We start from the raw sequence: 57,671 nt of genomic DNA on the forward strand, positions 1-57,671 counted from the left end.
ATTTTCCATCAAAATGAGAACCGGGCTGATCAAGTGCTGCTTCTGATCAAAAAATTGCGGGTCATCGTGCCATTCCAGCACGAACAAGTCTACAAACTGGCGACAACGATGGGAATTCTGGGCCAACACGATACGGCTTACGTTCACTTCCGGCGTTTGCTCAAGGACGAAGAGACAGCTGCTGATCCGGCACTTGCTCACTATGCAGCCGTGGCGGCTTATAATACAGAACGTTATGATGCTGCTGAGCGTTTATGGCATCATGTGTCCAAGCTTGATCCGGGTTCCGAAGTATCCCGGTATTATCTGTCAGGTCTTGAGGCTGTAAAACAAGGCGAGCAAGAGCCAGAGAAGCTGAGTTATCACTATCATCTGCCATTTGATGAGCAGTTCAGACAGTGGGAGAACTATGGTAGTGGCATACCTGAAGAAATGAAGAATGATCCACTGATTCGCTCATCTTTCTTCTGGGCATTGCGTCATGGTGATCGGGCAACCAAGCTACAGGTTATTCATGCGCTTGGGATGATCGGTGATTATGAGGTGCAGCAGGCTCTGCAATCCTTTATTGAAGAGCCTGGAGAAGAACAGGATCTGCTTGAGGCAGCACAAACTGTACTGAACGGATTGAAATCGGCTGAACATGAGGATCGGAATTCTCAGGTGGTTCGACCCTTTTCTCCTGTAGCCTTGAAGTCTATTGGGAAGGTTCCATCCACATCAGAGCAATCGGACACTGGATCAATTTCCCATTGGCAGGCTGTTGTTGATCGTGCGTTACAGATGTCTGAAGCAAAGGCTGAGTTGCAACAAGAGATGGAACGGCTCTGGACGGATTATGTATCCCGGGTACATCCGGAGGTTCCCGGTACGAAGCAGATTGAGGGTTGGGCTGCAGGACTTGAATATTTGGCGGCGAAGAATCACAGTCGGCCCGTTACCTATCAAAGCATTGCTGAGCGGTACGGGATATCGGCATCAACGGTTAGCAAGTATGCTAAACAGATTCATTCGGTTTGTAACAGCAAGCCACCACTTGTATAGAAAGTTCGCTTCAACTCGTTTTCAGAAAGACATCATCAGGTGAAGGATACAACAACCGGGAAAACGGGTAAACTTAACGAATGGGCCTCGTAAACGCCTGTAGGATATCATCTTGGCAAGTTCATCGCTAGTACAACACATTCTCACCTTAATTAAGGAGGCTGTATCTATATGTCTAAATACAGAACGATTGTGATCGGAACGGGACCTGCGGGTCTGACAGCAGCGATATATCTGGCTCGTGCTAATCTGAAACCACTGGTTATCGAAGGTCTTCAGCCAGGTGGTCAATTGACGACGACAACGGAAGTTGAGAATTTCCCCGGTTTCCCGCAAGGTATCATGGGTCCGGAACTGATGGACAACATGCGTAAGCAAGCTGAACGTTTTGGAGCGGAATTCAAAAACGGTTGGGTGGAAGAGGTTGATTTCAGCAAACCGCCCTTTAAGGTCAAAGTTGGAGGAATCGGTGAACTGGAAGCTGAATCGATCATTATCTCCACAGGTGCTTCCGCTCGTTATCTTGGTATTCCGGGTGAGCAGGAAAATGTGGGACGTGGTGTAAGTACATGCGCGACATGTGACGGCTTCTTCTTCCGAGGTAAAAAAATCGTGGTCGTGGGTGGTGGAGACTCCGCGATGGAGGAAGCGAGTTTCCTGACTCGTTTTGCAACAGATGTGACGTTGGTTCACCGCCGGGATGAATTGCGTGCATCCAAGATTATGCAGGATCGGGCTCGCAGCAATGAAAAGGTGAAGTGGGCGCTGAACCGTACTCCACTCGAGGTCGTACCTGAAGCTCTGGGTGTCAAAGGGCTGAAGGTGCGCAACAACGAAACGGGGCAGGAAGAGTTGCTCGAAGCAGATGGCGTATTCGTTGCCATTGGTCACACACCGAATACCGGATTCCTGGGTAATGCGATCGCACTGGACGAACATGGCTATGTTGTTGTTAAACCGGGAACAACGGAGACCAATATTCCGGGTGTATTTGCCTGTGGTGATGTTCAGGATACGAAGTATCGTCAAGCCATTACGGCAGCTGGATCAGGATGTATGGCCGCGATGGATTGTGAGAAGTTCCTTGAAGGAAGCATTGTCCATGATTGGAGCGAAACGTTGGATAAATAAGCATTGCATGCGTGAGGTTAGGCATATGCTGGGAATAAGAGACAACGGGAAGTCTCATGAAATGAGAGAAGCCGGAAGGCTTCTCTTTTTTTGAAACTACAGTGGGCATGAGATCGTATACATATAGGGCATATTAGCTGTGAGGTGAAGATTTTGGGGGAAATGATAAAAGATTGGTTACAGAATGCGACAGTGAGACGATTTTTGATCCTGCTCTTGTTCTGTTTAATTTTGTTCAGTATGGGGAGTATGCTGCACATGATTCTGCTGTTGTTCCTGGTGACGTATGTCATGAACAGGTTACAGCATTTCATTACAGGTGGTTTGAATCGTTTGTTTCCAATCAATTATAAAGTTGTGGTCATCCTACTCTATATGATTGTGATCGCAGTCATTGTGCTTGGCATTTCCAGATATTCACCACGGATCGTGGATCAGGTCGTTCAGTTGACGAACGAGATTATGAAATTTCTGGATAGTGCAGACGGTGATAATTTTGCATCCAAAATTGCGGGTTATCTTCAATCCTTCGATATTAAAAATTACACCAATGATGCATTGAAATATATTTTCGCTTTGAGCAAATGGCTGGAGTTTATTCTGCTCGTCATCATTCTGAGTCTGTTCTTCTTGTTGCAGAAGCAGGAGATATCCAAGTTCACGTCCAAGTTTAAAACAAGTAAAATTGGATGGTTCTATAATGAAGTTGCTTATCTGGGAGACAAATTCGTGTCTTCTTTTGGTAAAGTCATTGAGGCACAGCTTCTTATTGCGGTGTTTAATACGGTGCTGACGATACTGGGCTTATGGATTCTGGGTTTCCCGTATCTGTTCGCTCTGACCATTCTGGTGTTCATGCTTAGTCTGGTTCCCGTTGCGGGGGTTATCATCTCACTTGTACCGCTCTGTCTGATTGGGTATCAGATGGGTGGACTGAAATTAAGCATTATTGTGATCATCATGATTATTGTTATTCATGCTTTGGAGACGTACTTCCTGAATCCAAAACTGATGGCACACAAGACCAAATTGCCAATGTTCTACACCTTTATCGTACTAATTCTGTCGCAACACTTTCTGGGGATCTGGGGACTGATCATTGGTATTCCGATCTTTGTTTTCCTGCTCGATATTCTGGATGTGAACAAGATGGAGAAGACGGAAGAGCCGGTACGTGTGGAAACGAAGTTATAACGTAGAAAAATCAACTGAGTCAGCCCAATTTCTACAATTTCAGATTTTCATAAAAGTAAGGGAGCCTTCCTGTGAATGGAAGGCTCCTTTTTTGTTGGCAATACCGCCATTAGATAGCTTTCTACATGAGAATGGCAGGTGGTGGGGTACATAAGATGAGTCACCACTCTGAGGGGACGATGTTGATCTTTTATGAATGGAACGAGTGAAGATGCAATATCATGAGTTGAGGCTTCCTCTGTTATGGAGGAAGGAATAAAGCGTGCGTTTATAAATGAAGGTATTAAGATGTATACGTATTCAAAAATGCTATGTGATGTGGTTCACAACCCTGGTGAAGCATGATGTGTGCAAGGTCTTATCGTCTTGACCCAGGCGTATCCTTCAATTATAGTTGGTACGTAGGACTTAAACTATTTTAGATAGATAAAGGTGGCTTGCAGCATGTCTGAGAAAATCTACGTTGGGGTCGATCTCGGCGGAACAGCAATCAAGGTCGGTATATGCGATGAACAAGGTCAGCTAATGCATACGTATGAAGGACCGACTGAAGTGGATAAGGGCGTCGACACGGTCATCGCCAACATCGAGAAGTATGTCCGACATATCGTAGCCGAATCACCTTACAGTTGGGAACAGCTTGAGGGTGTAGGTGCTGGAGTGGCCGGTTTCACGAATGTACGCGAGGGAATTATCGTTCATGCCCCTAACATCGGATTTCGGAATGTGGCCATTCGTTCGATTCTGGAAGAACGTCTGGGCAAGCCAATCAAAATAGATAACGATGCAAACGTAGCTGCACTGGGTGAAGTATGGGCAGGTGCCGGCAAAGGCGTAGACAACTGCGTATGCTATACACTCGGTACGGGTGTTGGCGGAGGTTTGATCTTGAATGGCAACATCTATCAGGGTTTCTCCGGTATGGCGGGAGAACTGGGTCATATCAGTGTTGTACCTGATCTGGAAGCCATCAAGTGCGGTTGTGGTAAAATGGGATGTGTAGAAACAGTATCGTCTGCAACAGGAATTATCCGTATGGCGAAGGATGCCGTAGAGCGCGGGGATCATACGTCACTGGCACTCGTCGACAAGATTGCAGCCAAAGAAGTATTTGATGCTGCCAAGGCAGGCGATGAAGTGGCACAACGCATTGTGAATCGTGCGGCCTTTTACCTGGGCAAATCCATGGCTACTGTAGCAGCTGTCATTAACCCGGAGATGTTCATTATTGGTGGAGGTGTATCCAAAGCGGGCAATTTCTTGTTTGATGAAATCCGTACCGTATTTGCTAAGCTGACACCGGAACCACTGCAAGAAGGGGTTCAGATTCTGGAAGCTACACTTGGTAATAATGCAGGTATTGTGGGTGCAGCAGGTCTTCTCTTGCGTTCCTAGTATCCTCGTAACAATATATGAAGACAGCAATATGATAAGGAGGGGACATTTATGCTTGAAGGTGAAGGATCACCAGGCACAGGCGCCACGCTCATTATCATTACGGGCATGTCCGGAGCAGGTAAAACCATTGCAGTACAAAGCCTTGAGGATCTGGGTTTCTTCTGTGTGGATAATCTGCCGCCGGTATTGATTCCAAAATTTGCGGAACTAATTGAACAGTCAAACGGCAAGATTGGTAAGGTTGCATTGGTTATCGATCTGCGCGGGCGTGAATTCTTTACGGCTCTGTCCGAGTCTTTGAACTATATTAAAGATCATTTTACCATTCATTGCGAAATTTTATTCCTGGATGCTACAGATTCTGTACTTGTTCAGCGTTACAAAGAAAGCAGGCGCAGACATCCTCTGGCTCCTGAGGGCATGCCGCTGGACGGCATCCGACTGGAACGCAAGATGTTGGAGGAACTCAAAAACTCTGCGACTCAGGTATTGAATACTAGTACAATGAAGCCTGCTCAACTGAAAGAACGCATCATATCCCGCTTTTCTCATCTGGAAAGCCAAATGTTGTCGGTGAATATTACGTCGTTTGGATTCAAGTATGGCATTCCGATTGATGCTGATCTGGTGTTTGATGTACGTTTTTTACCGAATCCGCATTATATTGATCATTTGCGACCAAATACGGGACAGAATAGTGATGTGTACGAATATGTTATGAAGTGGCCAGAGACACAGGCGTTTCTGACCAAGCTGCTGGATATGCTGCATTTCCTGATTCCGCAATACCGGAAGGAAGGCAAAAGCCAGGTTATTATTGGAATCGGCTGTACCGGAGGCAAGCATCGTTCGGTAGCAATATCGGAATATTTGGGCAAGATGTTGGGAAGCAGCGAGACAGAAGCTGTCACCGTGAGCCATCGCGACGCTGACCGGGACCGTCATTGAAGAGGGTGAAGGGATGAAAGAGGCCGGACCACGAAGAGAACGTCCGAGAATAGTTGTAATGGGCGGCGGAACCGGATTATCCGTGATGTTACGCGGTTTGAAAGAGAAGCCGCTGGATATCACGGCCATCGTCACGGTTGCAGATGACGGTGGAAGTTCAGGCATCCTGCGCAATGAGCTACAGATGCCGCCTCCGGGCGACATTCGCAACGTGCTTACGGCACTGGCTGATGTAGAACCATTGCTTTCAGATATGTTGAAGTACCGTTTCAATACAGGCGCGGGGCTTGCAGGCCACAGCTTGGGGAATTTGATTTTGGCTGCAATGACGGATATTTCGGGCGACTTTGTGACCGCAGTGCGGGAGCTTAGCCGCGTGTTTGCCGTTCGAGGTGAGGTATTGCCAGCCGCAGGCCAGGCCGTTGTGTTGCATGCCGAGATGGAAGATGGGACAATTATTACAGGTGAGTCCAAAATCCCTGAGGCGGGTGGACGCATCAAACGTGTTTTCCTTGAACCGGATCACGTGGAGCCGTTGCCAGAGGCAGTAGAGGCCATTCGTCAAGCTGATGCTATTCTGATCGGGCCAGGCAGTCTCTATACAAGCATCCTTCCCAATCTGCTCGTACCAAAGCTGGCTGAGGCTGTGGTAGAGGCTGATGCGGTGAAGATGTTTATCTGTAATGTTATGACACAGCCGGGAGAAACAGATAACTATACGGTAAGTGACCACCTTAAGGCGGTACACGAGCATATAGGTCATCAGCTCTTCGACTATGTTATCGTAAATAATGGTGATATTCCGCTGCAAGTGCAAAATAAGTATGCGGAAAAAGGAGCAAAACCGGTTGTACTGGATATGAATGTACTCGAAAGTGCTGGTTATCAGGTGGTTGCAGATACTCTTGTTCTGTTCAAAACCTATCTGCGTCATGATGCCGACAAGTTAAGTCATCACATCTACCAACTGGTACAAAATTGGATGTTACGGAAGAGGTGAAGTCCCATGTCGTTTGCAGCACAGACCAAAAAAGAATTAACCATGATCGAGAGCGAACCGTGCTGCGAAAAGGCGGAACTTTCAGCCCTCATCCGTATGCTTGGTGCAGTGCAGTTATCGAATAAAAAAGTGATCTTGGATATTTCGACGGAGAATGCCGCGATTGCAAGACGGGCATACTCTCTGCTTAAAAAGCATTTTCAAGTGCATACGGAATTACTGGTCCGCAAAAAAATGCGGCTGAAAAAGAACAATGTATATATTGTTCGTATTCCAACCATGGTACAGGAGATTCTCAATAGTCTTCATATTGTATCTGAGGGCTTTCTCTTTACCCCAGGGATCAGTACGGAGTTGTTTCAGCAAAACTGTTGTAAACGGGCCTATCTTCGCGGTGCATTTCTCGCAGGTGGATCGGTTAATAACCCGGAAGGTTCTTCCTACCATCTGGAGATTGCGTCCATGTATGAGGAGCACTGTCAGGCACTAGTTGACCTGGCCAATGAATTTCATCTGAATGCACGGTGTATAGAACGGAAAAAAGGATTCATCCTATACATTAAGGAAGGCGAGAAAATCATTGAGCTGCTCAGCATCATTGGTGCTCATCAGGCCTTGTTCAAGTTTGAAGATGTACGAATTATGCGAGACATGCGTAACTCCGTTAACCGAATTGTCAATTGTGAGACCGCCAACCTGAACAAAACCATTGGAGCGGCGGTAAGACAAATCGATAATATCCGGTTGTTACAAAAGGAAGTTGGTCTGGAATCGTTGCCTGAGAAGCTTCGAGAAGTGGCGGAGGTTCGACTCGCTCATCCGGATATTAACTTGAAGGAAGTTGGCGAGCTCCTTAAAGGTACAGTCAGCAAGTCAGGAGTGAACCATCGGCTTCGTAAAATTGATGAGCTGGCTGAGAAAGTACGCACAGAACGTTATGGTTAAGACGGAGTAGGGTAAAGTAACAAGGTCGGCTGTTTCTGTTGAACAGAAGGGTCGGGAAAGTTAACCGCTAAGGGTCTAGGGGACTTACTTAGGTCATTGGATGCGCTGTGCAAAAGATGAAATTAGGGCAAGATAATGTCCGTCAAAGCACCCTGAGTTTTTTCTTCTAGTGTCCTGCACGGGTTAATGGTATAATGTTGTATAAATATAATTGTGTATTTAATGTCCAGATTTCATAATAGGGGGTAAGTTTCCATGACAAAGCACCCGGTAGTTGTCCGTTTGAAAACGGGTCTCCATGCCAGACCTGCGGCACTGTTCGTTCAAGAAGCGAATAAGTACTCGTCTGAAGTGTTCGTCGAGAAGGACGACAAAAAAGTTAATGCAAAAAGTATCATGGGGATCATGAGCCTTGCAATTAGCACAGGTACGGAAATCCAGATTAGTGCAGAAGGCGCGGATGCCGAACAGGCTGTAAACGCTTTAGTTAGTCTGGTAAGCAAGGAAGAGCTCGAAAACCAATAAGATATGATCAATCCAATGAAGAAGTCCCGAAAGGGGCTTTTTTGCGTTTTTCACGTTTATGCTATCGTCAAGTGCAACATTATGGAATTTGTCCCGTCTGTTAAGGTATCAAATCGATTAAAGTTTGAGATGTTAACACATAAGGAGGCTATCGTGATGGGTAAACAATGGATGAAACCGTTTGGTGCGGTGCTGGTGGCAAGTACGTTGCTTGTTGGAGGAACAGCATGGGTTGCACCAGGTAACTATGCTTACGCTGCAGAGGTTCAGGGAGTACAACAGAATGTGATTAATGTTGTGGGTAAAGGTGAGATTCAGGTGAAGCCTGATATCGCTTATCTGTCCATTGGTGTGAACAGTACTGCAGAGACAGCTGCATCTGCTCAAAAAGCGAATGCTGCCAAAGTTCAAAAGGTATCCAACTTGCTGAAGAATACGTGGAAGATCAGTGCAGATGACATCCAAACCAGTCAGTTCTCTGTACAACCTAACTATACGTATAGCGAAAAAGACGGACAACAAAATAAAGGTTATACAGCGCATCATACGCTGACTGTCACATATCGTGAGATGGATAAGATCGGCGAGTTGCTCGATGCTGCTTCGGGTGCGGGTGCCAACAATATTGAAAACGTGCGCTTTACTGTAGAAAATCCGGAAAGTTATGAATCCCAAGTGATTGAAAAAGCTGTGGCCAATGCGGATGTCAAAGCGGGCGCCATTGCAAAAGCAGTTAAACGTCAACTCGGTGCTGTTCTTTCCGTAAGCCAAGGTGATGCCAATGTGCCTGTATTCTATGCAAGCGAGGCGTTGATGTCCAAAGCACAAGATACAGCAGGTGGCACTGAGATTGAAACAGGCCAGGTTAAAGTAAGCACAATCCTGAATATCACGTATGAAATGAAATAAAAGATCGAACTAAGGACTGTAAGCTCAGAAACCTTTTCAAATGTCATTTGAAGGGTACAGCGAAATAATGACAAAGACTTTGTCCTGTGGACAGAGTCTTTTTTTGTTGGAAAAGCAAACTTTGATGAAGTTAGATAGGAGGGAACTTTATTCGAAGCAACATGAAATGCTGTTTATTGGTATCTTTTTTGTATAGTTGTTCGTGACAAAACGGTCATATCCCGTTATATTTTCGGTCTGATATTCATCAACATTGTAACTCGAGCTGTAAACCTTTCCGAAATCGGGTTAATTATAATAGAGAGGTGAGCGTATGAGATATGCGATCAGGTCAGGATTACATACGCAATGATCCCTAATTGTGAATTCAGAGAGGAGTTTTATATATGACACCATGGAAAAAATGGACAAGTGCGTTGCTAGCGGCAGGAATTATTGTAGGTAGCGGTTCGGTGTGGCAGGATAGTTCGGTTCAAGCAGCATCGGTATCCTCGAAAGTGACAACCCCGGCTGAGGTAACTCTGAAATCGGGTGGAAAAACACTGACTCAAAAAGGACTTCTTCAAGGTGGCTCAACTTGGGTATCTCTTACTGCAGTTAAAGATGTGGCAGGTGGAACCCTGAAATATGATGCGAAAACCAAAGAGTACGCTTTGACAGCAGCCAATAACACGATGACAATTAGTCTTATGGACGGTCAACCAAGTGTCAGAATCAACAACTATTATCCTCAAGTGGACGCAAAGCTGATCAACGGCAGATTATATATTCCATTCTCAGCAATGAGAGATTATCTGGGTGTACAGGGGAATTGGGATGGCAAAACCAAAACGTTGACACTCAGCAAAGTGAAACAAAATAACGTTAAAATTAAAGCAGCAACAGTTAATGTTACTGTAAAAAATGCTGAAGTAGATGTTCAATATCCACAGGTGAGTGGACTTGCCAGCAAAGAAGCTGAAGCAGCGATCAACAAAGTGCTGAAAGACGAAGTGGATGCTTATGTAGCTGACTTCAAGAAACAGACATCTGAATTCGGCGGTGCTACAGCCAACCGTCCATATGCATTTGAGAGCTCTTATGTAGTGACGTACAACGAAAAAGGCGTGCTGGGACTCATTACACAACGATACGAAGATTATGCTGGCGCTCATGGTATGACATACCGTACGGGCCACACCTTTGCACTGGACACAGGTAAGGAGCTTACATTAGATGATGTGCTGCAAAATAACAAAACCATGCGTGAGACGTTGGGTAAAAAAGTGGGCGAGCAACTGAAAGCCCGCGGTGGATACCTCGATGGGTATAAAGGGTTAAATAAAGATCAGGATTTCTATGTTACACCAACGGGTGTAGTTGTGTTCTTCCAGTTGTATGAATATACGGCATACGCAGAGGGCTTCCCTGAAATGCCATTTACGTATAAAGAGATTCTTCCTAAAGGCACAGAACCATTTAGCGATGTAACGGGAACCAAATAAAGAATCATTATTATGCACTCTTAAGTTATTTTTCTTATAAAATGAAAAAAGAAGCCCTCATCATGATCATGATGAGGGCTTCTTCTCGTATAGACAACACAATGAGGTGTTGCTGATTACGTTAGGTATTGATATATTAACGCGTAGACCGTGGTCTAACTAACACTTAGATTCCTTGGGAACCTACGTTTTCAATAACTTTATCAATGATACCGTAATCGGCAGCTTCAGCAGCACTCATGAAGTAGTCACGATCTGTATCTTTCTCAATCCGCTCTAGCGGTTGACCTGAACGCTCAGAGATGATGCGGTTCAATGTATCACGCATTTTCAGGATGCGGCGAGCACGAATTTCGATGTCGGAAGCTTGACCTTGAGCACCACCAAGTGGTTGGTGAATCATGATTTCACTGTTAGGCAACGCAAAACGTTTCCCTTTTGCACCGGCATTCAACAAGAATGCACCCATGGAAGCGGCCATACCTACACAGATGGTAGATACATCCGGTTTGATGAATTGCATTGTATCGTAAATCGCCATACCGGCTGTAATCGATCCGCCTGGGCTGTTGATGTATAAGTGAATGTCTTTCTCCGGATCTTCCGCAGCCAGGAACAACATCTGTGCCATAATGGCATTAGCCACTACGTCATTAACATCGCTACCAAGGAAAATAATACGATCCTTCAGCAATCTGGAGTAGATGTCGTAGGCGCGCTCACCCCGGTTGCTCTGTTCAACGACCATTGGAATAAAACTCACGTGAAAAACCTCCTCGGAATGTAAATGTTATTGGTGTTTATACTTAAACTGTTACCGTATTACCCACATAATAAACAATTCCAAACAAAAAGTCAAAGAAAGTCAAACTAACTTGCAAAAAAAAGAAACCTTTCCGGTTTCATTGGTTAAATGGGTTATGAGCTGTTAAATAAAAATGGCGCGCCCGCCAAGAATCGAACTTGGATCTCAGGCTTCGGAGGCCTACGTCATATCCATTGGACCACGGGCGCACATTATGTGACAGCAATAATGATTATAGCTCATGGAATATTTAATTGCAAGCAGTTCGTTATGTATGTTGGTTTGGATTGAGCTAAAAATGATCATGATGAAGAAGAGTGGATAAAGAGTACATTTAAGTAAATGCTATTAGAGGTTTTGGACATGCCGTATGGAATGTGATTCTGAGCGATATGTAGATTGAATTCATTTGTTTCTTCTATATATGGTATGCGTGAGCTAGTCCTTGATCATGGAAGTCTAGGATTGTGAAAATAGGCGCGTACAAACGCTGAATGCGTGTCGAAATAACACGTTGAAACACTTGCATGTCACGTCAGTTTTAGGTAGAATAGACGTGGGACTTAAAAAGTTAACCCGGGACGTTTTAGGGCCACGAAAGAGAGCTTAGAACGAGAACTTGCGGGAGTGGAAAGCATGCGAACGATTTTAGAAGTACAAAAGCAGCTTCTGCCTGATCTCATGGATATCTTGAAAAAGAGGTATACGATTCTGCAACAGATCATGTTATCGGATGTGATCGGACGGAGAACGTTAGCTAATTCCATGCAGATGACCGAGCGGGTTCTGAGGGCTGAGACCGATCTGTTAAAGGCTCAGGGACTTATTGAAATTGACAGTGCAGGAATGAAGATCAGCGAGGCAGGGTATGATTTGCTGCAGCAGTTAGAGCCCGTAGCCAAAGAGTTGTTCGGATTATCCGAGCTGGAAGAGCGCATCAAGCAAGCCTACGGTCTGCAAAAGGTAGTTGTGGTTCCTGGCGATTCGGACGTTTCTCCATTTGCCAAAAGGGAACTGGGCAGAGCCGGAGCGAAGGCTCTCGGCAATATCATGAGTGACAACGACGTTGTCGCCGTTACTGGCGGTTCAACAACGGCCGAAGTCGCAGAACAACTAAATCCGCCAACATCGCTCAAAGGTGTCTGGTTCGTACCAGCACGCGGTGGACTTGGAGAAAGCCTTGAAATTCAGGCAAATACGATCGCATCCACAATGGCAAAACGGGTAGGGGCGCAATACAAACTCCTGCATGTACCGGATTTGCTCAGTGATCATGCCTATGAATCATTAATCCAGGACCCTAGTGTTCAGGAGATTCTGCAGCTGATCAGGCAATCACGGATTGTTATTCATGGAATTGGTGATGCCGTAGAGATGGCCAAAAGACGCAAACTTGCGACGGAGATTATAGATGAACTTCAGGAGCAAGGGGCCGTATCTGAATCTTTCGGTTATTACTTTAATGATCAGGGTAAGGTGGTACATACCATGCTTACACTGGGTATGCGACTTCAGGATATTGAACGAACCGATGTTGTGATTGGAATTGCAGGTGGCAAAAGCAAAGCTGCTGCTATACATTCCGTGTTACGATTTGGTCAGGAAGATGTTCTGATTATTGATGAGGCTGCTGCCGAAGTCATCGTTGCTGAAATGGAATAAGGTTTTACTTTGCATCACAACTATTGTTGTCTTGACGGACTTCACCGTCTGTCTTGAATATATAAGTTTCATAAAAAATTAATCAAAACTTGGGAGGAACTTACTCATGATTAAAGTAGGTATTAACGGTTTTGGACGTATTGGACGCTTGGCATTCCGCCGTATTCAAAATGTAGCAGGCATCGAGGTAGTAGCAATCAACGACTTGACTGACGCTAAAATGCTCGCTCATTTGCTCAAATATGATACAACTCAAGGTCGCTTCGATGGCGATGTTGAAGTACACGATGGCTTCTTCAAAGTGAACGGCAAAGAAGTTAAAGTATTGGCTAACCGTAACCCAGAAGAACTTCCTTGGGGCGACCTGGGCGTAGATATCGTTCTGGAATGTACTGGTTTCTTCACAACTAAAGAAGCAGCTGAGAAACACTTGAAAGGTGGAGCTAAGAAAGTTGTTATCTCCGCACCAGCTACTGGCGACATGAAAACCATCGTTTACAACGTAAACCATGAAATCCTCGACGGTACTGAAACTGTAATCTCCGGCGCATCTTGCACAACAAACTGCCTGGCACCTATGGCAAAAACATTGCAAGACAAATTCGGAATCGTTCAAGGTTTGATGACTACAATTCACGCTTACACTGGCGACCAAAACACGTTGGATGCTCCACACCCTAAAGGTGACTTCCGTCGTGCTCGCGCAGCAGCTGAAAACATCATCCCTAACACAACTGGTGCTGCTAAAGCAATCGGTCTGGTAATCCCAGAACTGCAAGGCATCCTTGATGGTGCAGCTCAACGTGTACCAGTAGCTACTGGTTCCCTGACTGAGCTCGTAACTGTTCTGAACAAAAAAGTAACTGCTGAAGAAGTTAACGCAGCTATGCAAGAAGCTTCCGATCCAGAAACTTTCGGATACACAGAAGACGAAATCGTATCTTCCGATATCCAAGGAATCACTTTCGGTTCCCTGTTTGATGCAACTCAAACTAAAGTTCTGACTGTTGGCGACCAACAATTGGTTAAAACTGTAGCTTGGTATGACAATGAAATGTCCTACACTGCACAATTGGTTCGCACTTTGGAGCACTTTGCAAAAATGATTAAGTAATATCTGCAATAACATAGAGCGGAAACAGATGCTATATTGTTTCCGCTCTTTATATATCTACATTTTGCAAATTTCTCAAAAACACCAGGATTGACGAGGGATTTTAGCTCTTGATTGGTCCACCAAATACATGGGTGCGGAGGAAATACAGATGAACAAAAAAAGTGTACGCGATATCGAATTGACAGGAAAACGGGCTTTTGTCCGTGTAGATTTCAATGTGCCGCTCGAAGATGGTAAAATTACAGATGACAAACGTATTCGTGCAACGCTTCCTACAATCAACTTCTTGATTGAAAAAGGCGCTAAAGTCATTTTGGCAAGCCACATGGGTCGTCCTAACGGCGAAGTGGTTGAATCCTTGCGTTTGACTCCAGCAGCTGAGCGTTTGTCTGAATTGCTTGGTAAAACAGTAGTTAAAGCTGACGATTCCGTTGGTGACGCTGTTAAAGCTCAAATCGCTGAACTGAACAATGGCGACGTATTGTTGCTTGAAAACGTTCGTTTCCACGCAGGCGAAGAGAAAAACGATCCGGAACTGGCAAAACAATTTGCTGAACTGGCTGACGTTTTCGTTAACGATGCGTTTGGCGCGGCTCACAGAGCACATGCTTCGACTGAAGGAATCGCTCACTTGCTTCCAGCAGTGTCCGGTTTGTTGATGGAGAAAGAACTTGAAGTGTTGGGTAAAGCAATCTCCAACCCTGAGCGTCCTTTCACAGCTATCATTGGTGGATCCAAAGTTAAGGACAAAATCGATGTAATCGACAACCTGCTGAACATTGCAGACAACGTAATCATCGGTGGCGGTCTGACTTACACGTTCTTCAAAGCACAAGGACATGAAATTGGACAATCCTTGCTGGATGATTCCAAACTTGATGTTGCTCTCGGTTTTATCGAAAAAGCGAAAAAATTGGGAAAAAACTTCTACCTGCCGGTAGATATCGTAGTGTCTGACGATTTCAGTGCGAAAGCAAACACACAAATCGTTGACATCGATGGTATCCCAGCAGATTGGGAAGGTATCGACATCGGTCCTAAAACACGTGAGATCTATGCTGATGTAATCAAAAACTCCAAATTGGTTGTGTGGAACGGACCAATGGGCGTATTTGAAATCGAGCCATTCTCCCACGGTACTCGTGCAGTAGCGGAAGCTTGCGCTGAGACAGAAGCTTACACTGTAATTGGTGGCGGTGACTCCGCAGCAGCAGCTGAGAAGTTCAAATTGGCTGACAAAATGAACCACATTTCTACAGGTGGCGGTGCATCGCTCGAGTTCATGGAAGGTAAAGTACTTCCAGGCGTAGTGGCGTTGAACGACAAGTAAGTTTTAGTAGTCTATAGCATGAAGGAGTTGAAACCCATGAGAACACCGATTATCGCAGGTAACTGGAAAATGTTCAAAACGGTTTCCGAATCCAATGACTTCATTCAGGAAGTTAAAGGAAAAGCGGAAGTTGAAGGCGTGGAGACTGTAATCTGCGCACCGTTTACAAATCTGCCATCCCTGGTAGAAGCCGTTAAAGGCACAAACATCAAAATTGGTGCACAAAATCTTCACTTTGAAGACAACGGTGCATTCACAGGTGAAATCAGCGGCGTGATGCTGAAAGACCTGGGTGTGGATTATGTCATTATTGGTCACTCGGAGCGCCGTCAATATTTTGCGGAAACCGATGAGACTGTTAATAAAAAGTTGCATGCAGCATTCCGTCACGGATTGACTCCAATCTTCTGCCTGGGTGAGACGCTTGAAGAGCGTGAAGCGAACCAAACAAAAGACGTATGCAAAGTGCAAACAGTAGCTGCTTTTGCAGGTCTGTCTACAGAGCAAGCGGCACAAGTTGTTATCGCTTATGAGCCAATCTGGGCGATTGGTACAGGCAAATCTTCCACTTCCCAAGATGCGAATGAAGTTATTGCTTACATCCGTACGCTGGTGAAGGATCTGTACAACGAGACGGTTGCGAATGCAGTTCGTATTCAATACGGCGGCAGTGTTAAACCGGAGAACGTAACAGAATACCTCGGACAAAGCGACATCGACGGCGCACTTGTTGGCGGTGCCAGCTTGCAGCCGGCTTCGTTCATCGCGCTTGTTGAGGGGGCGAAGTAAGATGATAGCTCCAAAACCTGTAGCACTGATCATCATGGATGGCTTTGGTCTGCGTAACACGGTGGAAGGCAATGCGGTAGCGCAAGCCAAGAAACCGAACTACGACCGTTTTATGAGCCAATTCCCACATACAACTCTGACTGCTTGCGGTGAAGCTGTAGGTTTGCCAGAAGGGCAAATGGGAAATTCCGAGGTAGGTCACCTGAACATTGGTGCCGGCCGGATCGTATACCAGGATTTGACCCGTATCTCCAAATCCATTCGTGACGGCGAGTTCTACGACAATGAAACACTTGTCAAAGCGGTTCGCGAAGCGAAACAAAGCGGCAAAAAGCTTCATCTCTACGGCTTGTTGTCCGATGGCGGCGTACATAGTCACATCGACCACCTGTTTGCTATGCTGGATCTGGCCAAAAAAGAAGGAATGAATGATGTATATATTCATGCTTTCATGGATGGCCGTGATGTTATGCCAGACAGTGGTAAAGACTTCATGCAGAAGCTGATCGCTAAGATTGAAGAAGTTGGTGTAGGTAAAATCGCAACGGTTCAAGGTCGCTATTACGCGATGGACCGTGACAAACGTTGGGAACGGGTTGAGAAATCATACCGCGCCATCGTTTATGGAGATGGACCAAAATACACTGACCCACTCAAAGCGGTTGAAGAATCGTATGAGAAATCCGTATTTGATGAATTCGTTGAACCAACGGTTATCGTCAAAGCGGATGGTGAGCCGGTAGGTTTGGTTGAGAGCGGCGATTCCGTTATCTTCCTCAACTTCCGTCCTGACCGTGCGATCCAGTTGTCGCAAGTATTCACGAACCAGGATTTCCGCGGTTTTGATCGTGGTCCGAAGTTCCCTGTGGGCTTGCACTTTGTATGCTTGACTTTGTTCAGCGAGACAGTTGAAGGTTATGTGGCTTATTCGCCGAAGAACCTCGACAACACCCTGGGTGAAGTCCTGGTACAGAACAATAAAAAACAACTGCGTATTGCAGAAACTGAGAAATACCCGCACGTTACCTTCTTCTTCAGCGGCGGTCGTGATGTGGAGCTTCCGGGCGAAACTCGCGTACTGATCAACTCACCAAAAGTTGCAACGTATGATCTGCAACCAGAGATGAGTGCGTATGAAGTAGCTGACGCATGTGTTCGCGAGATCGAAGCAGACAAACATGACGCCATCATTCTGAACTTTGCTAACCCTGACATGGTTGGACACTCCGGCATGCTGGAGCCTACCATCAAAGCGGTTGAAGTAACAGATGAGTGCATGGGCCGTGTTGTGGATGCAGTACTTGCCAAAGGCGGCGTTGTACTGATCACGGCGGATCATGGTAACGCGGATATGGTGTTCGATGAGAAAGGACGTCCGTTCACAGCTCATACAACGAACCCGGTTCCATTCATCGTTACGGATGCAAATGTAACCTTGCGTGAAGGCGGAATCCTGGCAGATATCGCGCCAACGATCCTTGACCTGATGCAATTGCCTAAACCGGCTGAGATGACAGGTACATCCGTCATCGCTACCCGTAAATAAGTTACGCAACAACATATATGAAATTGGGAAGTTTGGAGTTTACCCTCGAACGAAGGAAGCAGAAATTGTCCGAAGAAGCAACGCTAAAAGCTTTCTGAAAGAAAGCTGGCTTCGTAAGCAAAGGCTTCGCCTTTATCACATGATTCCAACTTATGAAAATAAGTTCAAAGGAATCAGGGGATAACAGCGATCAAAGGACAATTCTGCTGACGTAGTGGAAAAGGGAAAACACAAGTGGTCCTAATTTATAATAAATTTAAATTTAAAGGAGATTATCACAAATGACTATTATTTCTGACGTGTACGCTCGCGAAGTCCTCGACTCCCGCGGTAACCCTACAGTAGAAGTTGAAGTATACCTGGAGTCCGGCGCAATCGGACGCGCAATCGTTCCATCTGGTGCATCCACTGGTGCCCACGAAGCCGTTGAGCTTCGCGATGGTGACAAATCCCGTTACCTCGGTAAAGGCGTTCTGCAAGCTGTTAAAAACGTAAACGAAACAATCGCTCCAGAAGTTATCGGTATGGATGCATTGGATCAACTGGGTATCGACAAATTGATGATCACTTTGGATGGTACGCCAAACAAAGGTAAACTGGGTGCTAACGCAATCCTGGCTGTATCCATGGCAGTAGCTCGCGCAGCTGCTGACGCTCTGGACCTGCCATTGTACGTTTACCTGGGCGGATTCAACGCTAAAGCATTGCCAGTACCAATGATGAACATCATCAACGGTGGTGAGCATGCTGACAACAACATCGACGTTCAAGAGTTCATGGTTCTTCCAGTTGGAGCACCAAGTTTCAAAGAAGCTCTTCGCGTAGGTGCAGAGATCTTCCACAACTTGAAATCCGTATTGAGCTCCAAAGGCTTGAACACAGCTGTAGGTGACGAAGGTGGTTTCGCACCGAACCTTGGTTCGAACGAAGAAGCAATCACTACAATCATCGAAGCAATTGAAAAAGCTGGTTACAAACCAGGCGTTGACGTATTCTTGGGTATGGACGTTGCTTCCACTGAGTTCTACAAAGATGGTAAGTACACACTTGCTGGCGAAGGTAAATCTTACACTTCCGCTGAGTATGTTGACCTTCTGGCTTCATGGGTTGAGAAATACCCAATCATCACAATCGAAGATGGTATGTCCGAAGATGACTGGGATGGTTGGAAATTGCTCACTGAGAAATTGGGAGACAAAGTACAACTCGTTGGTGATGACCTGTTCGTAACAAACACTGAGCGTCTGGGCAGAGGTATCAACGAAGGTATCGGTAACTCCATCCTGATCAAAGTTAACCAAATCGGTACATTGACTGAAACATTTGATGCAATCGAAATGGCTAAACGCGCAGGATACACAGCTGTAATCTCTCACCGTTCTGGTGAGTCCGAAGACAGCACAATTGCTGATATCGCTGTTGCAACTAACGCTGGTCAAATCAAAACGGGTGCTCCTTCCCGTACAGACCGTATCGCGAAGTACAACCAATTGCTCCGCATTGAGGATCAACTGGGTGAACTGGCTCAATACAATGGTCTTAAAGGATTCTACAACCTTAAAAAATAAGCTGGATATCCAGCTTTTACGGGCAAGCCGGGTAACCGGCTTGTCTTTTTTATTGCAACGAAGTAATGGTATAACGTAAGGATCACACAGATGGTGAAATTTAGGGCATCGTATAAACTGTACTACTTGTAGTACAACCATAGCTATGTTACAATTAAAGTAACTGTTTTTATGGTGAGATGTATGCCCACATGGGTAGGAGGTGGAAAGAATGGATATTGCTTTGAAATTGCTGCTCGTTGTTTTCTCGATCGGTCTAATCACTGTAGTATTGCTGCAGCACGGGAAAAGCGCTGGTTTGGCGGGTGCCATCTCCGGTGGTGCGGAACATCTTTTCGGTAAAACGAAAGCGCGCGGATTGGATCTCTTCCTGCAACGTGCAACGGTGGTACTGGGTGCAGGATTTATGATTTTGTCTATTGTTGTTACGGTGGTTTCCAAGTAAGATTCGGAACTGCTGTTCAATGAATAGCTTAAGCTAATGGCTTAATTGATGAACCTTCGTTTCGTGAAGAAACGGGGGTTTTTTAATAAATTCTTACGAGTCCAAACTTTTCCAACAATTTAATCTATAGACTCCATGATTTTAGGTCTTCTTCTCACTTCTGTTTGGTTTTCCTTCCTTAACATGCAACACACCCCTATCATGTATGGTATGTCCCTCGCTTATTCGTTACGCGAACTCACTCCCTATAATGAATGTCATGTGTACAGAAAATTTTCGAATGTAGTCCTTTTCCAGATGCGCACAGCACGTGTATCGCATAAAATGTCTGTAGAGATACGTGAAAGCGTGATTTTAGAGGAGCGCCCGGCAACTGTGGTTTTTTTGCGAGGTACGGATGGGCCGGATTGAATTCGTGTATACTAGGGTATGAGATAGTATGGTTGTACTACTACACTCTTCACAGCAATGATATTGTATTGCATGAAAAAGGTAAGAATTCCGATACATAAAGAGATGAGACTTGCTTACACTTTTATGTTTCCCGAGGTGAATATATTAATGATAACAGAACAACAATTGCTCGACTTCATGCGGGAAACCGCTTATAAACCTATGACTTATCAGGAGTTGGAACAGCACTTCGCTATTGAAGATGCAGCTGATTTCAAAGCCTTTTTGATTATGCTTAATACGCTGGAGGAATCCGGTAAAGTTTTGCTGACCCGTAACAATCGCTATGGCATGCCAGAGCGCATGGATTTGGTACGTGGACGTTTACAGGCTCACGCCAAAGGTTTCGCTTTCCTTATTCCTGAGGATCGGGAGCACCCGGATGTGTACATTCACGCCAATGATATGAAAAGTGCGATGAATGGTGATACGGTATTGGTTAAAGTCACATCTCAAGGACCTTCAGGTGGTCGCTTGGAGGGTGAGATCGTCCGTATTGTTACTCGTGCTGTGACCCAAGTCGTTGGTGTGTTCCAGAGCCATGAGGTGTACGGATTTGTCATTCCGGATGATAAACGGATTAATCGCGATATTTTCATCCCACGTACCAACTTTGCTGGGGCGGTTGATGGACAAAAGGTCGTAGCAAAGATCGTCAGCTATCCGGAGGGTCGTGCGGCGGCCGAGGGTGAAGTGATCGAGATTCTCGGTCATAAGGATGAGCCGGGTATTGATATTTTGTCCGTCATTCGCAAGCATCAGTTGCCTGAAGCTTTCCCCGATGAAGTGGTAGAAGAGGCGGAGAAAGCACCCGACTCCATCACGGATGAAGAGATTGTACAACAGGGTCGCCGTGATCTGCGCGGACTTAACATTGTCACGATTGATGGCGAAGATGCCAAGGATCTGGATGATGCTGTTAACGTAGAGAAACTGCCTAACGGGAACTATCGTTTGGGTGTTCATATTGCCGACGTTGGCTATTATGTGCAGGAGAATTCCAAGCTTGATCAGGAAGCCTACAACCGTGGATGCAGTGTGTATCTGGTGGACCGGGTTATTCCGATGCTGCCACAGCGTCTGTCCAACGGGATCTGTAGTTTGAACCCGCAGGTAGATCGCTTGACCCTGTCTTGTGAGATGGAGTTTAACGACCAGATGAAGGTTGTAAAACATGACATTTTCACAAGTGTAATCAAAACCAAAGAGCGGATGACGTATTCCAACGTCCGTAAAATCCTTGAAGGTGAAGAGCCGGAATTGCTCGAGCGTTATAAGGATCTGGTAGATGATTTCCATTTGATGAAAGAGATTGCCCTGAAGCTGCGTGCTATGCGTATGCGCCGTGGTGCGGTTGACTTTGATTTTGAAGAATCTAAAATCATTGTGGACGCAGAATGCAAACCGGTAGATATCGTGAAACGGGAGCGTTCGATTGCGGAGCAAATTATTGAGGAATTCATGTTGGCAGCGAACGAAACAGTGGCAGAGCATTTCCACTGGTTGAAGGTTCCGTTCATTTATCGTGTGCACGAAGATCCCGATCAAGAAAAACTGCAAAATTTCCTCGCCTTTGCGGCGAATTTTGGACACCAGGTCAAAGGACGTGGCAATGCAATTCATCCACGGGCGCTTCAATCGTTGCTTGAGGATATCAAAGAAACGAAAGAACAAACCGTGATTAGTACGATGATGCTGCGTTCCATGAAACAGGCGAAGTATGATTCTGAAATGTCAGGTCACTTTGGCCTCGCGGCGGAATTCTATAGTCACTTTACGTCTCCAATTCGTCGTTATCCCGATCTTGTCATTCACCGGGTGATTCGCGAAGTCATTGAGAATAATGGTGCTTTGCCGGAGAATCGTCAGGAGTATTTGGCAGCACGTATGACCGATATTGCGCAGCAGTCTTCGGAACGTGAACGTGTGGCGGTAGAAGCTGAGCGGGATACGGAGAAAATGAAAAAAGCCGAGTACATGCTCGATAAAGTAGGCGAAGAGTTCGAAGGCATGATCAGCAGTGTGACCAGCTTTGGTATGTTCATTGAACTGGAGAACACGGTTGAAGGCCTGATTCGCCTGAGCGCACTCACGGACGACTATTACCATTTTGACGATCAGCATATGGCTCTGATTGGTGAACGTACCTCGAAAGTCTTCCGCATCGGTGATGAAGTGAAGATCCGTGTAGCACGTGTAAGCATGGAAGAGTATACGATTGATTTTGAAATGGTGGATATGAAACCTCGCGCTGAACGTCCTGGCGGCTTCGGTGGCGGACGTGGCGGTAAAGGTGGACGTCCTAGTAGCGGCGGCGGACGCGGCGGTGCCAAGGGTGGACCAGGTGGATTCAGCGGTTCACGTGGCGGCAAAGGCAGTTCGACAGGTGCTGGAGCCAGCCGTGGTGGCAGATCAACGGAAGAAAGCAGCAAAGGTGGACGTGGCGGTCGCAGTGGAGCAGCGAGTGCAGGCGCAGGCTCATCCGGTGGATACGCAGGTAAAGGCGGCGGCAAGCCTAAAGGTGAGCGTCGTGCTGGTGATGCTGGCGGATCAACTGGTCGGGGCAAAGGCGCGGTGAGCTTTGGTTTTGGCTCAGGTAAAGGCGGATATAGCTCTACAACAACGGGTGGTTCGGATACTAGTTCAACCGGTGGACAAGGAAGTGGCCTGAACAGCGGCAGCGGTCGTGGTGAAGGCAGCTTTAAGTCCGGCAAGGGCGGCGGTAAAGGTGGCAAAGCCGGAAGTGGACGTAAAAACACTTCGCCGAGCGGTGTATTTATTGGAGAGAATGCAACTCCTGGTGGCGCTCAGGAAGGCGGAGCACCACGACGCAAGCGGAAGAAGAGCAAAGGTGCAGCTGGTAACGGCACGGCAGCTTTTGTACGAAAAAAGAAAAAATAAAGCTAACGTAACTTGAAGAGATGGATTACAATTCGTTCCTCCAGGTTAAGCGTTGGAGAAAATAGTCACTTCAGCCGGTGTGTTGTTTCGCACAGTCTGAAAGTGGTGTAATGAGGAGGGGCGGCAGAGGTCGCCTCTTTCTTGATTTTAACAGCCGTACTTGCTACAATTAGGGTCTGGCACGTGGTACCTTGGTGCAACATCGGGTGCCCTGCTATAGAGCATGGTACCGGCTTATTTTACGGAGAAGGAGTGAGGACATGGGCAAGAATGATGGACAGAGTAAAGTGCTCGCACAGAATAAAAAGGCTTCCCATGACTACTTCATTGAAGATACGTATGAAGCGGGCATGGTGCTTACCGGAACGGAGATCAAATCTCTTCGTAACGGCCGTGCGAATATTGGTGATGCATTTGCCACGATTCGAAACGGTGAGATTCATATTCACAATATGCATATTAGTCCTTTTGAACAAGGGAACCGAAATAATCCGCTCGATCCGACACGTACGCGCAAGTTGTTGATGCATAAAGTGCAGATTCACAAGCTGCTCGGGTTATCGAAACAGGATGGGTACAGCATTGTGCCACTGAAAATCTATATCCGGAACGGTTACGCTAAGCTGTTGCTTGGACTGGGTAAAGGTAAGAAGCAATACGACAAACGTGAAACTGCCGCGAAGCGCGATGCTCAACGTGATATCCAACGGGTACTGCGCGAGAAGCAGAAGGTTGCACGATAAGTGGAGCGCTGGGCGTAAATGCTTTACTTTTAAGTGTATAAGATAGTTTTTGTGATGAAGCTAGGAAGATTGATGTATGAGTTAAGGAGTCTCAAGGTTTGTCCTGCAATGGGCAAGATTGAGGCTTTTTTATTTCATTTGGGGAAGGTGATTTGATGTGAATAGCCGAAGTGTGCAGTTGGCTGATTTTTGTTGTGTATGACTAAGAAAATTGCCATGAGCATAGAGCTAAGTGCGGTGATGAATTTAAATTATCAGCTGTTGCGTAGTTTAACAGGGGCGTGGGTAAAATACTAAGGTACAGTTGTTCGTGATCCGATCTCGGTAAACTTTACTTCCGATTGGTGACGCGGTATAATATGTAGACGATTGAGCTTGTTGTATTGGATAACCTTGTACAGATGCTCAGCCTGCTGGAATGTCTTCCAGCAATCTGTACTATTTCGGTGATGTGTCCTGTGTTATGATTATTCATGTAGCAGACAGGAATGCCGAGTTTGAAAGAAGCATCTTTTTACCTTGGAGGAAAAAGATGTGCAGCACCTTTGCTCCGTATTCACGGATTAATCCTGGAGCCCTTCTTCATTGAGGGGGCGTTTATGGATTCGACGGGGATAGTTCGAGCATGGGTAGCGGGTAGTGGGGACGCGTCCGCTTTATCAACGCTAAAGCCTATTAAACGGCAAACAACAAACAAACTACGCTTTCGCAGCCTAAGAAACTGTGTGCGTGCTTCTACCCTGCATCGCCCATGTGACAGGGATAGGGGCTAACTAGTAGTGGGATACGCTGTCACATCTCCGCCTGGGGTGTGCTGAAGAAGACAATCAGGCTGACCCAACGTATAGCCGGTTACGGGGCGATACTCGGGTGACATCAAAACTGTGACTACACCCGTAGAAGCTTATGTGCCGTTATCTTCGGACAGGGGTTCGACTCCCCTCGCCTCCATTAGAGTGTCAAAAGCCATCAACCAGCGTTCTGGTTGGTGGCTTTTTAATTTATACTCAATTAATAGTTGGGGGGACTCAAGATGATTAAAAATCGAGAACATAAATCTTATAAAAGCTATAAAATTAAACACTAGCCAATGATTTTTTGAACTGATAAAATTATAAAACGCTAGATTTAAATTGAAAATGAAATGAGATGAGATGATTTAATGGCGATCAAGCATGGAATATGGAGAGTTGCCGATGATGGGGTTAGAGAAGTAAAGAATGTTACTTTAAATCTAGAAATCGAACTTGAGAAAATTATTCAATCCAATCCAGCTATACTGGATGAAAATTGGCTGATTATTGGAAGACAAGTTATGACCGAATTTAATACATACATTGATTTATTAGCAATTGATAACAGCGGCTCAATAATTATCATTGAATTAAAAAAACATAAAACAAGTCGAGAAGTTGTTGCACAGGGACTAGATTATGCATCGTGGATTAAAGGTTTGTCCGCAAGTCAAATCTCCGCAATATATGAGGCATATATAGCTAGATACTCTCTAAAACAAAACAGTTTAGAGGACGAATTTTACGCAAAATTTAAGGTTAAACTAGAAGAAGAAAGTATTAATCACTCCCATCAGATCGTTATTGTAGCGGCTGAATTGGATTCAAGCACAGAAAGAATTGTGGAGTACTTGAGTGACTCTCTTATACCGATAAATGTCATCTTTTTCACTGTATTTGAAGAGGAGTCTACTAAATATATAAGCCGTGCATGGATGATTGATCCGCAAGAGACATTAGATAATGCATCTATTGTAGTTAAAGATAAGGAACCTTGGAACGGGGAGTATTATGTTTCTTTTGGTGATGGATTGAGTCGAAGTTGGTCAGATGCTTTAAAATATGGATTTATCTCAGGGGGAGGCGGAGAGTGGTACTCACGTACACTTAATCAGTTATCTATTGGCGACCGAGTTTGGGTTAATATTCCCGGTGTTGGTTATGTTGGTGTTGGTAAAGTTACGGATACAGCCAAAAAAGCAGATGAAGTTTTCTTTGAAGAAAATGGAGTTGAACAGAATATATATCAACTTAGCAATAATGCCGCTTACTTTAAAGAATTCTTATATGACGATGATCGTGCCGAGTTCATTGTAAAAATGGAATGGGTTAAAGCTCTGCCTGCGAATGTAGCTATATCGGAAATTGGTTTTTTTGGAAACCAAAACACCGTTTGTAAGCCGCGTGCTTCTAAATGGATTCATACCATTAATCGCTTAAAAGGCATTTGGAAGATACAATAATCTCTTTAAATATTCTAGCCTGAATTGCCTATGTGACAGGATGAGAGGCTAACAAAGAGTGGAATACGCTGTCACATCTACTCCTGGAGTGGGCTGAAGAAGACAATTAGGCTATTTCAATGTATAGCGGATTACGGGGCGATAATTGGGTGACATCAAAACTGTGACTACACTCATAGAAGCTTATGTGCCGTTATCTTCGGACAGGGGTTCGACTCCTTTCGCCTCCAAGATGGTACTTAATGAGTATGTACTATGTTGAATGCGTTTAGGTAAATCTAAGCGAAAAGAATCAGGTAGCTGGAACATCAATAGATGTCAGCAATCTGATTTTTTTTTGTAACATACATGATTAGGTTTTTCTTTTTCAGAGAGAAATTAAGAAGAGGTAGTTATGAACGTCAATTTTATGGATTACAAGTATGAGAAATTTTTATTTGAATTAAGTCTATATCGAAAGTTACCCATTAGTATTAATAAGTTCGTCTCAAAGATAACTAAGGTTCCATGGAACCATCAATATAAAATGAATTTTCATGACACTCATTACTCTGAGGGTTTTCAACATTCTTAAGTTGTCTCGTCTCGCTATGCACGGAGCATGTGGATTTGGAATGATTAAAGCTGATGATCTATTGTCGGGGCAGCCACGGACAGTTAAGGAATCCGGTTTGCTGGCATGTTATCCAATCAGAACAACGGCTTTGGAGGCGGATATATGTTATCTGATTACGAACGTAAAATGTTGAGGATCTTGTTTAATTAAGTAGCGGCTCGTACGATTTCCGACACTTTATGAATTGACCATTAAGACCGGAAGGAACAAGGCAGACATCATGGCTACGTTTGATGGTCTAATCGCAGGGGATTACATAACGCGGAAAAACAAATCGGATACTGCTAATATTGTTATTCTGGTGGGATGGGAGAGGGAGTCTGAGCTTCCTAAACTTCCGTAAACCAAAATATATCCACAAATACAATTATGAATATTGGACTAAATATTGAGAGATTTGAAGACAAATAGTAATACTGGTCTATTCTATTGTTAAGGAACATGGTCTAAAATTCAGAAAAATAACTTCAAACTAGCAACTTTGACTATATAAAGTAATAAATATTTACATGCTATTTTTTACATACTTTACCTTTTTAGAGGTATGGTGATACTATAATTATCGGATTACATATTTACAATTTTTGTATTGCTGGCCAGCATACAGAACAAAAAACAAAAGGAGAGAAAAAATAATGAAAAAATATAAATTTTCTTTGGCTTTGCTTTTATCATTTGCTCTAATTTTTTCTACCATGAACAGTTTTGCGTTAGCGGAAAGTACAGATTTTAACAATGTTTCAGAGAATGAAAATAATAGAGAACTGACGGTCACAGAAGAAACTAAAAAGGAAACAATTGATATAATTGAAAGAGCTTCTAATTTTAAACAAAATAATACGGATGGAGAAATTCGTCCACAGAATGTTGTCAGCATCATAATGTATCTGGCAAGGATTGCATATGGAGCAACTAAAACATATGCAAAAGTGACTGAAAACCATGTAGAGGATGCAATTAAAGATTATTTTGATTTATCTGTACTTACAACACAATATACGAACATAAAGGAACTATGGTTAATAGGTTCAAATAAGAAAGTTACCATAGAGTTCGGTACTCAAAGTAGAGGTTTCGAGCACATTATGTCAAAACACCATCCTAAATATTGGACTGGGCTAGGCTACCGGGAGTACAATTCATTTTTTAATGACACTACTTCAATGCAAGAGATAGTAGACATAATCGCAGTAGTAATTAATTATAGTGATGAAAATAAACAAAAAATTCTTAACAATTATAGCAATAATGTAGCAGTTGACGGATACTACAGTGGTAAGCTTTATAGAGTAGTGGTGGATGGAAACCTGAAGGTAGTTACAGCCTACCCTTACGGTTGGAACGTAGCTGAAAGTCGATAAGAGTAAAGAAAGTTAGCGAAGCTATATGAAGTTAGCTTCGCTAACTATTTACTTTAAGGAGTGAAAAAGCTTGATTCAATTTAAAACTTTATTACAACTATCTGACAAAAATATTGAATTGAACGATTTAAATCAAGATACCTATAATAAGTATTTCTCTAAGGCGAAATTAGACTACTACAATATTTGCATACTTTTGAATGAGAAAATTATTGCTGAAAAATCAGGGTTTGAGATCTGGAATTCATACACTAATGCAGCTTCAAAGTACATTAATTCAAAAAAGGTGTCAGTCCCTTTTGGAGTAGAGCCTATGGTTTTGAATTTTACTGAATTGGAGCCAGGCGTTATTGAAGTATGCCTTCAATACGAAGAAATTCTAGGAGGGGAAAGTATTTTTTTATTTAATTGTGAGGAGAAAAGTTTCATCTTTGGGCTTACAGAGTCTGCTATAAATTTCTCTCGGACAATGGAGAGCCTAGAAGATAATTATGATAGTCACCTTATCGAATCGAATTGTGCTTATATAAAATCAAACTATAATCTGTTCAATTAAGGAGAATGTATGTTATGAAAAGAGCATCTTTATCAATTCTTCTGTGTATTCTAGTAATGTTAACAACTGTCCATAGTGCTAGTGCCTCAAGCGATCTAAATACCCATTCAGATCCGAAGTTTTACTTAGAGGATTATTTGAATGCCGTTAAAGACAAGAATTTAGATAGGATGATGGATCTTACTCATGATTACAGATTTTCTAATTTGGATGATAAAAAGGATTTGTATCAAAGATCTTTATCCTCTGATCGGGAGGGGATTACTGACTATGAGATAACTGACAGTGAACATATAAAGAATGAGGCAACTAAATTCTCAGTTAAAATATATTTTGAGAATGGGGCAATATCAGAAGCTCCGTTTGTGATTGATAATATTGAAGGGGAAATGAGGATAGTAATAGAAAGCCCTCACACAATCAATGATGATATTTTAGAGATTCAAAAGGCTCCAGATAATGACGAGTTAGAGAGTTCAGTAGTGCATCAAAATAATTCTGATATTATTACTATTCAAGCCACAAGATGTACTTGGAATTTTTCAGGTCGTGTAGATGGGAGAAGTTTTGATTCAATATGTTCATTTGATATTAACACAACTGATAGTGAAGTTGTTATAAACTATCGGCAATGGAATGATAATGGTTTAGGAATTGATAACACAGTAAGATATGAAATCAGAAACAATACATGGTTGGGTTCTGAGCAATGGGGTTACACAGATGCATGGGGGCAAAATAAAGATAAAGGAAAACAGCTCACCATACATGGTAAGACAAAAAAAGTCGAGGATGCCTATATGAGATTCACTGTAAACGAAGTTGATGATAAAGTAGTTACATATGCCGGTTTCGGTGAATTATACGATTAAACAAAATCGGAGAGATCGTCAAGGTCTCTTCGTTTGTTTTTTGTCATACATTGTGCCTTCATATAATTTTAAGTACTAAATTGGGTTCGACTCCCCTCGGCTCCATTAGAGTAAAAAGCCATCAACCAGCGTTCTGGTTGGTGGTTTTTCTGTTTATGCTATAATCTTTGTAAAATAAGTTGATGCTAGCCCAATTTACGCCTTAATCTTCCAAAGGAGGCAAAAAAGCATGAGCCAAACGCAGCAACAGATCCGCGAGTTTGTTGCAGGGGTACAAGCATATGTGTCGCCAGTAAATGTGATTAATCCTTGGAGAGATTATGTGACGGGCTATGATATCGGCCCCGAAGCGGTGAAGATTCGTTCGGAACATTTGGTCAGGTATTTGGAACCGAGAATGTCCAAGGCTCGGTACATTTTTATAGCTGAAGCTGTGGGATATCAAGGGGCAAGGTTCTCCGGCGTACCCTTGACGTCCGAACGAATGGTTACCGGGAATCATTCGCTGGTGAATCACCAGATGATTTTTGCAGGTGATCCGGGTGTCCGAACAAGCCTGCCGAATATCGCCAAACCTAACCGGAGTCAGGCACTGTATGGTTTCGCAGAACCGACAGCATCCATCATATGGGGTGAAGTGTTATCCAGTTCAAGGTGGAAACCAACGGACTTTATATTTTGGAACATCTATCCCTTTCATCCTTATCAATCTTCTGAAAACCGGATGATGAATCGAACGCCGACTTTGGCAGAGTTGGAGGATGGTTTGCCATTTGCCAGACAGCTTATGCAACTGAATCCTGATGCTCAGATTGTGGCTATTGGCAGAAAGTCAGCAGACACGTTAAGCTCTCATCTCATTAAACATCACCATGTTCCTCATCCTGCAAATGGAAGGGCAGTACAATTCCAAAAAGCAGTAAGGTCAATTATTTAGCCCATTTTGAACTGGAGGAGTGTAAGGCATAACATATGCACCTTATCGTCCAAGTGCCCTCCACATAACGTATTGCCCTATCATATAAAGATTGGTTGGTGAAGCTAAATGAGTGAAAAATACTGGCTTGTGGTGCAATATCCACTGAAGAGCGCGCAGGGCAGCAAACGAGATCATTGGTTGAAGGAAAAGGTGATGGAATATCTGGAAACCGTTCTGACCCAGGCCGATTTGGGAGAGGTGGATGGATGTGATCTGGGTAGCCGTGTGGCTGATCCTAAGGAATATGTAATGAACATTTTCTGTGTGGTAACGGACGAGGATCGGAGCATAGCGCTAGTTAAAAAAGTGCTGAGGGAGAGTCGGTTGGATTACACCCGCATCCAAATCGCTACGATGCCATATGGCACAGAAGGAAGCTACACGCTGAAATATGCCTCCAAAAAAGGCATTACCGAATTCTCGCTTTGATCACGATTTGCTGTTTCTTACCATAACGAACTCTGTACTTGTTCTGCCCGAGGGCAGTATGCCCCCGACATTTTCCCCAATTAAATCCATCATACGAGAAGACCATAATTGGACTTCCCAGCCTTAACCACTCGATCAACACTCTGTAAGTAGTAAGATTATGCCCGTAGATATTGTAATCTTGCTCAAAAGTATGCCATATCAAGGTAGACGTTTACCATCTTCTTTTGTGTACTCAGATCCTCCGTCTCTCCCCCGCTTCTCTCTCCACCCGGCACAAACCACAACTTATTATCTGTACCTACAACATTTTATAAAGTAGTACTCCTTGCGGCTCCAATTACGGGGCCCTCACCCACAGCATTCACAGTAATTGTCTTCCCAAAGCCTCAATCTATTTCACTCAGTCAAGCCATCCTCAAGCGATAAAAAGAGTTGAGCCTCCTCCATACACAGTCCTATAATATACAATTGTATAAAATCCGAGAGAGTGGTGGATATCACAACAGGTCATCCGATCCCAGCCGATAAACCCATCACACATCGGAACCAAAGGAGGGTCACAGTGAATCAAAGAGCAAAAGATGCAACAACAGATGAAGGAGCAAGAGAAGTAACAGAAGGGGATGAAAAATAGAAGTGAAAGCAACAGCCCAATCAGATATTGAGAGCGATGCAGAAGCAAACGCAAATGCAAAAGCGAACACCAGCGCAATGAAGACGAATTGGACTCCCCGTTTCAAAGCGTTCATTCAACGCAAGCCCAAGACACTCGCTTTTAAAATTCCGTTTGCCTACTTTGTCATTATTCTGCTAACGGTGGCGTTTAGTGCGTTGGTTTTGAATCGAATCTCGGAAAATGACGCGCAACGAAAGATCAATGAAGCATCACTGCAGACAATTACATCCATTGAGACCAACGTTAATCTGATGATCGAGAACGTGAACAATTATTCGAAAATGATTTTCTCTGATCCCAACTTGCAGAACCTGCTGCGGCAGGGCAATGTGTACTCCAATTTACAGACACAGTCCAAGGTCAGCGCGTATTTGACCAACCTTATGCAAGCGGTTCCAATTATCGATTCAGTATATATTTACGATAATTCGGGGCACCGATTCTCGGTTGGCACACAGGAGTGGCCCACCTTTATGGAAGCGAGTGTGAAGGAAGCGTCGTGGTACGAACAGGCACTAGAGCACAACGGGAGATATCTGCTCAGGCTGAATGGTGGCAACAACGACAGCGGAGTCTCGGCAACGGGGGAGAATGATGGGCAAGAGGTGGTCTCGTTTATTCGCCTCATTCGAGATTTGGATGATACGTCTCCACTTGGATTTCTGGTCATGAACATCAAGGGCAAATCCATAGCTCAAGCCTATGCCAACCTGTCTGCACCGGATTCATTTCAGGTGGCCATCCTTGATGAACATCAGCGGATGATCGCAACGAACGCAACTGATGGAAAGAAAGACGTGCCTGCGGTATCCGACGCATCCATGTCTGCGGCTTCTGGACAGGAAGGCATGCACGAGATATTAGAGGCCAATCAGGCCAAGTTAAAACAAACCTTTCAAGAGCAGCCCTCCGGCTTCATTACCTTGCAATCGGATGGTCAGGAATATGCGGTGACCTATCGTTCGGTCGGTGATGATCAGTGGAAATTCATCAGCATGAGTCCATACCGGGCTACCGATACCCGTAATAAATCCATGGTGCTGCTCGCATTGATCCTGCTGGCGGTGAATGGGACTGTCTTTTTTGTCAGTTCATTCATCATCTCGCGCAGTGTCATCAAGCCGATTCACAAGCTGCTTCGTGTCATGCAAAAAGCGCCAAGCGGCAACTTCCGCAAAGTGACGGTTGAGCTGAACAGCTACGAGTTCGCACAGCTATATGGAGGATACAACCAGATGATTGAGCAGATTGATCAGATGCTGAAACGCATCATTCAGGAGCAGCAGACAATCCGCCGTGCAGAGCTGAATACACTTCAGGCGCAGATCAAGCCGCATTTTTTATACAACACACTGGATTCCATCACCTCCCTGGCGATGTCAGGCATGAACGATAAGGTATGTGAGCTGTTAGAAGCGCTCGGAAGTTACTATCGCCTGAGTGTCAGCAAAGGCCGTGAACTGATTACACTGCACGAGGAGGTTGAGATTGTACGCAATTATCTGACGATCCAGCAGGTGCGCTATCCCGGTGTATTTGAGGTGCAGTACGATATTGATTCAGACTGTGAGCGAGTGATGATTCCCAAGCTCGTTCTCCAGCCGTTGGTAGAAAATTCACTGTATCATGGCATTCGTCCCAAAGGCAGCCCCGGCACGATACGCATTCAAGCACGTCGATTCAAGGAAGGGGTACTTCTAACGATTACTGACGACGGAGTTGGCATGTCCGAGGAAGAAGTGCAGCAGGTTCAACGCAAAGAAATAAACAGTTCTAACCGTTTTGACTCAACTAGCTCAATTAACTCAACGAACTCATCTATCTCCTCTAGTTCATCTAATCCTTCTAATCCTACCTATAATGCTAAACACAATCCAAGCTTTGGCTTATGGGGAACGATGGAGCGGCTTCGTATTTTCTACGAAAGAGAGGATGGACTCAAGCTGGAGAGCGAGGTTGGAAAAGGAACCACCATTATCATAACGATCCCGAAGGGAGCCGATGAATCATGGAATTAACTGTAGAACCTTTAAAGGTATTGATTGTGGATGATGAGTACCTCATCCGAAATCTGCTGCGCATGCGTATCGATTGGGAGCAGCAAGGCATGACCATCATTGGCGAGGCCTCCGATGCTGAAGAGGCTTTGAATCAGGTTGAGCTGTTGCGTCCAGACATCGTGTTCACGGATATATACATGCCGAAGATGGACGGCATTGAACTGAGCGGCATCCTCATGGAGCGTTACCCGAACATAAAAATCGCGGTTGTGACGGGACATGATGAATTTGAGTATGCTCGTCAGAGTGTGAAGCTGGGCATATCCGATTTTATTTTGAAACCTATTCGTGCTTCTGAGTTATTACAGGTTACGGCGAAGCTGCGAGCGGCAATCGAGCAGGAGGTCGGGCGCGAGTACGAGCTGATGAAGCTGCGGGAGGAGATGAAGCAGGGCTTGCCTTATCTCAGGGAGAGGTTTGTAAATCAATGGTTAAGTGATGTGATGCCTGAGGATGAACTACAAGAGAAGGCGCGTTTCTTTGGTATTCCTATCTCGTCTGGTGAACCAGGATCACGCATCGCAGTAATGGAGGTGGAGGTTGCTGTACCGCAAGCGAAGATATCTGCACCAGAGGTATATCCACATCTGTCCGAACCATATCACCAAACACGCCAAACATACCAAGCACAACGAGGGACTCAACAACAACAACAACACGGTCAGCCCCAATTAAGCCAGCATCAGACAGAAGCCCATCCACAACCCGCTGAGGAAATACATATTTTGCTGCGAATGGTAGGCATGAAGCAGGTGCAGGCATTTTATCCGCAGGATTCACAAACCATTATCGTCATGGACCCGCATAACCGGATAGTTGTGCTCTCACTTGGTGCGGATACGGAATTTACCAATCAGGTACAGCAGCTTCAGGAAGAACTTCAACATACACTTAAGCTCGAAGGGTGTGAAGTTGATGTGACCGTAGGGATTGGGCAATGGCAATCAGGATGGGGAAGGGCCTGTGTGGGATACCGGGAAGCTTGTCGTGCACTTGATTATCAGGCGTTTGTAGGGAAAAATCAGGTCATTTGCTTCGAGGATCTGGTCATCGAAGGCGTGAAAAGGCCCTACCACTCGGATGCTCAGCTGCTCCAACAACTGCAATTTTACGTCAGTGTTGGTGCGGGGGAAGAAGCCGTATTGTTGCTGGAGCGTATGCTGTCTGTGCCGTTTTCGGACGTTTCACAGTTTCGGATGGCAGCCATGGATGTGGTTACGGAGTGCCAGCGTGCTGCCATAGAGCAGCAGATTGAGGGAGAGCACGCATTGAACAAAGAGGCCGTTGCGGCCATTTTTACAGCAGATCATTTGCCCGAACTAAAAAGCATGCTGGAGCAGCATGTCCGCACCGTATCGGATGTCATACAAGCCAAGCGACAGGCCAAGGAAGGCAATCTGATCGACCGGGTGATCGCTTATCTTGAAGAGAACATGGGCAATGCGGAAGTGGGACTTTCCAGCACCGCGGCTGCTTTTTACGTAAGTTCGGGCCATCTGGGGCGGCTGATGAAAAAAGAAACCGGGCAGACATTTGTGGAATATCTGACCCAACTCCGCATGAAGAAGGCTGAAATGCTGCTGAAACAGACGGATATGAAAGGATATGAGATTGGGGAGCAGGTAGGCATCCCGGACCCACACTATTTCAGCGTCTTGTTCAAAAAACATATTGGCCGATCCATGAATGAGTATCGGAATGTAAAAACCTGAAAAATGAAAATGCAAAAATGGGGAGTGTGGGGGAGTGCAGAGATGGTTTGAGCGTAAACGAACTTCCACTTCCACATATGTTCGAATATTACAAATCGATGCCTGTTTTCTAAATGGAGAACAACGCACAGTTTGCCTAAAATATGGGCTAGAACCAACTAAAACGCATAGGGAGGTCCATAGAGATGAAAGCGCTATTAAAAAAATCAGCAAGTCTAATTCTGACTCTGGGCATTGTAAGCAGTCTGGCGGCATGTTCATCCGGTTCGTCCGGTGGTACACAGGGGGAGAGCGATGGAAAGATCAAGCTGACGCTATGGGATCAATCAGTTGGCAATACCGATCCTTCGGCCAAACTGCTGCCCGAGATTGTTGAGAAATGGAACAGCGAGCATCCGGACATCCAGGTTGAACGTACGGGCACGACAGGAGAACAGTATAAAACCAAAGTCAAAACATCGATTGCGGCTGGTGAAGCGCCAGACCTGTTCTATGGCATGGGCGGCGGCAGCTTCATGCAGCCGTACATCAAATCCGGCAATGTGCTGGAAATCTCAAGTTACCTGACGGACGATATCAAAGAACGAATGGGTCCGGGTATGGCGGAGGCCATTAATATGGACGGCAAAATCTACACATTGCCCGTGTACACACATATCGCCAATCTTTACGTGAATACAGAACTGTTCGAGCAGGCGGGTGCCAAGATTCCGACCACCTATAACGAACTACTGGATGCAGTCTCCAAGCTGAAAGCGGCAGGAATCACACCGGCTGTGATTGGAGAGAAGGACCGCTGGCCGGGCATGTACTGGTACGACATTATTGCGATGCGTCAGGCAGGCAATGCTGCGGTGATGGAAGCCTTTAAAGATCCGTCGAAGTGGGATTCGCCCGACTTTGTAGCCGCCGCGACTAAAATGCAGCAGCTTGCACAAGCAGGAGCGTTCAACAGCAGTATGTTTAGCATGAGCTATGACGAGATGCTTGGGGCATTTAATGCAGGCAATGGCGCGATGATGTTCCAGGCCAACTGGGTAAATGCAGGAATTGAGGACCCTTCCTCCGCAGTCAAAGGCAAAGTGAAAGTGATTCCGTTCCCTTTGTTTGAGGATGGCAAAGGCACAAATACCGAAATCTTCGGCGGAGCCGTCGATGGTTTCTACATCAACCAGAATACCAAACATTCGAAGGAAGCCGTGGAATTCCTCATGTATCTGAGCGAACAGCTTGGTACGCAAGGTTTCCTGGCTGGAGCCGGCCTGCCAAGCTGGAAAACAGATGCACTCGACACGTCCAGCCTGTCCTCTCTAGATCTGTCTGCGGCAGATATTATGAAAACGGCGACCTCATTCATCGCGTGGTGGGATAACATCCTGCCAGCGGAGTCTGCCGAAGCGCACAAAAACCTGATTGCCCAGCTGCTTGCCGGTGATGTAACACCGGAGGAGTTCTGCAAACAGATGGCACAGCTCAAACCAACAGAGCTAAGTCTATAGAAAACAGGTAGGCAGGTATACGTGCTTGTAAGCCTACAAGCTTAAATGCTTACAGGCCCTAGGTCCGTACACTACAAGTCTTTGCAAATTACCTGTGAATATCTTGCGCATAGACCTTGTGAGCTTGCAATGCTACCGCTTCTAACAATGAAGACGAACCCAAACAAGGCGTGGTCCGGCATATCCCGGTCACGCCTTTGAGAGGAGAACAACAATGAACTCTGTATTTTCCAATAAAGGCACGATAGCCGTCTTTGTACTGCCCACCCTAATTCTGTTCTGCGGAATTGTGCTTATTCCCATCTTTGTCTCCAGTTATTACAGTCTGCTGGACTGGAACGGCGTAGGCAGGGGTACATTTATCGGCCTGGACAACTATGTAGAGATGTTTAAAGATACCCGTGTGCTGAATTCGATCAAGAACTCCCTGTTATTCGCAGGTGCTTCGGTGTTCATTCAACTGCCAATCTCGCTGGTGCTCGCACTGATTCTGGCGTCCAACGTCAAGGGGGAAGGGTTCTACCGGACCGTGTATTTCATCCCGGTGTTGATCTCAACGGTCGTTATTGCCCAGTTGTGGTCAAAAATCTACAATGCCGATTATGGCCTGCTGAACGTGCTGCTGCAAAGTATTGGCTTATCCAGCCTGGCACAGGACTGGCTGGGGCAGAAGGACACCGCCCTGGCGGCATCGTTTATTCCGACCTTGTGGCAGTACGTGGGGTATCACATGCTGCTGATGTATGCAGGAGCAAAGTCCGTGTCTCAGGATGTGCTCGAAGCGGCTCGAATGGATGGTGCTTCCCGTATTCGGACGGCGTGGTCCATTATGATCCCGCTGATGAAGCCAATTCTGAAGGTAAGCCTTGTTTTTTCGGTCATCGGTGCGTTCAAGGTGTTTGACCTGATCTATGTGCTGACAGGTGGTGGGCCATTTTACACAACTGAAGTGCCAAGCACGCTGATGTACGCTACCATTTTTGATACGTTCCGGTACGGATATGGCAGTGCAATCTCGGTCTTTATCATTGTGGAGTGTCTGGTATGTACGATCCTCATTAATTCATTGTTCAAAACGGAATAGAAGGAGGCATGAGGCATGAGTACCGTAGAAGTCATGTTGCAAAAAAAGCCCAAGCCAAGGTCCATCTCCGGACCAATCGGGAAAGTGTTCCTGCAAGCGTTTCTGATCCTCGTTGCAATTGTGCAGATCTACCCGCTTATCTGGTTGGCGCTGTTTTCCCTGAAGGATAACAGTGAGATTTTCAGCGGTGATGTAGCCGGGTTGCCCAAAGCATTTCTGTGGAGCAACTACACCAAAGCAATGTCCGACGGCCATGTGCTGACCTATTTTATGAATAGTGTGCTGGTTACTGCGGCCTCCATTGTCTTGGTACTGATCCTGTCCTCCATGACGGGTTACGCAATCACGAGAATGAACTGGAAGCTCAGCGGGTTGACGATGACGATTATTTTGCTGGGTATGATGGTGCCGATTCATGCGGCGCTGCTGCCATTGTTTATTATTTTGAAGAATCTGAGCCTGCTCAACAGCTATTGGTCACTGATCATTCCCTATGTGGCATTTGGCATCCCGATGGCGGTATTCATTCTGGGCAGTTTTTTCAAAGGTATCCCGAGAGAGATGGAGGAGTCGGCGGTTATCGACGGCTGTGGCATATACCGGACGTTTTTCTCCATTATTCTGCCTCTGGTAACCCCGGCTATATCAACGGTAGCCATCTTCACATTTCTGTCATGCTGGAATGAGCTGATGTTTGCAGTTACGTTTATCAATAACACGGCTTACCAGACGTTGACGGTGGGCATGATGTCGATGGTGGGAACGTACATTACGCAATGGGGTATCATTGGTGCGGGACTGATGATTACGACGGTGCCAACGGTGGTCATCTATCTGCTGCTGAACAAACAGGTGCAGAAGAGCATGATCGCAGGTGCAATCAAAGGTTAGCTGGAGGCTGGACTGGAGGACGTGGCGGTAGAAGGGCTTGCTGCTCACTCGCTGTACTCTCTTTCTGGTAGATATCGGCTTGATTTGGGATTTCGCAAGGTGTGATCTCTGGACTAGACCGGAGCCTGTGGTCATGGAATAATAAGGGGGTATGTAGCCAGGCAGTTGCAGAGAGGGGTCATTATAGTATGGTCAATATCGTGATGGTAGAGCAGGGGTCTGTTCGGGAAAAAGTTGTGGCGTTCACGTTTGATGATGGGCCGCATCCGGTGTACACACCTCAAGTGCTTGAGATATTCCGCCGTGCGGGTGGGCAGGCAACGTTTTTCATGATTGGCCAAGAAATGGAGACTCACCCGGAGATTGCGGCGGAGGTGCACCGGGAAGGGCATGAGATCGCAAACCATACGTACACGCATCCTGACCTGACCAAGCTGACGCTGGAGGAAGCGGGAGAGGAGCTGCAACGCGCAGAAAATCTTGTTCAAGAAGTTACGGGGCAACCTGCCCGCTGCTTCCGCCCGCCGTATTTTGGCGTAAACGATGATATACTGTCTCTGGCGGCGGAGCGTGGATATCGTACGATTGGTGCGGTCAACGGTGATGCGAGGGATTGGGACAATCCTGGCGTTGAGCACATTCTGGAGCATACCCGGTCTGCGGTGAAACCTGGCAGCGTGCTCATATTCCATGACGGGTACGGGGATCGTTCCCAGACGGTGGAGGCGGTTCGTGTGCTGGTGGAGGAATTGGTTGGGGAAGGGTACCGTTTGGTAACGGTGAGTGAGTTGTTAGACATTTCTCGTGAGCATGATGAAAAGACGACATAATCAAGTGGGCCCATCATTCTTTGAATGAAAGGGTCTTTTTTTAATATATATAATACATAGGAAGAATGAAGCGGGAGCACAAACTTTGCTTGCCCTCTCAAACTACTTTATAATAATAGGCTAAACTAGATTATGTCAGGAGGAAACAATGGACTTTATCAGAAATCAACTAGAAGAACTCGGCATGAGTGGACCCTCCATTGGTTATCTTTCAAACATCATTATGATTATTTTTATAGCAGTGATCTCGATATTGGCAAATGTGATTGCTAAGCGAGTGGTACTGAAGACGGTTCATCGTATCGTAAGTAACAACCGTTTCAAGTGGGGCCATATTGTGGTTCAAAAAAATTTATTTCAGAAGCTGTCGCATCTTGTGCCAGCCATTATAATCTATTATTCTGCTTATATTTTCTCGCCCTATCAGGCCATAATTGAAAAATCAGCAATGACCTATATGATTGTAATCATGATTACGGTTCTGAATGCTCTGCTGAATGTGTTCGATGATATCTATCGTACCTATGAGGTGTCGAAGATTCGCCCAATCAAGAGTTACATTCAGGTAGCCAAGATTGTCCTGTTCATTATCGGGGGTATTATCGTCATCTCCAGCCTGATCGGACAGAACCCGCTCATTATCCTTAGTGGACTTGGGGCGTTATCGGCGGTATTAATGCTCGTATTTAAAGATTCGATCCTGGGCCTCGTGGCCGGAGTACAGCTATCGTCGAACGATATGGTGCGTGTCGGGGACTGGATCGAGATGCCAAAGTATAATGCCGACGGCGATGTCATCGACATTACATTGAACACGGTAAAGGTTATGAACTTTGATAAAACCATTACCATGATTCCAAGCTACGCCCTCATTTCGGACTCATTCCGTAACTGGAGAGGCATGCAGGTGTCCGGTGGCAGAAGGATTAAGCGGAGTATCTATATCGACATCAGCAGTATTTGTTTTTGTACGGAAGAGATGGTGGCGGAATTTGAGAAGATTCATTACCTGACGGAGTATATCACTTCCAAACTTAAAGAAATTCAAGCATACAACATGGAGCACCAGGTGAATACCGAAAGCAACGTGAACGGTAGACAGCTGACAAACGTCGGTGTATTCCGGGAATATATCCATCAATATTTGAGGAACCATCCAAAAATTAATAAAGATATGACGATGATTGTGCGACAATTAGCACCGGAAGATCGCGGGCTGCCTCTGGAAATCTATGCATTCAGCAATGATATCAACTGGGGTGTATATGAGAACGTTCAGGCGGATATCTTTGACCATATCTTCGCGGTGGCGTCGACATTTGGACTACGGGCCTTCCAAAATCCAACGGGTCATGACATTGTGCAACTGAAAGAGGATAAGCAATACTCGCGAGAGTATTAAGAGGATTTATCAAAATAGATGTGACGGCCACCATATTGGTGGTCGTTTTTACGTTTGGATGCCCATCCAATTTGGCCATGGGTGAGAACACGTCGAGTGTTGGTAAGTTGGCTAATTTTTAAAATCACAGGAACACATCCAAATGTTTTATTTATGAGACTGACGGTCAGTTCATGGGATAGGGTTCAGTGCAAGATAACAAAACAGAATGTCTGCAAAAACAAGTAGACAATATGTATTTCTTTACATTATAATCTAATTAATTCCATATTTTGAAAGGAGTGATTTGGAGCTTATTCTGATTAGGCGTGTCTAAGAACGAGGGAAAGCATGAAGTCTCTTTGGCGTGCTAACTTTCATAAGAAATGGAGGGAGAATGAAATGAAGAAAACATTGTATTCTGCTATTATGGTGACGCTTTTATCAGGATCGATTGTGGGTACGGCCTTGGCGGATAATTACGAGTCGAATGACACTTTGAGCACCGCGTATAAAATCCCAACGCAAACGGTGGCCACTCCCTACGGTCCGGCTTACTGGGGTGGAAGTGCTTGGTCTTATTTATCATCCCCGACAGATGTAGACTACTTTACATTCAGAGGGCATGGCAAATCTGTCGTGCTGGGTTCTCCTTCCGGCTATGATTACGATTTGTACGCCTATGACAGCGCTGGAAATTTGGTTGCTTCTTCTACGAATACGTCAGGAGCGGATACAGTTCTTGTCGACTACAATAATGTATATTTTAAAGTGGTAAGCAAGGATGGACGTTACAGCGATACCGATGCTTACAGCGTAACCTTTTATAAAAGGGATGTTTGGGTGCCGTGACCAGACAGTGAGGATAAAAAAACGTTAGGTATCGTGGAATTTGATGCTTCTGTCTCACAAATAGGAACTCTACTGCCCCACTGAGGTAGTAGAGTTTTATTTATCCAAGCCAATGGTCTGGAAGAATTGAATACCATGTCCCCACTTTAAATAATTGGAAAATTTGATGGAGGTGAGCTTCGTGGCACGTGTGTTAGTTGTGATGATGCCTGCAGAAGGGCATATCAATCCGTCGCTCGGGTTAATCAAGGAGTTGATAGAGAGCGGAGATGAGGTCGTCTATTGTTGTACTGAAAAATACCGGACGAAGATTGAAGCGTTAGGTGCTCAATTTAAAGCTTACTCCTTCAACGAGGCAACCCTGCTCAACAATCCCAATATGAAGCCATTTGAAATCAAGCATCCGTACCAATTCTTATATATGATTTTGAAAAAAATAATTCAACGGTTTATTCCGGATGTTCTGAATCTGATCGAAAATGAAACCTATGACTATTTAATTTTTGATTCCTTAATCGGCTGGGGCGGACAAATTTTGGGCGAAAAGCTGGGGATACCCACGATCTGCTCGACCAGTACCTTTGTTTTTGTAGAGCCTCTAGGATCGGACAATAATCTGAAGGATGACACGGAGGAGGTTCAGGAGTTATATAACGGCATTATGGAAATGTCTCAACAATTAGCTTCCCGGTTTAATGTGGCTGCGCCTTCTCTGGTGGAACTTTCAGGGCATCCAGGACAACTGAAGATTGTGTATACAAGCCGCTATTTTCAACCCATGGGGGAGAAGCTGGATGACAGCTTTGTATTCACCGGCCCATCTATTATCCCCCGCAAGGATGCGCCTGGTTTTGCAAAGGAGTCTCTGCATGCTCTTTACAAACAGGCAGTTTATATTTCGATGGGAACCATTTTAAATAAGGATCTTGATTTTTATAAGCTTTGCTTCATGGCCTTTCGTAATTTGCCTGTGCAGTTTATATTATCTTCTGGGAAGGATACCGATATAGAGCCCATTGCTGATCTCATTCCTGACAATTTCATCATAAGACCCTATGTCCCTCAACTGGAATTGTTGCAGTGTGTAGATGCTTTTCTGACACATGCAGGCATGAACAGTACCAGCGAAGCTCTGTATTACAATGTACCATTAATCATGCTTCCGTTAACATCGGATCAGCCGCGTGTAGCAGGCCGGGTACAGGAGTTGGGAGCAGGAGTCATCGTGGACAAAAATAACCTTACACCCGATGTGCTTAGAAACGCAGTCTTAGAAGTGCTCGGTAATGCCTCCTACAAGGAGCATGCTGAAGTTATTGGGAAAACGTTACGCGATGCTGGCGGGTATAAGCAGGCTGCTATGGCCATTAAGAACTTTATAGGCAATCAGCCGTTATCGGCCACGCCCATCTCTTCGTTTGAATGAAAAGGAGACCGCTCTTCATGAGAGCTAGAAGAGGAAGCCGTCACCTGACTAAAACGGAGTGGTGACTTCCAATTGATTCAAGCGCGTATGGAGGGGTAGATAAACGGAGAGGGGCATTATTTTTACCATATTGTTCGTATACCTTTTGCAAAGGAGAGTCTTCAGATGAATCATCGAATTCCGGAATATACATTGAACGATGGCTTGAAAGTGCCTGCAATTGGATTTGGTACCTATAGTTTAAAAGGTGAAGAAGGCGTTAAATCAATCGCGTCCGCAATGGATGCGGGTTATCGATTAATTGATACGGCTTATAACTATGAGAATGAGGCAACGGTGGGCAGAGCAATCAAACAAAGCTCCATCGCCAGAGAAGAACTGCTCATTTCCTCGAAGCTGCCGGGGCGTTATCACGCTCATGATAAAGCACTTGTGGCGATCCAGGAATCCCTGTACAGAGCGGATCTGGATTATTACGACCTGTATCTGATTCACTGGCCCAATCCAAAGAAGGATATGTATGTCGAGGCATGGCAAGCGCTGATCGAAGCCAAAAAGCGTGGATATATCCGATCCATTGGAGTCAGCAACTTCCTTCCTGAGCACAATGAACGGCTGATTAAGGAAACGGGGATAGCGCCAAGTCTGAATCAGATTGAGCTTCATCCATTCTTTGACCAAGCCGATCAGCGGGAACAGGATACAAAGCATAGCATCGTGAACGAATCCTGGAGTCCGATTGGACGTGGCAATGATGCCGTACAGGATATTCTGAAGGATGAGAACATTCTTCGGATTGCGGAAACGCATGGCAAAACGCCAACCCAGATCATTCTGCGGTGGCATGTTCAGCTGGGTTCCATTCCCATTCCGAAAGCCGGCTCCTTGCAGCATCAGCAGGAAAATATCGATATATTCGATTTTGAGTTGAGCACAGAAGAGATGCGGGTCATCTCTGCATTTAATCGTCCGGATGGACGGTTGTGGGATCAGGACCCAAGCGAGTACGAAGAATTTTAAAGAACGACAAGAAGGGCTGCTCCAGATATGACAGGAGGCAGCCCTTTGTTGTTGGAGTATATTAAGCAATGTTGCAGTTTTTCATGTTGCGTAATTTCTGTTTACTGTCCCGCAGGGATACGGAAGGTCAGAATCTCGTACGGTTTGATATCAAAAGAAATCCGACCATTTTCCACGGCGCATTCTGCTTCGTTGTTCTCGAGCAAATCACACGCGTACGCCGTCGCACCTGCTCCCTCAGGCAATTGCAGAGAAGCACGGCTGCGGCGGCCATGTGCTTCGTAGACTCGGATGATCATGTCATCATTGTTCTCGGCTTTTTTGATAACCTCCAGCACGACATTATCCTGATCGACCGATGCAATTGACCATGTTCCCGGCAACGTACCGGTTTGCGATGCAATCTCACGAGCAACCAGCGGACGGTTGAGATCATAAGCAGCTTGTATGACACGTCCTTCACGGAAGTCGCCCTGATGCGGATAGAGCGCGTAGGTGAATACGTGCTGCTCTTTGTCGGCATTTTCATTCGGGTACGTTGCGCTCTTGATCAGTGACAGTCGCATCACCGAGTTATGAATATCATATCCGTATTTGCAGTCGTTCAGCAGAGCAGCACCGTACCCGTTCTCCGCCAGATCGGCCCACTTCTGCCCGCATACTTCAAACCGGGCTTGATCCCAGCTCGTATTACGGTGGGTAGCACGCTCAACGTTGCCGTACTGGATTTCGTAGACGGCCTTTTCACTCCAGATATCCAGCGGGAAGGCGGATTTCAGCAGCAAATGCTCCTGCTTCCAGTCCACAAACGTACGGAAATCAATCCGGCGCGTATGCGCGTAGAAGATGATTGTCTGCTCAATGATCGAGTCCAGGAACTGTCGCTTCACTTGAAGCACGGAACGTACCGGCCCGCTTTCAACCCACTCCAGCGACTGCAGGTCGTTAATCTCCCACATATGCTGTTCATAATAATCGTCAATGTTCCATGCCTCGTATTCCGCAGGTCGATCCTCGAACACTTGCAGCACGTTACCACGCTTGCCAGACTGAAGCAGCTCACGGCCCTCAAGCTTGTCCCATACGGATGTGAATTCGGCACTTTCATTCAGGTGAATATCGTACCAAGGTGTGTGGATATGGCGCCGATCTGCTTCCCACTGTGCAACCGAAACTCCCGCGACAAGCTCGCTTGTCAGATCCGGTGTGATTCGGAAGGATTTATACCCGGATGCAGGTACGTTCTCTGCAAGGAACACAAGTCCGCCTTCGGGAGTCCGCTGGCTTGGTACAGGGCGATCTCCATCATAGACGGTTACTTTTCTCGCAAAAGCAGACAGTTCAACCACATCCGTCCGTACAAATCCGGTGGTGTTAAATACCACAATGGCTTCGCCATCAGATGTAATTTGGCTGGCAATGCCGTTCAGTGAGCTGTCTTTCAGTTCATCCGTGACACGTAGAACTTCTTCATATTGCTCCTTGGAATCCACATATACCTGCTCAATGGAGCTGCCCGGGAGAATATCATGGAACTGGTTCAGCATCGTCAGCTTCCATGCATGCTCCAGTGCATTGGTTGGATAGGTCGCCTGTGCATTCGCCTGACGATGAATCATGGCATACAGCTCGGCATCGGCCAGCGCAAATTCGCTATGACGGTTGTACCGTTTGTTACGCGCCATGGACGTGTAGGTACCCCGATGATACTCCAAATACAGCTCACCCGACCAGCGAGGAACGGAAGGAACATCCGCCAGATTTTGCTCCAGCTTCTCAAAAAACTCGCGTACAAAGGTACGTTTCACCGCGGGTACACCAGGCAATCCAACATCGAGTCGTCTGCCATGCTCCAGCATCTCTTCGGTTGGTCCGCCGCCGCCATCCCCGAATCCGAAACATTGCAGGACATCTGCATTGATGTTTTTGTTCTGGTATCGCTGCCACGTGCCTTTCACTTGCGAAGCATTAAATCGTCCATTATAGGTCGTTTCGAAGCGGCGCTGCCTGAAATCAGGATGTTTGTCATAATCTGTTGCTGTGATGAAATGGGTCAGGACCTCTGATCCATCGATTCCTCGCCAGTACATCGTGTCGTTTGGAATCTGGTTGGTATCATTCCAGGCAATTTTGGTTGTCATAAAATAATCAATGCCGCTCTTGCGCATAATCTGCGGCATCGCTGCACTATAACCAAATACATCCGGTAACCAAAGCACACGGTTCTCCACGCCGAATTCTTCCTTGAAGAAACGTTTGCCGTAGATAATCTGACGGATCATGGATTCACCCGAAATCAGGTTACAATCGGCCTCCAGCCACATTGAACCTTCCGCTTCCCAGCGGCCTTCGGCCACCTTTTCCTTAATTTTCTCATATAGGGATGGGTAGTCTGCTTTCAGGTATGCATACAGCTGGGGCTGAGAGGACATGAAAGTATACTCCGGGAACTTGTCCATCAGATACAATACACTCGCGAAGCTGCGAATGACCTTTTCCCGCGTCTGATCCAGTGTCCATAGCCATGCCACATCGATATGCGTGTGTCCGATACAGTGCACGGTAGGGATGTGATCACCGGCAGGGCGGATATCACCATAGACATGATCTTGCAGATATTGGCGCGCTTCCAGCACCGACGCATGGAATTCTGCACTGTTTTCCTGACGCAAATCCAGCAAATTCACGGCTTTATTCAGATGTTCGACCAACTTCAGCCGCTCCAGATCATCCTCACGCAGCAGATCGGCAGCATCGAGTGCAGCCTTAAGATCGTAATATAAATCTGTAACAGGCTGATGATGCTCAGCGATATATACATTGAGAAAGACATCCGCTGCCGAAGTACTACAGTACGCATATAGTGCCAGTTCGAATTCTTCACCTTTTACCGCAGCGGATGTCAGGTCAATCTCTGTATGGTTCACGTCGAGGCCGCAAATCAATTCCCCATTGAGGAATGCCAGAAACTGCGGATTATCGTAATTCCAGATGTCATCAGCACCGGTGACGATGGCACAAACGACTTTTTTTCCTTCCATATGATCCGGAATTTGAATGCGGGTTTTGAAGCAGCTGTGTACATCTTTGCCACCCCAGCCATCACCCTTACGGAATACGTTCCAGGAGGAAGGGTTCTCATGTACCAGTTCCCAGGAGTGGTAACCACTTTCTTTATGATAAAGCTCAGGGATATATGTTTTTGAGGTCAGTCGTGCACGTTCCAAGTGTTTCACAATGGTATGGATCCGAGTATACAAGGAATTCATTTTCATGTTGGTTTCCCACCTTGGTTTGTAGTAAGTACAGGCTGTAGTCGTTGTTAGAACGAGAATACTGCAAGCGCTAACATATCAACTTTATCATACCAAAAGAGAAATGGGCGAAACTACGTATTGTATGCTGAAAATAACGTATTTTTATTGCATTTCATGCTAAAATAAACTCATTAGAATCGGGATAGGGGGCATGTCCATGACACCATCGGTTTTGGCATACGAGCAAGGCTATGCGATCCATGTGAACCAGCCTGGAGATTCGCTTTTTTATCATCTGGATTATGACGAGCGTTCCCATGAACTGAATATGGAATTTCAGCATTTCCATGATTTCTATGAAATCTGTATTCTTCTGGATCGCACAGCTGCGCACATCATTGAAGGCAGTTTATATGAGATCCAGCCTCTGGATATCGTTCTGCTGCGGCCTTCTTTGCTGCATAAAACGCAATATCCGAAGGGTGCCCCACCGAAAAGATTGATGATCACCTTTGCCATGCCACGTAATACACCTGGTCTTGAGAGCGGTTACACAGAGCTGTTCTCAATCTTTGATAAACCGATCCCGATATTCCGATTTGCAGAAGAACGCCGCCAGGCGGTATTGAATCCTTTAAATGAAATCTATGCTCTATCACAGGATCCCTCCGCACTTCATTCAGTCGCGATCCATAGCAAGTTTGTTGAGTTTCTGTGTGCGATCCATCGATACTCGGCTGAGAATAGCTACGTTCGTGAAGAGACAGGCTCGTCTATGTCGCAGCGAATGTATGCCATTGCATCGTATATTCACAGTCATTATCAGAATGAACTGTCGCTCGAAGAGATCTCCAAACGGTTTTTCGTGAGTGCTCATCATCTATCCCGTCAGTTCAACAAAGTCACAGGCTTTACGTTTACCGAGTATATTCAGATGACCCGAATACGTAACGCCCAACAAATGCTCCTGAACTCTAACCAAAAAATCACCGAAATTGCAGCACAGTGTGGCTTCGCCAGCTTCTCTCAATTCAATCGCATTTTCAATAAACTGAATGGCATGTCACCGAGTGCATATCGCCGTATCAGACATTCACAGAGCGAGCGTGAACTGATATCCATGGGTAGACCTGAGCGCTGACTGAAGACAGAGATAATCTGGGGATGTCAGTGGAGATGTGTTGCATAAATCGCGACAGCAAAGATGTATAGAGGACAAATAAAAAAGGCAAGCCCTCTAAGTTACAAAGGGAATGCCTTTTTCTTTTTCCTTCTATATAAAAATACGTCCACCTGGAGATGGTCCGCCTGATCAGACTCACTCTCTCACTCATGTCCCCGTATGACGGCTACTCTTAAACTTGATCTTTCGGCGCCAGCTCAATAGCAGAGCGGATGGCGGCCAGCATGCTTTTATCATCGGCGATATTTTTGCCAGCGATATCAAAGGCTGTACCGTGGTCGACAGACGTACGAATGATGCCGCCTTTCAGACCAACGGTGATGTTTACACCTTCCTCGATGCCCATCACTTTGATCGGCGCATGACCTTGGTCATGGTAGCAGGCTACAACGATATCGAAGTCACCGCGACCAGCGCGGAAGAAGAGTGTGTCCGCCGGGAGTGGACCAACGACGTTAATGCCTTCTTGCTGCGCACGCTCAATGCCGGGCTGCAGTTTCTCTTCTTCTTCTCCATTACCGAACAAGCCGTTCTCCCCGGCATGAGGGTTGATTCCGCATACGGCTACGCGCGGATTCTCAAAGCCTGCTTTTTTCAACGTATCATGAGCAAGCTTCACGACGGTGTAGGTTCTTTCCGGGTTAATACTCGCAATGGCATCGATCAGACCCATGTGTGTTGTCAGGTGAATAACGCGCAGATTCGGCGTGGTCAGCATCATCGAGAAGTCTTGTGTATCCGTCAGATCCGCCAGAATCTCGGTGTGCCCCGGATACAGGTGCCCTCCCTGATGAAGAGCTTCTTTGTTCAAAGGCGCGGTGCAGATGGAGTGAATCTGCTGTTTTTTGGCAAGATCAATGGCTTTGGCGAGAAACTGGAATGCTGCATCCCCAGCCACGGCAGATACTTTACCGTATTCCAGATCCGCAGGAACAAGGTTCAGATCAATGACATCCACAGTACCGAATTCATACTTGGCTTCGGAAGGTTCTTGAATCGCGTTAACGTTCAGATTTGAGCCGATGACAGGTAACACACGCTCCAGAATCTTTGCATCACCGATAACGAGTGGATTGCACTGATCGTACATTTCTTGATGACCCAGTGCTTTCATAATAATCTCCGGTCCAATACCTGCTGCGTCGCCCATCGTAATTCCAATTGTAGGTTTCATACAAGAATACCCCCTTTTAATTTTTGAATCGCATGGATAAAGACATCCGGTTTGCCGAATCCGCCTGCTTTGGTAATCACATGCAGATCATCAATCCCTATAAACTTGGAGATCGGCACGCCGATTTCAAGCTCATCCAGCAGCTCGAAGCCGCTAATATTCCATTTCAGACAGATTTGTTTCGCTGTATCACCGCCGGTCATGGATACCCCTTTGAACAGTCCCTCTTCCAGCAGTCTGGCACAGATCTCACCCATCGCAAGTACAATCTCGTTGCTGACTTCCGTGTGATTGAGACCACGAATTTCGCCGGTTGCCCGTGCCAGTTCGATATCCACCTGTTCAGCGGTGGAGTAGAGGACAACATCTTGTCCTTCCAGCGATTTGTCTCGAACCTCGTTATAGACACGTTCCATCTCTTCCGCGCGGTCTGCGGTTGCGGATACCGCTTTGAAGGAATGGAAGGAGACTGAAGCTACGCGGGACTTGCGCATCAAGCGATGTAGCTGCTCGCGGGAGTTTTTGTTCACGCTGCCAACCACCGTTAGGATTGGACCGGGATTCTCCGGGATATCAAGTGACGCAGCCCTGGATTCCAATTCGTAATGTGCGGGGAGATAATTGGCAATGCCCGCCGAACCTGCCCAAGTAAAGGTATACTCCAACTCGCGAGTCATCTGTAGAATCAGTTCCAGATGTCTTTCTTCGGTGGAGTCCACCATTACATACGGGATATTATTTGTTTTCAACTGCTCTAGCTTGGTGCGAATATGATTCTGCCCGGCTTCCAGATCGGCGACGGTGATCTCGCCAACTTCGTACTTGGTCTGTTGTTTCAACAAGTCCGGAAGGTAGGAAATCGTTACAGGTGTCTTCGGATCATGGGCAATTTCAGTATCTGCCAGCGGAACGCCGTTCAGGTAATGAATTCCTTCCAATATCGTCCGGTTATTTTTTGGATAACCCGGGGCAATCATCATAAAGTCCGGCTTTACGACATCATATACAGCATCAATCTCGATGCCGATATTACCGCGCATGGTGGAGTCCATTTTTTTGAAAATCGTCTCAAATCCGTTGTTCGTCAGCAATTCAGCAGCCTGATATACACGGTCATACGCTTCCTGCGAGGATATGGAACGACTATCTGTATCAAAGACGACGGCATCGTAACGTGTAAGAGGGCCTTCATCTATATTAAAAAGAACACTGGTCTTCAAGCCATGACGGGCAAGCTGCACCCCGCTGTCATTGGCACCGGTCAAATCATCTGCAATAATGGCTAATTTCATGCAGTCATCCCTCCTTGTAAGCACAATTTAATAAAAAGTCCGTTCAGATCATCCATTAAGCACAGATCGAGCACATTAAATCAGGTGATACCCATTTATGTGGTTGGTCGTTGATTGTATTTCTCGACTCCGCCTGATTTCTCCAGTCGTTTGGAGAGGAACCCGATGAAGATCGGCAACAGGATGGCTGTTGTTACAACGCTCGCTGCAATTTGTACCGTAGCAATCTCGGCAATCGGGCCAAATGAAGCATTCGCAGCCACGATGGCAGCAGGTGTACCTACGGCATTCCCGGCTGTTGAACCTTCGGAAGCACCAACGATAGGGTTCCAGCCGATGGCTTTAAAGAGCAGGAAACCAATTCCACCCGTTAATAACACGGTTAACACACCCAGTAAAATTCCGCTAAGACCACCTTGAATGATGGAGGAGAAGCTAATGTTCATACCCAGAGCAAATGCGAAGAACGGAACAAGTTTGTCACTGCCTTTATGCAGCCATCCCGCCAGATTGCGATCCAGATTACCAATAATGACACCAACGATGAGCGGAAGCAATACCGCGACAAAGGCCATAGGAGAGAACATGCCGTTCGCAAAACCCATCGCACCAAAGATGGAGAGCGCTACCATGGTCAGGAACGGACCATCACTGAGTGCCAGGAAAGGGTAAGCTGCTTTGTCATCCTCTTTCCCGTACTGGCCAGCGAGAGCGATGTACAAACCGCCGTTGGAGTTAGTCATCGCAGCAATAATGGCAAGCGGGGCCAGGCCGAGAAATAACCCGTTTGAATCCGCGAACAAAATAGCGATAAAACCAAGGGCTGCACCAATCACCCATTTGAACGTAAGCAAGGTCAAACCTTTGCCGACAGAGGAACCTGCTGTTTTAAACGTAATCTGTGTACCCGCAATGAATAGGAACAGGGCAATCAATGTACTGGCACTGTTAACGAAGAGAGCTTCCGTGAATCCGCCAATGCGCAGGGCATTCGGGAAGAATGTATTAATAGTTGCACCAAGTAACAGGGGAACGACCATCATACCGCCAGGGATGCGATCTAAAGTTGCTTTAATGTTCATAGTAGTAGCTCCTTATGAAGTAATCGTTTTTATGAAGCGCTTGCAGGGATTATGTTATCCCATATCGTTTAATATAGCAACAATAAATTATTGTAAATTTTAAATACTCGCTTAACTGTTTAAAAATGCAACACATAAAAGCAATAAAAAAGACGCAAACTTAAAGTTAATCTTTAAGTTTACGCCATAAAGTGGCCCGGTTAATCCCCAGACGCTCTGCGGCCTTTGATTGATTGTTATTTTCCTCCTGAAGCACAAACTGAATAATTTCTTTCTCAATCTCCTTCAGCGTACCGTTCAACTTCATTGGGCTTGAAGAAGGTTGCTGATCCAGCAAGCGGGACAAGGTAGCCGTGGTGATTACATAATCCTGTTCGTTGAGTGCAGCCTGCTTGATCAGATGTTTCAGCTGGTTGACATTCATATGTGTGATCTGATCTTGGATCAGCTGCAGTGCATCTTCTTTTATTCTCACCGCAGTAGTTCCGTATTTCTGGTAGTAATCCGTCAGGAAATGCTGCATCAGTGGAGCCAGATCCTCTGGTCTATCCGCAAGATTTGGCATCATGATTGTATTAAGCTCCAGATCGAGTGACCACTGCGGGTTCAATATCTGTTCCCCGAGTATAAACACCCCTATTTGGTTTTGAAGGCAACTCTGGATAAAGGCGAGCAACTCCGGATCTTCCATACGTGTTTCCATGTGGTTAATCTCTACATTTCGAACCTTGGCGAGTGGTATCTTGTGCAAATGACCGGGCGGAACTTGCGAGAGATCCATCTGTAATAACAGTCCGCCACCTGAGTACATCTGATGAATATGTTTGACCAGAAAAGATTTACCGGAATCTGCTTCACCCCGCAGATAGATCGGTTCATGATTCTCGTAGAGTGCCCGAATGTTCTGTAATACCGCCTGCATGGCAAGGGATTCGGCAACGATAGGCTCCATCGATGCGTCCGTAAACGTTGTTATGCCGAATTGTGCAAAGGCATAGGGTTGTCCTTTTTCCAGCATATATACCTTGTAGTTCTTGTTGTCCAGGGTCGTTTCATAGGCGTTAACCGTGAGCTGGTAATCGTCCACCATGAACACATTTTGGATCTGGGATTGATGGAACTCCAGACTGGTATTGGTCAGATATATGTGATTATCGGTCAGCGGATTTTTCCCAAAATCGGTCAGGTTCTCGAATACAACTTCATTCCGTTCATTTAAAATAAGTAAATTGGGATGTTCCCGTGTAACCAGGTCATTCAGTATGATCGATATCGCATGATTTTTGCTCAAATAACGGTAGACCAGCTGTGCATCCTCCATCGCTCTAAGGATGGATTCCTGGCCAGATTGGATTAACAATCCCTCCAGACCATAAGTCTTCGCGGTGTTGACGGTGATCACATCTCCGACAATCTGTCGGTACCCGGAAGCCTTCAACTCCAGAAGCAATCGTGCCACATCTTCCGAGCTATGTATGGTATAGACCTTGAGGGGCAGATCCATCAGATCAATAATCGATTGTGCACCAGAGGTGATGTTGGAGAAGCCAACGATGGCTGTTTGGCCGTTAAACTGGCTTGCTAGTGTAAGTGAACGAATCATATCATAGCCCGATAACTGCACATCAATAACGGGAATGGTCACTGCTTTTTTAATGAGTTGGGCGGTTCCACCGCGGCTGATGATAATCTCTGCACCGTTTTTCTCAGCTTGAGTTGCTAATTCCAAACCGTTTGCCAAATCGCCCACGTCCGTCTGAATGGCTAACTGGGGAAAGCGAGGAATGCACTCTTGTATAATAGGAATCATCGATTCGTAGGGAGCAATAAAGTGAACTCGTGTACGCATAATTTTCCTGCCTTTATAGAAAACTTTGATCCCCTTATTATAGCCAACTTGCGAAGGAATGGCACCTATGGGGGAACCAGCCCTGTTGTGTCTGCAAAATGCCTGTGTGTTATGCCTTCATAACTCTCCCCGTGAAATGTGATGAAGTGCACTGAATCGAATCGTTATGTATTTCAAAATTAATGCATAATTGCACACGCTAAGTATAGAGAAATGAGGAGATTACATATGGGACACATTCATAAAGTGGCTGAGCCGGATCACATCATTAAGGATGTTGTCGGGAAGTTCCCGTGCAGGGTGCTGTGGAGTGAGGGCCGTCCATGTCTGGAGTATCAGGGGGAAGAGGATGTGGCGTTAATAACCGAATACGTCCATAAAACGTATAACGTTGAATTATTGGATGTGTTTTTCACAGCAGTGGAGAGCCTTCCGGTGGAGCTATAGATCAGGTAGGGATTTGTGGAATAGGAGCAAAGGGCTAAAACCCATAATACCGATCCAAATCGGATCGCAGATGAAAGTATGCAATTCATTAACGAACTGTGATTGAGGAAGAATGATACTGATAATTATGAGTGATTTTTTTGATTATAAGGCGACACTATAAGTGCTCGTCTTTTCTTATATTACGTTTTTATAGTATGGATTTGGATCGTAGTAACTCCACTTGCCATCGTGAAATGTGAAACGTATGTGGGCGTATTCATGTATTATAGTATACATATGAACTTTTCGGAGGAGGAACAAGTAATGGGAATCTTATCGAGGTTTAGAGACGTGATGAAGGCCAATGTGAACCACATGTTGTCGCGGGCGGAAGACCCGGAGAAAAGCGTGAATGAGTATATGCGAAGCCTGAGCAGTGATTTGGGTCAGGTGAAGGCTGAGACAACGGCGGTGTTGTCGGATGAGAGCCGGGCGAAGCGAGCATTGGATGAGTGCAGCGCCGAGGTCAAGAAGTTACAGCGGTATGCGGAGAAATCGGCGGAGTCGGGAGACGAAGACAAGGCGCGTGGTTTTCTGGAGAAGAAAGTGAAGCTGGCTGACAAATTGAACGAATTACAAGCCGCCTATGAACGGGCTTCCGCCAAAGCCAAGATGATGAAGCATATGAATGATAAACTGGTTGCCGATCTGGGGCAACTGGAAGCGCGGCATACAGAACTCAAAGGTCGCATCGCGGATGCAAAGGCGCAGCAACAGGTCAACGAACGGAATGCATCTACGGGCAGAGCTGATGCTGCATTGAAGGCCATGGAAGACAAGGCGAACCAGGCGCTGAACGAAGCAGAGGCTTTGGCAGAACTTCGTGCTGGGGCACAGGAAGAGGATTTGGACGAATTAATTGCCCAGTTGGAGAGGGACATGAACGCAGATGCGGGTAATAATGAGAATGCGTCGCCAAGTGCGGAGGAAGAACTCGCAGCGATTCAGGAAAAGCTGAAGAATAAATAATACGTTACACCATTTCGTTAACATTGAGGTGAGCAGATGCCGGTTATTGAATATAAATGTCCAAACTGTGGCAGTGGTATGATCTTTGACAGTGTGTCAGGTGCATTATCCTGTCCCAGCTGCGGCCGCCAGGACAACATAGAGCAGATCCCCGATCCCTTGAAAAGACAAGTATTCACCGAAAATGAGGTCAAAGAATACCACTGTAACAGCTGCGGAGCTGACATTGTGACGGAGCCGGAGACCAGTGCGACGACCTGCAGTTTCTGCGGTGCGGCGGTTGTACTCAGTGATCGGCTGACGGGCAATCTGGCCCCCGCGATGGTGATTCCCTTTTCGATCAACAAGGATCAAGCCAAGCAGGCTTTCAAAAAGTGGTGCAAAAACGGCCTGTTAACGCCAAGTGGTTTCATGTCCGCCGATCGGATTCAGAGCATTACCGGCATGTACGTGCCGTTCTGGTTGTACGAGTTACATAACAAAATCGAAGTGCATGGTCGTGGCACCAAGGTCAGATCCTACACCCAGGGCGACTACCATTACACCGAAACACAGCATTTCGATATATACCGCCGGATTCGGCTGAATTACGTGAATCTGCCCATCGATGCATCGGAGAAAATGAAGGATGAACTGATGGATAAGCTGGAGCCTTTCCCATATAATCAGCTGAAATTGTTCAAGACCCCGTATCTGGCGGGGTACATTGCGGAAAAATACAGTTATACGGACGAGGAACTTTTTCCACGGGCCAAGGATAAAACGAGATCTTACATTGATTCTTATATTGCTTCAACCGTATCTGGTTATACCAGCGTGAGCTACACGGACAAACAGATTGATACAACGCTCAAAAACGCGGACTATGTGCTGCTCCCGGTGTGGATGGTCAACTATGACTACAATCGGGCACAGTATACCTTTGCCATGAATGGTCAGACAGGTAAAGTGGTCGGTAAACCACCGATCAGCAAAGCCAAAGTGGCCGGATGGTTCGCAGGAGTCTCTGTGGTCTCGTTGTTGTCACTGAAGCTGGTTTCCTGGATGATGGGAGGTGGATTCTTATGAGGAAAAGAACCCCTCTGGCCATGATGGCTACGCTCATTTTACTTATGATAACCCTTGTCGCTCCGTTGTTTCCCATGTCATCGGCATCCGCAGCGGAGAGCAAAAATCTCATCTACGATGAGGCCAACTTGCTGAGTGAGCAGGAGATAAGTGAACTGAATCTACTTGCGAATCAGTATGGCGCGGAACGGCAGACGGACTTTGTTATTTTGACAACAAATAATATAGAGAATCAGGATGTTGTGCTTTTAACAGAAGATTTTTATGATAAGCAGGGGCTAGGGTACGATAAGAAATTTGGCAATGCTGTCATATTGACGATGGATATGAATAATCGCGAAGTGTATCTGGCTGGATTTTATAAGGCAAAAGAATATCTGAGCGATCAGCGGCTGGATTCTATCCGTAACCGGGTTACCTCTGAGTTGTCCAGTGGGGATTATAAACTTGCATTTGAGAAATATATTGAGCTTTCTTACGAATATATGGGGTATGAACCTGGTGTGAATCCGAACAATATTTTGTTCAACGGCTGGTTTCAGTTAGGAGTCTCGGTCGTTCTTGGGGGTATTGTTGTTGGTATTATGACCTATCGTTCCGGCGGACGTGTCACAGTCAATCGTGCGACTTATGAGGATTCAAGCAATTCCAGTGTAATAGATCGTCAGGATCGTTATATCCGTACAACCGTAACCAAGCGCAAAATCGAGAAGAACAATAACAACGGTGGCGGAGGCGGCGGTGGAGGTACATCGCGAGGCGGTCACTCACATAGTGGAAGTAGAGGGTCGTTTTAGTAACTGAGTAATCGGATTACGTTAAATAGAAGGGATGGAAACGAATATGGGATTTTTCAGAAATCAATTT

The 57,671-nt window shown here is 45.7% G+C and carries 47 protein-coding genes, 1 tRNA gene and 1 other RNA gene (2 of these 49 only partly in view); 42 read left to right on the forward strand and 7 right to left on the reverse strand.

Features of this window, described 5'->3' with window-relative positions:
- The 10 genes from MHI12_RS00845 to MHI12_RS00890 form a co-directional block, all read left to right on the forward strand.
- On the forward strand, positions 1 to 1,044 hold the 3' portion of the coding sequence (locus tag MHI12_RS00845) for a tetratricopeptide repeat protein (protein WP_405171235.1). It extends 690 nt beyond the left edge of the window; the window shows 1,044 of its 1,734 coding nt (coding positions 691-1,734); the start codon falls outside the window, past its left edge; the stop codon is at positions 1,042 to 1,044.
- Positions 1,045 to 1,215: 171 nt separating this feature from the next.
- On the forward strand, positions 1,216 to 2,175 hold the full coding sequence (trxB, locus tag MHI12_RS00850; protein ID WP_036674745.1) for a thioredoxin-disulfide reductase: 960 nt from the start codon (positions 1,216 to 1,218) through the stop codon (positions 2,173 to 2,175).
- Positions 2,176 to 2,337: 162 nt separating this feature from the next.
- A complete protein-coding gene (locus MHI12_RS00855; protein WP_036616412.1) occupies positions 2,338 to 3,369 on the forward strand; it encodes an AI-2E family transporter in 1,032 nt (343 codons plus the stop codon).
- Between the two features lie 444 nt (positions 3,370 to 3,813).
- Complete coding sequence (locus MHI12_RS00860; RefSeq protein WP_062837749.1) at positions 3,814 to 4,764, forward strand: ROK family glucokinase; 951 nt, start codon at positions 3,814 to 3,816, stop codon at positions 4,762 to 4,764.
- A 51-nt stretch (positions 4,765 to 4,815) separates the two neighbouring features.
- A complete protein-coding gene (rapZ, locus tag MHI12_RS00865; protein ID WP_017691251.1) occupies positions 4,816 to 5,715 on the forward strand; it encodes an RNase adapter RapZ in 900 nt (299 codons plus the stop codon).
- A gap of 13 nt (positions 5,716 to 5,728) precedes the next feature.
- A complete protein-coding gene (gene yvcK / locus MHI12_RS00870; RefSeq protein WP_017691250.1) occupies positions 5,729 to 6,715 on the forward strand; it encodes a YvcK family protein in 987 nt (328 codons plus the stop codon).
- 6 nt (positions 6,716 to 6,721) lie between these two features.
- Positions 6,722 to 7,660, forward strand: a complete 939-nt coding sequence (gene whiA, locus MHI12_RS00875; protein ID WP_036616210.1) for a DNA-binding protein WhiA — start codon at positions 6,722 to 6,724, stop codon at positions 7,658 to 7,660.
- Between the two features lie 255 nt (positions 7,661 to 7,915).
- Entirely contained in the window at positions 7,916 to 8,185 is a 270-nt protein-coding gene (locus MHI12_RS00880) for an HPr family phosphocarrier protein (protein WP_017691248.1), read from the forward strand.
- A gap of 156 nt (positions 8,186 to 8,341) precedes the next feature.
- On the forward strand, positions 8,342 to 9,094 hold the full coding sequence (locus MHI12_RS00885; protein WP_405171236.1) for an SIMPL domain-containing protein: 753 nt from the start codon (positions 8,342 to 8,344) through the stop codon (positions 9,092 to 9,094).
- Between the two features lie 386 nt (positions 9,095 to 9,480).
- Positions 9,481 to 10,578, forward strand: a complete 1,098-nt coding sequence (locus tag MHI12_RS00890; protein WP_405171237.1) for a stalk domain-containing protein — start codon at positions 9,481 to 9,483, stop codon at positions 10,576 to 10,578.
- 166 nt (positions 10,579 to 10,744) lie between these two features.
- Here the strand turns inward: MHI12_RS00890 and clpP are convergent, their stop codons facing one another.
- Together clpP and MHI12_RS00900 are read right to left on the reverse strand one after the other, a co-directional pair.
- Positions 10,745 to 11,341: an ATP-dependent Clp endopeptidase proteolytic subunit ClpP gene (clpP, locus tag MHI12_RS00895; protein WP_017691245.1), complete on the reverse strand. Its 597-nt coding sequence runs from the start codon at positions 11,339 to 11,341 to the stop codon at positions 10,745 to 10,747.
- A 176-nt stretch (positions 11,342 to 11,517) separates the two neighbouring features.
- Positions 11,518 to 11,592, reverse strand: a tRNA-Arg gene (locus tag MHI12_RS00900).
- A gap of 427 nt (positions 11,593 to 12,019) precedes the next feature.
- Here MHI12_RS00900 and MHI12_RS00905 point away from each other — a divergent pair.
- From MHI12_RS00905 to MHI12_RS01030, 26 genes are all read left to right on the forward strand, one after another.
- The gene (locus MHI12_RS00905; protein WP_405171238.1) at positions 12,020 to 13,045 is read left to right on the forward strand and encodes a sugar-binding transcriptional regulator; all 1,026 of its coding nucleotides are present in this window, start codon (positions 12,020 to 12,022) and stop codon (positions 13,043 to 13,045) included.
- A gap of 106 nt (positions 13,046 to 13,151) precedes the next feature.
- The gene (gene gap, locus MHI12_RS00910) at positions 13,152 to 14,159 is read left to right on the forward strand and encodes a type I glyceraldehyde-3-phosphate dehydrogenase (protein ID WP_017691243.1); all 1,008 of its coding nucleotides are present in this window, start codon (positions 13,152 to 13,154) and stop codon (positions 14,157 to 14,159) included.
- A 151-nt stretch (positions 14,160 to 14,310) separates the two neighbouring features.
- Positions 14,311 to 15,492 (forward strand): phosphoglycerate kinase, encoded by a 1,182-nt coding sequence (locus tag MHI12_RS00915; protein WP_036674741.1) that lies wholly within the window; start codon positions 14,311 to 14,313, stop codon positions 15,490 to 15,492.
- A 36-nt stretch (positions 15,493 to 15,528) separates the two neighbouring features.
- Entirely contained in the window at positions 15,529 to 16,281 is a 753-nt protein-coding gene (tpiA, locus tag MHI12_RS00920; RefSeq protein WP_405171239.1) for a triose-phosphate isomerase, read from the forward strand.
- A 1-nt stretch (position 16,282) separates the two neighbouring features.
- Positions 16,283 to 17,827, forward strand: coding sequence for a 2,3-bisphosphoglycerate-independent phosphoglycerate mutase (gene gpmI / locus MHI12_RS00925; protein WP_405171240.1), 1,545 nt, complete (start codon positions 16,283 to 16,285; stop codon positions 17,825 to 17,827).
- Positions 17,828 to 18,108: 281 nt separating this feature from the next.
- A complete protein-coding gene (gene eno / locus MHI12_RS00930; protein WP_036616228.1) occupies positions 18,109 to 19,395 on the forward strand; it encodes a phosphopyruvate hydratase in 1,287 nt (428 codons plus the stop codon).
- A 211-nt stretch (positions 19,396 to 19,606) separates the two neighbouring features.
- On the forward strand, positions 19,607 to 19,840 hold the full coding sequence (gene secG / locus MHI12_RS00935; RefSeq protein WP_036616231.1) for a preprotein translocase subunit SecG: 234 nt from the start codon (positions 19,607 to 19,609) through the stop codon (positions 19,838 to 19,840).
- Positions 19,841 to 20,401: 561 nt separating this feature from the next.
- Complete coding sequence (rnr, locus tag MHI12_RS00940; protein ID WP_405171241.1) at positions 20,402 to 23,194, forward strand: ribonuclease R; 2,793 nt, start codon at positions 20,402 to 20,404, stop codon at positions 23,192 to 23,194.
- Between the two features lie 260 nt (positions 23,195 to 23,454).
- Complete coding sequence (smpB, locus tag MHI12_RS00945; protein WP_036674736.1) at positions 23,455 to 23,937, forward strand: SsrA-binding protein SmpB; 483 nt, start codon at positions 23,455 to 23,457, stop codon at positions 23,935 to 23,937.
- A 589-nt stretch (positions 23,938 to 24,526) separates the two neighbouring features.
- Positions 24,527 to 24,891, forward strand: a transfer-messenger RNA (tmRNA) gene (gene ssrA / locus MHI12_RS00950).
- Between the two features lie 208 nt (positions 24,892 to 25,099).
- Complete coding sequence (locus tag MHI12_RS00955) at positions 25,100 to 26,194, forward strand: endonuclease NucS domain-containing protein (protein WP_405171242.1); 1,095 nt, start codon at positions 25,100 to 25,102, stop codon at positions 26,192 to 26,194.
- 1,251 nt (positions 26,195 to 27,445) lie between these two features.
- The gene (locus MHI12_RS00960) at positions 27,446 to 28,171 is read left to right on the forward strand and encodes a hypothetical protein (RefSeq protein ID WP_405171243.1); all 726 of its coding nucleotides are present in this window, start codon (positions 27,446 to 27,448) and stop codon (positions 28,169 to 28,171) included.
- A 70-nt stretch (positions 28,172 to 28,241) separates the two neighbouring features.
- Complete coding sequence (locus MHI12_RS00965) at positions 28,242 to 28,727, forward strand: hypothetical protein (RefSeq protein ID WP_405171244.1); 486 nt, start codon at positions 28,242 to 28,244, stop codon at positions 28,725 to 28,727.
- A gap of 14 nt (positions 28,728 to 28,741) precedes the next feature.
- Entirely contained in the window at positions 28,742 to 29,599 is an 858-nt protein-coding gene (locus tag MHI12_RS00970) for a hypothetical protein (RefSeq protein WP_405171245.1), read from the forward strand.
- 229 nt (positions 29,600 to 29,828) lie between these two features.
- The gene (locus MHI12_RS00975) at positions 29,829 to 30,536 is read left to right on the forward strand and encodes a uracil-DNA glycosylase (RefSeq protein WP_405171246.1); all 708 of its coding nucleotides are present in this window, start codon (positions 29,829 to 29,831) and stop codon (positions 30,534 to 30,536) included.
- A 108-nt stretch (positions 30,537 to 30,644) separates the two neighbouring features.
- Entirely contained in the window at positions 30,645 to 31,007 is a 363-nt protein-coding gene (locus MHI12_RS00980; protein ID WP_405171247.1) for a hypothetical protein, read from the forward strand.
- A 639-nt stretch (positions 31,008 to 31,646) separates the two neighbouring features.
- Complete coding sequence (locus MHI12_RS00985; RefSeq protein ID WP_405171248.1) at positions 31,647 to 33,704, forward strand: sensor histidine kinase; 2,058 nt, start codon at positions 31,647 to 31,649, stop codon at positions 33,702 to 33,704.
- On the forward strand, positions 33,695 to 35,458 hold the full coding sequence (locus tag MHI12_RS00990; protein ID WP_405171249.1) for a response regulator: 1,764 nt from the start codon (positions 33,695 to 33,697) through the stop codon (positions 35,456 to 35,458). The genes MHI12_RS00985 and MHI12_RS00990 overlap by 10 nt, the downstream gene beginning before the upstream one ends.
- Before the next feature lie 185 nt (positions 35,459 to 35,643).
- Positions 35,644 to 36,957, forward strand: coding sequence for an extracellular solute-binding protein (locus MHI12_RS00995; protein WP_405171250.1), 1,314 nt, complete (start codon positions 35,644 to 35,646; stop codon positions 36,955 to 36,957).
- A gap of 214 nt (positions 36,958 to 37,171) precedes the next feature.
- On the forward strand, positions 37,172 to 38,041 hold the full coding sequence (locus MHI12_RS01000; RefSeq protein ID WP_076210184.1) for a carbohydrate ABC transporter permease: 870 nt from the start codon (positions 37,172 to 37,174) through the stop codon (positions 38,039 to 38,041).
- A 15-nt stretch (positions 38,042 to 38,056) separates the two neighbouring features.
- Positions 38,057 to 38,932, forward strand: a complete 876-nt coding sequence (locus MHI12_RS01005) for a carbohydrate ABC transporter permease (protein ID WP_017691224.1) — start codon at positions 38,057 to 38,059, stop codon at positions 38,930 to 38,932.
- 188 nt (positions 38,933 to 39,120) lie between these two features.
- Positions 39,121 to 39,762 carry a polysaccharide deacetylase family protein gene (locus tag MHI12_RS01010; protein WP_405171251.1) on the forward strand — a complete coding sequence of 214 codons (642 nt, stop codon included), beginning with the start codon at positions 39,121 to 39,123 and terminating at the stop codon, positions 39,760 to 39,762.
- A 148-nt stretch (positions 39,763 to 39,910) separates the two neighbouring features.
- Positions 39,911 to 41,164: a mechanosensitive ion channel family protein gene (locus MHI12_RS01015; RefSeq protein WP_405171252.1), complete on the forward strand. Its 1,254-nt coding sequence runs from the start codon at positions 39,911 to 39,913 to the stop codon at positions 41,162 to 41,164.
- 330 nt (positions 41,165 to 41,494) lie between these two features.
- The gene (locus MHI12_RS01020) at positions 41,495 to 41,995 is read left to right on the forward strand and encodes a hypothetical protein (protein ID WP_341005752.1); all 501 of its coding nucleotides are present in this window, start codon (positions 41,495 to 41,497) and stop codon (positions 41,993 to 41,995) included.
- A gap of 181 nt (positions 41,996 to 42,176) precedes the next feature.
- Positions 42,177 to 43,421, forward strand: coding sequence for a macrolide family glycosyltransferase (locus MHI12_RS01025; protein WP_405171253.1), 1,245 nt, complete (start codon positions 42,177 to 42,179; stop codon positions 43,419 to 43,421).
- 165 nt (positions 43,422 to 43,586) lie between these two features.
- On the forward strand, positions 43,587 to 44,441 hold the full coding sequence (locus MHI12_RS01030; protein ID WP_405171254.1) for an aldo/keto reductase: 855 nt from the start codon (positions 43,587 to 43,589) through the stop codon (positions 44,439 to 44,441).
- Between the two features lie 101 nt (positions 44,442 to 44,542).
- Here the strand turns inward: MHI12_RS01030 and MHI12_RS01035 are convergent, their stop codons facing one another.
- Positions 44,543 to 47,716, reverse strand: a complete 3,174-nt coding sequence (locus MHI12_RS01035; RefSeq protein ID WP_405171255.1) for an alpha-mannosidase — start codon at positions 47,714 to 47,716, stop codon at positions 44,543 to 44,545.
- A 199-nt stretch (positions 47,717 to 47,915) separates the two neighbouring features.
- Between MHI12_RS01035 and MHI12_RS01040 the strand changes: the two genes are divergently transcribed.
- Positions 47,916 to 48,839, forward strand: a complete 924-nt coding sequence (locus MHI12_RS01040; protein WP_405171256.1) for a helix-turn-helix domain-containing protein — start codon at positions 47,916 to 47,918, stop codon at positions 48,837 to 48,839.
- A 214-nt stretch (positions 48,840 to 49,053) separates the two neighbouring features.
- Here MHI12_RS01040 and pdxA read toward each other — a convergent pair whose 3' ends face one another.
- The 4 genes from pdxA to MHI12_RS01060 all read right to left on the reverse strand — a co-directional run bounded on the left by pdxA (position 49,054) and on the right by MHI12_RS01060 (position 54,278).
- Positions 49,054 to 50,055 (reverse strand): 4-hydroxythreonine-4-phosphate dehydrogenase PdxA, encoded by a 1,002-nt coding sequence (pdxA, locus tag MHI12_RS01045; protein ID WP_341005757.1) that lies wholly within the window; start codon positions 50,053 to 50,055, stop codon positions 49,054 to 49,056.
- On the reverse strand, positions 50,052 to 51,347 hold the full coding sequence (locus MHI12_RS01050; protein WP_405171257.1) for a four-carbon acid sugar kinase family protein: 1,296 nt from the start codon (positions 51,345 to 51,347) through the stop codon (positions 50,052 to 50,054). Before MHI12_RS01050 ends, pdxA begins: the two co-directional genes overlap by 4 nt.
- 95 nt (positions 51,348 to 51,442) lie before the next feature.
- Positions 51,443 to 52,429, reverse strand: a complete 987-nt coding sequence (locus tag MHI12_RS01055; protein ID WP_338589963.1) for a 2-keto-3-deoxygluconate permease — start codon at positions 52,427 to 52,429, stop codon at positions 51,443 to 51,445.
- Between the two features lie 166 nt (positions 52,430 to 52,595).
- Complete coding sequence (locus MHI12_RS01060; RefSeq protein WP_405171258.1) at positions 52,596 to 54,278, reverse strand: PrpR N-terminal domain-containing protein; 1,683 nt, start codon at positions 54,276 to 54,278, stop codon at positions 52,596 to 52,598.
- Positions 54,279 to 54,506: 228 nt separating this feature from the next.
- On the opposite strand from MHI12_RS01060, the gene MHI12_RS01065 reads away from it, so the two are divergent.
- The 5 genes from MHI12_RS01065 to MHI12_RS01085 all read left to right on the forward strand — a co-directional run.
- Positions 54,507 to 54,725: a hypothetical protein gene (locus MHI12_RS01065; RefSeq protein ID WP_405171259.1), complete on the forward strand. Its 219-nt coding sequence runs from the start codon at positions 54,507 to 54,509 to the stop codon at positions 54,723 to 54,725.
- A gap of 306 nt (positions 54,726 to 55,031) precedes the next feature.
- On the forward strand, positions 55,032 to 55,736 hold the full coding sequence (locus tag MHI12_RS01070) for a PspA/IM30 family protein (RefSeq protein ID WP_341005762.1): 705 nt from the start codon (positions 55,032 to 55,034) through the stop codon (positions 55,734 to 55,736).
- Positions 55,737 to 55,772: 36 nt separating this feature from the next.
- Positions 55,773 to 56,804, forward strand: coding sequence for a TFIIB-type zinc ribbon-containing protein (locus MHI12_RS01075; RefSeq protein ID WP_405171260.1), 1,032 nt, complete (start codon positions 55,773 to 55,775; stop codon positions 56,802 to 56,804).
- Positions 56,801 to 57,601 carry a TPM domain-containing protein gene (locus MHI12_RS01080; protein WP_405171261.1) on the forward strand — a complete coding sequence of 267 codons (801 nt, stop codon included), beginning with the start codon at positions 56,801 to 56,803 and terminating at the stop codon, positions 57,599 to 57,601. Before MHI12_RS01075 ends, MHI12_RS01080 begins: the two co-directional genes overlap by 4 nt.
- Positions 57,602 to 57,647: 46 nt before the next feature.
- Positions 57,648 to 57,671: the start of an SPFH domain-containing protein gene (locus tag MHI12_RS01085; protein ID WP_405171262.1), read on the forward strand. Its footprint extends 1,020 nt past the window's final position; only the first 24 of its 1,044 coding nucleotides appear in the window; the start codon lies at positions 57,648 to 57,650; its stop codon lies beyond the right edge, outside the window.

The sequence above is a fragment of the Paenibacillus sp. FSL H8-0280 genome (assembly GCF_045040665.1).
Lineage (GTDB): Bacteria > Bacillota > Bacilli > Paenibacillales > Paenibacillaceae > Paenibacillus > Paenibacillus xylanexedens_A.

What these genes read in the sequence shown, in the direction of transcription:
- trxB (WP_036674745.1), top strand. Translation starts at nt 1,216, where the DNA reads ATGTCTAAATACAGAACGATTGTGATCGGAACGGGACCTGCGGGTCTG.
- MHI12_RS00855 (WP_036616412.1), top strand. Translation starts at nt 2,338, where the DNA reads ATGATAAAAGATTGGTTACAGAATGCGACAGTGAGACGATTTTTGATC.
- MHI12_RS00860 (WP_062837749.1), top strand. Translation starts at nt 3,814, where the DNA reads ATGTCTGAGAAAATCTACGTTGGGGTCGATCTCGGCGGAACAGCAATC.
- rapZ (WP_017691251.1), top strand. Translation starts at nt 4,816, where the DNA reads ATGCTTGAAGGTGAAGGATCACCAGGCACAGGCGCCACGCTCATTATC.
- yvcK (WP_017691250.1), top strand. Translation starts at nt 5,729, where the DNA reads ATGAAAGAGGCCGGACCACGAAGAGAACGTCCGAGAATAGTTGTAATG.
- whiA (WP_036616210.1), top strand. Translation starts at nt 6,722, where the DNA reads ATGTCGTTTGCAGCACAGACCAAAAAAGAATTAACCATGATCGAGAGC.
- MHI12_RS00880 (WP_017691248.1), top strand. Translation starts at nt 7,916, where the DNA reads ATGACAAAGCACCCGGTAGTTGTCCGTTTGAAAACGGGTCTCCATGCC.
- MHI12_RS00885 (WP_405171236.1), top strand. Translation starts at nt 8,342, where the DNA reads ATGGGTAAACAATGGATGAAACCGTTTGGTGCGGTGCTGGTGGCAAGT.
- MHI12_RS00890 (WP_405171237.1), top strand. Translation starts at nt 9,481, where the DNA reads ATGACACCATGGAAAAAATGGACAAGTGCGTTGCTAGCGGCAGGAATT.
- MHI12_RS00905 (WP_405171238.1), top strand. Translation starts at nt 12,020, where the DNA reads ATGCGAACGATTTTAGAAGTACAAAAGCAGCTTCTGCCTGATCTCATG.
- gap (WP_017691243.1), top strand. Translation starts at nt 13,152, where the DNA reads ATGATTAAAGTAGGTATTAACGGTTTTGGACGTATTGGACGCTTGGCA.
- MHI12_RS00915 (WP_036674741.1), top strand. Translation starts at nt 14,311, where the DNA reads ATGAACAAAAAAAGTGTACGCGATATCGAATTGACAGGAAAACGGGCT.
- tpiA (WP_405171239.1), top strand. Translation starts at nt 15,529, where the DNA reads ATGAGAACACCGATTATCGCAGGTAACTGGAAAATGTTCAAAACGGTT.
- gpmI (WP_405171240.1), top strand. Translation starts at nt 16,283, where the DNA reads ATGATAGCTCCAAAACCTGTAGCACTGATCATCATGGATGGCTTTGGT.
- eno (WP_036616228.1), top strand. Translation starts at nt 18,109, where the DNA reads ATGACTATTATTTCTGACGTGTACGCTCGCGAAGTCCTCGACTCCCGC.
- secG (WP_036616231.1), top strand. Translation starts at nt 19,607, where the DNA reads ATGGATATTGCTTTGAAATTGCTGCTCGTTGTTTTCTCGATCGGTCTA.
- rnr (WP_405171241.1), top strand. Translation starts at nt 20,402, where the DNA reads ATGATAACAGAACAACAATTGCTCGACTTCATGCGGGAAACCGCTTAT.
- smpB (WP_036674736.1), top strand. Translation starts at nt 23,455, where the DNA reads ATGGGCAAGAATGATGGACAGAGTAAAGTGCTCGCACAGAATAAAAAG.
- MHI12_RS00955 (WP_405171242.1), top strand. Translation starts at nt 25,100, where the DNA reads ATGGCGATCAAGCATGGAATATGGAGAGTTGCCGATGATGGGGTTAGA.
- MHI12_RS00960 (WP_405171243.1), top strand. Translation starts at nt 27,446, where the DNA reads ATGAAAAAATATAAATTTTCTTTGGCTTTGCTTTTATCATTTGCTCTA.
- MHI12_RS00970 (WP_405171245.1), top strand. Translation starts at nt 28,742, where the DNA reads ATGAAAAGAGCATCTTTATCAATTCTTCTGTGTATTCTAGTAATGTTA.
- MHI12_RS00975 (WP_405171246.1), top strand. Translation starts at nt 29,829, where the DNA reads ATGAGCCAAACGCAGCAACAGATCCGCGAGTTTGTTGCAGGGGTACAA.
- MHI12_RS00980 (WP_405171247.1), top strand. Translation starts at nt 30,645, where the DNA reads ATGAGTGAAAAATACTGGCTTGTGGTGCAATATCCACTGAAGAGCGCG.
- MHI12_RS00990 (WP_405171249.1), top strand. Translation starts at nt 33,695, where the DNA reads ATGGAATTAACTGTAGAACCTTTAAAGGTATTGATTGTGGATGATGAG.
- MHI12_RS00995 (WP_405171250.1), top strand. Translation starts at nt 35,644, where the DNA reads ATGAAAGCGCTATTAAAAAAATCAGCAAGTCTAATTCTGACTCTGGGC.
- MHI12_RS01000 (WP_076210184.1), top strand. Translation starts at nt 37,172, where the DNA reads ATGAACTCTGTATTTTCCAATAAAGGCACGATAGCCGTCTTTGTACTG.
- MHI12_RS01005 (WP_017691224.1), top strand. Translation starts at nt 38,057, where the DNA reads ATGAGTACCGTAGAAGTCATGTTGCAAAAAAAGCCCAAGCCAAGGTCC.
- MHI12_RS01010 (WP_405171251.1), top strand. Translation starts at nt 39,121, where the DNA reads ATGGTCAATATCGTGATGGTAGAGCAGGGGTCTGTTCGGGAAAAAGTT.
- MHI12_RS01015 (WP_405171252.1), top strand. Translation starts at nt 39,911, where the DNA reads ATGGACTTTATCAGAAATCAACTAGAAGAACTCGGCATGAGTGGACCC.
- MHI12_RS01020 (WP_341005752.1), top strand. Translation starts at nt 41,495, where the DNA reads ATGAAGTCTCTTTGGCGTGCTAACTTTCATAAGAAATGGAGGGAGAAT.
- MHI12_RS01030 (WP_405171254.1), top strand. Translation starts at nt 43,587, where the DNA reads ATGAATCATCGAATTCCGGAATATACATTGAACGATGGCTTGAAAGTG.
- MHI12_RS01035 (WP_405171255.1), bottom strand. Translation starts at nt 47,716, where the DNA reads ATGAAAATGAATTCCTTGTATACTCGGATCCATACCATTGTGAAACAC.
- MHI12_RS01040 (WP_405171256.1), top strand. Translation starts at nt 47,916, where the DNA reads ATGACACCATCGGTTTTGGCATACGAGCAAGGCTATGCGATCCATGTG.
- pdxA (WP_341005757.1), bottom strand. Translation starts at nt 50,055, where the DNA reads ATGAAACCTACAATTGGAATTACGATGGGCGACGCAGCAGGTATTGGA.
- MHI12_RS01050 (WP_405171257.1), bottom strand. Translation starts at nt 51,347, where the DNA reads ATGAAATTAGCCATTATTGCAGATGATTTGACCGGTGCCAATGACAGC.
- MHI12_RS01055 (WP_338589963.1), bottom strand. Translation starts at nt 52,429, where the DNA reads ATGAACATTAAAGCAACTTTAGATCGCATCCCTGGCGGTATGATGGTC.
- MHI12_RS01060 (WP_405171258.1), bottom strand. Translation starts at nt 54,278, where the DNA reads ATGCGTACACGAGTTCACTTTATTGCTCCCTACGAATCGATGATTCCT.
- MHI12_RS01065 (WP_405171259.1), top strand. Translation starts at nt 54,507, where the DNA reads ATGGGACACATTCATAAAGTGGCTGAGCCGGATCACATCATTAAGGAT.
- MHI12_RS01070 (WP_341005762.1), top strand. Translation starts at nt 55,032, where the DNA reads ATGGGAATCTTATCGAGGTTTAGAGACGTGATGAAGGCCAATGTGAAC.
- MHI12_RS01075 (WP_405171260.1), top strand. Translation starts at nt 55,773, where the DNA reads ATGCCGGTTATTGAATATAAATGTCCAAACTGTGGCAGTGGTATGATC.
- MHI12_RS01080 (WP_405171261.1), top strand. Translation starts at nt 56,801, where the DNA reads ATGAGGAAAAGAACCCCTCTGGCCATGATGGCTACGCTCATTTTACTT.